Genomic DNA, 57,671 nt, shown 5'->3' on the forward strand with positions numbered 1-57,671 from the left:
CGGAACGCTTCTGGGTTCCGGCGATGTAAAAAGTGATAAATCGGAGCCGGTGAACATTGCCTTCAAAACCCCGGTTTCCGGTCCGCACAAGGTGTACTTCGTTTTTGTCAATCCGAATGCCGGCAGCAAACCGCTGTTCGCGTTGAGTGACATTCAGTTTAACGGAGAGACGATGTAAGTGTCTCAGGATTAAAAAAGGGTTGTATCGCGGAGTTGAGCGGAGTTAAAAGGAGTTCAGCGGAGTTTTTCTCTGCTTACCTCTGATTGACTCCGCTCAACTCCGCGATACAACCCTTTTTTTTTGCAAAAAATTTCCTAATAATTTGTTCGTACGAAATATTTCCTACCTTTGAATCATGAACGATTCAAAGAACAAAAACACCCCTTCCACCGAGCCGACGAAGGCCGAGTTGGAAATCCTTCAGGTGCTCTGGCGACACGGCCCTTCTACCGTCCGGTTTGTCAACGAAGAACTGAATCAACAGAAGCGGGAAGTGAATTATTCCTCGACGCTCAAGCTGATGCAGATCATGTTTGAAAAAGGGCTGGTTCGGCGCGACGAAAGCCAGATGAAACACAAATACGAATCGGCGGTCGAGGAAAGTGTGACGAAGAACCTCTTGCTCAACCGCTTTGTCGACACGCTCTACGAAGGCTCCGCCACCAATTTGATGCTTCAGTTGCTCGGCAACAAAAAAACGTCGAAAGAAGAAATCGAAGCCATCAAAGCATTGATCCGCAACCTGGAATCCGATCAATAACCCTTCATATTTCTCCCAACATGTCGACAACAGATTCTATTTTGAACGCATTCTGCTGGATGCTGATCCATTCGCTCTGGCAGGGAATTCTGGCCGCCGTCTTGGCCGGTGTGGTTATTTTTTCAACGCCCAAAGCGGGGGTGCGGTGGCGGTATGGCCTGCTGGTTTTGGTGGTTTCCCTGTTTCTGATGGCCTGCGGTTTTACCTTTTTCCGGCAACTGGCCCCCTCCGGTGTCAACTCTCCCGCCCTGTTGATTCCTTCAGGCAATGCAACCCTTCCCTCCTTCCAGCAAACCCTCATTCCGGCATCGGCGGGGCCGGAATCCACGTTTTGGCAGGCTACGGTCCAGTTTCTGAATACACATACCGATTGGATTATGTTGGCCTGGGCCTGCTGTTTTCTGTTCAAAGCGGCTCGCCTGTCGATCGGTTTACGGCATTTGCATCAGTTGCGCCACCGGAACACCCACCCGCCAACCGAGCGGTGGCAGTCGGAGTTGCGTCGCCTGTGCGGTTTGCTGGGTATTCCGAAAACCGTCCGGCTGCTCGAATCGGAACGCGTACAGGTTCCCGTCACCATTGGCTACCTCAAACCGCTGGTCTTGGTCCCGCTGGGTCTGCTGGCATCGCTTTCGCCGGATCAGGCCGAAACCGTGCTGCTCCACGAACTGGCACACATTCGGCGGAAAGATTACCTGGTGAACCTGTTGCAATGTGTGGTCGAAACCGTCTTTTTCTTCCATCCGGCCCTGCTCTGGATTTCGGCACTGATTCGGGAGGAGCGCGAAGCCTGCTGCGATGACCTGGTGATGACCACCGCCGGAAACCGAAAAAGCTACCTCGAAGTGCTGGTACTTTTCCAGGAAAGCCAGCTTGGCGTTCTTCCGCTGGCAATGGGCCTGGCCGACCGGCGGATGCCCCTCCTGAACCGGGTGAAACGGATGCTTTCCCAGGAAAACCAGCCTTTGACCAGCCTGGAAAAAGCCCTGCTGGTGCTGGCCCTGGTGGGCATAACGGCCTTCACGTTTTTACCCGAAGCCCCATCGGCTCCCCCAAAAACCAGAACCGGGTTTCAGCAAGTGGATCAAAAACCGGTTCCTGCCACACAGAAACCACAACCTGCCCAAACACCCGCAGCCAAGCCCAGGAAGAATGTGCCGAAAAAAACGGCTTCGTCTAAACCGAAACCCAGCCAACCGTTGGTGGTCGACACGATCCGGTTTGAGAAAAAGCCCTTCACCAGCATCCGGTTTGAGTCTACCAACCAGCAGAACAGCCCGGATGTGACCATTACGGCCATTGACGAAACCGGCAAAAAATACACCATCACAAAACGCAACGGACAGGTGAACGGTTTGGCCATCGACGACCAGCCCATTCCGGCCAACGAGCTTATCCGGTATACCGATCTTTTCCAACAGGTCGATCCCTTCTTCGGGGAGCAATTGGAACGAAAACAGAAACTTATCGCAGAGCGACTGGCCGAAAACCGGGAGGAGCACAGACGGAGTCAGGAAAAAATGAAGCGGGATATGGCGGCCAAACAGGAAACACTCCGAAAGGAAAGAGCGGAATTGTTCGACAGAAAACGGGAGCTTTACCCGCAGAAAGAAAAACTTCATTTGCGGGAAAAAGGCTCGCTTTTGCGGGACAAGGAGACGGCTTTTCAAATTTCTACGGTGAAAAAGAAGCTGGAATTCGATCACGCCCGGATTCAGCCGGATGTCGACCGAATCCACGGCATCATGGCCGATCTGGTTCAGGAAGGCATTGTTCAGGATCTGGATGACATCGACTGGTTTGGACTGAGCGAAACGGAGCTGATCGTTAATGGCCGAAAACTGTCGCCCGAACTGCACGAAAAACTGCGGAGCAAATACGGTATTCGACCGCAATACGGTTTGTATTACGGCCCCGTTCAAATGTCCGGCACCGGTTTTTTCCTGGATCGGAAAGAAACTTCCACCCCATCCAAAGAGTAAACCAACGATACCAAAAGAACCGGCCTTCTCCGGTATAGCCGTCGGATCGCTCATCCGGCGGCTTTTTGCTGCGATTCCCTGAACCCAGGTTGCTGAAGCTCATGACGGCCCCGAAGCAAATCGGCAATCATCCCACGCAGTACACCAAAAAGGGCCAGGCCAAACGTGAATTGGCTGACCTCAGCAACGAAGACCTGCGGGCGTTGGTCAGGCTGGAGAAGTAGAAAACCGGAAGATCTGAAAACAATTCGCCCCGCCTAGTTATAAATAACTAATGGTCACTCCCGTACCGAGTTGCCGCTAACTGATACTATTTTACCATTTCTGTCTGGCAACTGGCAAAACCCGGAAAATGATGACGCAATTTTTCAAATTACCTTTCTGGATTACTTCGGCTCTCCACAAAACAGCCTACCTAATCCGACCGAATTGTCGCTAAACGTATAAGTATTTTTACTTCAAGTGGTTGGCGGTTGGGCGATATTCCTCCCTGCTTGGTTTTCAATTTGTCATCGGGTCTTTCCCAAACTCCACGATAAGTTACGAAAAACGGGTTGCTGCCTACTTCCCGCCAATTATTTATCCAGATCAACCCGGTACCAATTTGAACTGGCTGGTTGCCGGATGTTCATCTATTTTTAGGGGATCACGCCATACCGTATTGACTGATGTTATGAAACCCGTTATTTTTTTTCTTCTTGCAGCGACTTCATATCTGTTTTGCGGCTGTGAGCCGGAAGACCATGCGCTGGTGGTCAGCACCTACAATGGTCACACGCTGCAATTAATCGACCACACCACCGTTCGGAGCATTGGCGAGCGAAACCACCAGGCGGTGTTGGTGTTTGACGGAAAAACCGTGTGTGACTACAATGCCGGGTTCCCGTTGTTGCCGGAGCAGTATCCAAACTGGGTCATTCGCAACTACGACCTGGATCTTTCCAGCCCCGATCAGACACCCTGGACCGTTTATATGTCGCCCAAAGCCTTCAGTCGGGCCGAATTCGACCAGTTTATTGCCTGTTTTGAAGCCAAATGGAACGACATCGATTCGACCCTGACGCATTTCAGCGCACCGACATCCGGCAAAACGGGTCGCATCGAACGGGTGGTTTACGGCGAAGCACCCAGGCCCCTGGTGTTCCGGCCCGCCCGCCTTCGCTACCAAACCGTGTATGGTCCCAATGCCGACCCCGAGGAAACTTTCATCATCCAGCCCGATGGCACCTGGTCCTTTCAGATCGCCGGCAATGGCGACGGGAGCCGTTTTGTAGCCAATGCCGCCAATGGCATGCTGATGGCGATCAACGGAGAATTGTGGCTCGAAAAACCATTCGTGATCGATCATCCCATGCTCAGCATTCGGCCCGACATGATCGACCTCTCCGACTCGGAATACTTCCGGTCATTTGCCGACTCAACCGGAAAACCGCTGCTGAGCATCATGAAATACCCTTTTACGGCGAATTAGCAGCCTGATCGGGCAACGGGTCTCTTTTGTTGAATATTACAGGTCACAGCGGGTTTCCGCGCTCTTTCCGCAGGGATTCCGCCACGGGGAGGTAGACGCTGAACGTGGCTCCCAAACCGGATTGGCTCGTGGCGGTGATGGCTCCACCGTGGTTGGACGCAACTTTCTCACAGATCGCTAAACCGATGCCGGTTCCGGCAAATTCGGCCTTGCCATGCAGCCGTTGAAATACCTGAAAGATGCGATCCACATACTTCTGGTCGAAGCCGATGCCGTTGTCTTTTACCTCGATGCAGTGGTAAGCTCCGGCAGCCCGGGCCGGTTTTACGGTTGTCGGCAACGCGATGCTGCTAACGATTTGGGCCGTAACCCGAATTTCGGGGGTCACCAGCATCCCATCGGCTCCCTTCCGGCGAAATTTGAGGGCATTGCTGAGGAGATTTTGAAAGAGCTGTTCGAGTTGCGACGAATCGCCCGGCACCGTCGGCAGCGGATCGACCGTCACCACGGCTTTCGATTCCTGAATCACAAGTTCCAGGTCATTCACAACGGTTTTGACCACAACCGCCAGGGAGACCGGCTCAACGGTATCCTGTTGCGTGGAAATGCGCGAAAACGTCAGCAGGTCTTTGATGAGGGCCGACATCCGGCCGGCCGCCAGTTGCATGCGCTCCAGGTAGTTGATGCCGTCGCCCAACTGAGAGAAATACTGATTTTTGAGCAGGTCACCAAATTGTTGCACCTTGCGCAGCGGTTCCTGCAAGTCGTGGCTGGCAATGTAGGCAAACTGCTCCAGGTTTTCATTGGAACGCATCAGGAGCTGGTTGGATTCGGAAAGTTCCTCATTGGTCGTTGCCAGTTCTTCGATGGTCGCGGCCAGTTCTTCATTGGTCGACGCCAGTTCTTCATTGGTTGCTTCCAGTTCTTCCGTTCGTTCCTGCACCTGGTGCTCCAGGGCAATCTGTACTTTCCGTTGTTCCGTTATATCCTGCGCCGTACCGACCAGCCGGAGCGGTTTTCCCTCTGCATCGATAAAGAGCCGGGCCTGGGCGTGAATGATCCGCACCTGCCCCGTCAGCCGGTTGATGATCGGATGTTCGTTGTCGTAAAAACCGGACGATCCGGGCTGGGTCACGGCCGCAATGGCATCGGCAACCGACTGCCGGTACTCATCCGGCAGCGGATTAAAAGCTTCATCCATGCTTTTGGTGTTTTCCGAAAAGCCCAGCCAGTGCATGAACCGGTCCGAATAGGTGAACAGGCCGGTTTCCACCTCCATGCTCCAGGTGCTGAGTTCGGCCAGTTCAACGGCATCCCGCAGCGCACTTTCGGCTTCTTCGATTTTTTGGCGGGCGCGCCGTTGCGCGGTAACGTCCAGCGCTACATTCAGAATGGCATACACCTGGCCCTGCTCGTTGGTCAGCGGCTGGTAGGTGAAGGTAAACCAGAAGCTCTGCAAACGGCCATCCACCACCAGATCGGCCTGCTGTTCAGCCGATTGGTAGGGCACGCCCGTCTTGAAGACTTCTTCCAGCAAGCCGATGAACGGCTGTCCTTCCAGTTCCGGCAATGCCTCCGCCAGTTCCATTCCAATCACGGCGGGGGTTTTTCCCCAGACGTGGATCATGGCGTCGTTGGCCATTTCGATGACAAAGTTCAGGCCCGCATACACCGCCATTGCCACCGGGGCCTCTGCAATTAGCGTTCGGAAACGGGCGTCACTTTCCCGCAGAGATTCTTCGGCCAGTTTCTGATCGTGCACGTCCACCACCGTTCCAATCATTCCCTCATACTGTCCGGCTGCATTAAACCGGGGGGTACCACTGTCGATGGCCCAGCGATAGTGGCCGGCTTTGCTGCGCAAGCGATACAGGGCGGTAAAAGGCACCTGCTTTTCGTTGGCTTCAATAAATTTCGTTCCGGCTTCTTGCTGGTCGTCGGGGTGCGTCATGTTGAGCCAGCCGAATCCTTCCGCGTCCTTGTCCGACTGACCGGTGTGGTCATACCACTGCTTGTTCAGGTAGGAACAATAGCCATCGGCTTCGGTGATCCAGAGGATGGCCGGCATGGTTTCGATAAGCTGGCGGAAATAACTCTCATTTTCTTCCCCTTTTTCTCGCCCGGCTACGGAAGCCGCTTTTTCAATGCAAACAACCAGTACCCCGCTGATTTGTCCGTTATCGTCATAGGCAGGACTGCAACTGAGTGTCCAGTAAATGGCATCCAGCCGGTTGTTTCGGAAAAGGGGGATGAGCAGGTTTTCGCTCCAGGTTGCTTCGCCCTTTGCCCGTACCTGGTCAATCAGGGGGCTGATGATGGGCCAACTCTCCGGCCACACGGTTTCGCCCTTCCGGCCCAGCGCACCGGGGTGCTTTCCTTCCGCTCCAAAGCTGGGGCGAAAGGCATCGTTGTAAAAAAAAAGGTGTTCGGCACCCCAGAATAGAAACATCGGGAACCGGGACGACAGAATCAGATTCAGGGTGGTTTTCAAACTGTGTGACCAGTGTTCAAGTGGCCCCAGGGAAGTTGCAGACCAGTCAAACGAACGAATGCGGTTCCCCATCTCACCCCCTCCAGCCGGGAAGTCCGGAGAAGACGCGGGTTTATTCATACCAGTAGAGTTCATAAAGCAAATAGGCAGCGCAAAGGCAAAGAAAAGAATATCGAATAAGTTAACAGAAAGTATTTTTAACAAATAAAAAGGGCAGATTCTGATTGTATGGCCCCTAATAAACGCATTTTTTCATCTATCCCTTTTCCCAAGCCTGTTTTTCAGGCAATTTTGCCTCGGCCGATCTGTGAAACGCTGGCCGGGCTTTCAAAAACCAATCGTTCAAAAATGGGTTATTGTGGTACCCACGCTCCCGTGGGTTTGTGTTTCGAAGCCTATGCTGTCTTCCCAAATTAGCCATCAAAACCAGGAAATCACGCCCGCGCTCGCTGAGTTCGGAGCCCGCAAAATCATTCCGGCGGTGATCAAAAAAAACGTTCTGGTGGCTTTGTCGTTTTATCCTGAACTAAAAAACACCGCCATCCGATTCGTCTTCAAACAACGCATCAGATCGTCGGTCATGCAGGCCCAGCCGGTTTTTCGCACCCTGCTACACCACCGGAAAAACCGCTCCTACCAGATCAACATCAGTGCGATGTTCAAACTGACGCATACCGCCATCCCGATTCACCAGATTCCCGATGCCATTCTGATTGGCTGGATCGGCCACGAACTCGGTCATATCATGGACTACGAAAACCGCAGCAACCTCGGTCTGGTGGGCTTTGGACTTTCGTACGTTCTTTCACCCGCGTACGTCAGAAAAGTGGAAAGGATTGCCGACGCCTATGCGGTCAGTCACGGACTCGGGCGGTATCTGATTGAAACCAAACAGTTTATCCTGAATCACGCGGAGTTGCCGCAGGCCTATAAAGACAAGATAGCCCGCTTGTACGTTTCGCCGGAAGAGATTGTCGACCAGGTGAAAAAACTGGAAGAGCAGAAGCTGGACGAGCAGAAAAAAGCCCTATGACAGATTCCTGATGTACTGTTCAAAGTCCAGAAAATCCTCTTCTTTCATCACCCGGGGAATTTTGGTTTGCCCCCCCAGTTTTTTGTAGTCCTCACTCCAGCGGTAGAATTGCTCGACCGGAATCACCTCCGCTTCCACCCCTTTCAGCGACTTGCTCCGGGCTACTTTGTAATTCTTGTTGGATTCACACAACTCCTGGTCCAGCGAAACCGCAAATGCCTGGTTGTCGACTGTCCGGTTGGAACCAACATACCATTTGTTGATGTATTCCCCGTCTTTCCGAACGGCTGCCACCACAAATTCCTTGATCTCCAGATCATACTGGCTCTGCAAATTCTGCATCGCCTGATTCATTTGAAAAACCGACAATTGCTCGCCCACCACGTTCAGGAAGTGCTTCGTCCGTCCGGTAATTTTGATTTCCGACCGTTGCTTGTCCGTAATCATCACCGTATCGCCAATCATGTAGCGCCAGGTTCCCGAAACCGTCGAAATCAGCAACACATAGTCAGTATTCTCCTGAGCCTGTTCCAGGGTCAAAACTTCAGCATCGGGTTTCACCCGGCCGTCTTCGTCCATATTTTCGTTCGAAAACGGCACGAACTCGAAGAAAATGCCATTGTCCAGAATCAGGGCCAGTGAGGTCGTATCCGGTCTTTTCTGGGTTGCCAGGTAGCCTTCCGAGGTGAGGTAGGTATCGATGTAGATCAACGGTTTGGCCAGCAGCTTTTCGAAGCTTTTTCGGTAGGGTTCAAAAGCCACCCCGCCCGTGGTGTAGACCTGCAGATTGGGCCAGATGTCGTGAATCGTGTTCAGGCGGTTGTGCGAAATGACTTCTTTCAGCATCATTTCGACCCAGGACGGAATACCGCTCAGGCTGCCAATATCCCAGGTGGGTGCTTCTTCGGCAATCCGGCGCACTTTTTCGTCCCAGTCGGTGATCGACGCAATTTCAGCACCCGGTTTATAAAACGCTTTGAACCAGCCTGGTATATTGGCAGCACTGATGCCGCTAATTTCCCCTTCCTGGTGGTCGTCCTTTTCGATCAGGCTGACACTGCTTCCCAGCATCATGATCTGTTTTTCGAAGAAATCGGCCGGCAGGTCGAAATTTTTCAGGCTCATCACCTGCTGCATACCCGATTTTCGGATGGCATCCAGCATGTCGTCCGTCACCGGAATGGATTTGCTGTTGCTGGTGGTGCCGCTGCTCAGGGCAAAATAGTGCTGACCACCCGGCCAGGTCACATTCTGATGCCCTTCCAGCAGATAATGCCACCAGTCGTCGTAGAGTTTATCATAGTCGTGGACGGGTACTTCCCGTTGGAACGCTCCGATGACATCGTCACTCTGGAGGATTTTGCTGAAGTTGTATTTTTTACCAAATGCGGTCAATCGGGCCTTTTCCAGCAGGTTTTGTAAAACCGTGAGCTGTGCCCTGGCCGGATCGGGTTCCGACGTGATAAAACCGTATACATCAATCGCTTTGCGGATGAATTCGCCAATTACTGCCATAAAGAGTATTTACCGGATAGGATTCCTACCCGGTAAAACCGCTTTGCCGTGACATTGTTTGCCAGGATGAGCTGCGGTTTAGTCCTGAAACTCAATTTCGCTCCAGCGTTCGGGCTGGTGCGTGTCATTGACACCGTGCGGGCTAAGTACCATGGCTTGCTGCCCCTGTGAACCCGAAAGCGGCACTTTCTGAAAGCGGCCGAGAAACATCCGCCAGCGGTCGCCGTTTTGGGGAGGCAGCGAACGACCGTTGGCCAGCCACGTCAGGCTCTGCCACGGAATGGCAATTTCCAGACTCCAGCCCCGGTCGATGTCCCGGTTATCGTTCAGGCTGCCATCAAGTCGGACGGCGGTTTGCAAACCGGGTAGATCGTAGTTGAGAAAAGCCCAGCGCAGCCCGCGCGGGTGGTTTCCGTACCAGAACGTGGCTTCGTCCCGGTCGAAGTTGCCGCCAAACGTCATGGCCTGCGGATGATGGACATCGAAAAGTGGCACGTCGAACCGTCCCCCTTTCGCGTAAGCATCGCGCCAGATAAAAAACACTTCATACACGGTGTTGCGGGCGTTCACCTCCAGTTCGTAGTAACAATCGCCCCCGTCGATGAGTACTTCCAGGTCGTTCTCCTGAAAAATAATCGAATCCCGTTCGGTCAGGTGGGCTTCCAGAAAGGGCTCTTCGGCCACGAAGGCGATGTAAAGAAAGTGGTCATTCCAGCACAGGGCAGTTCGCGTATCGTAGATCCCCGGCCCGGCGGTCGTCATGTCTACAAAGCGGGGACTCCAGGTGGCCGACTGCCAGGCGGGTTTGGTCAGATCACCGTCGATTTCCAGGGTTTCCGTAATTTTTCGGGCAGTATAGTCGGGCATAGGTGAGGGTTATTTTGGCAAATATACACGGGATTGCCCGCCCAGGTAGCGCTCCGGTTCTAAAAAGAACCATCAGTCTTCATACAGATGGTCGATGATTTTATCGGCAACATCCACACTGTCCATCTCACGGAGTTCGAACTGGGAAAAAAAGCCGATCACTTCGAGCCGGTGTTGCGCACAATACTGGTGCATCCGGCGCGCGACCTCCGAGTTTCCTTTGGCAAAAGTCAGATCGAAATGAATCGCCCGGGTGGTGGGTTTGCAAAACAATACGTATTCCGAATCGTCGGATTCGTCCAGGGGGTGCCCCCATTCATTCAGGGCCTTGTCAAAAGCCGTCCGCACCGTTTTGGCAATGGACTTGATGTCGGCGACGGTAAATTTCTCGGTCCTCATGCGCTTGTCTTTTTGCGAAAGTACGGCGGTAAACCGGATTACCGGCACAGACTCCGCAAATCACTTGCCTCAAGTCGCTGCGGGAGCCACAACTTTTGCCACATGATACGCCTGGGTATCAAAATCACTTCTAACCTGAAAGAGATCGATCCCCAGCGCGCCCGGGCCCACGTCAGGCGATTCGATTTTTAGGGGCTCACCGAATTGGGCAAGTACTTCAGCCGGAACATCGGAAAAGTCGTCTTCTTTATGGACTGGAAGAACCAGGTACCAGTTTTCGTGGATACTGGATTGGTAGATATGGGTGATCATCGCTCACATTGGTTTGAATACGGTTAAAACTCCGTTCAACCCGTTGTGTTCAAAAGACAACACCGTAGGGACGGGGGGCACCGAGCACGGGTTCCATACGCTGGCCGATTACCAAAATGAAAAACGACCACTCCAAAATGAAAAAGAAGATGAAAGGCAATTTCGACCTCCAATTTTTATTCAGCTTATTTTCAATCGGATAGAAAATAATCACCGTTGTGGCACACAATTGGATAGGATCATTTTCACCACCTCATTCTCCCCGCTGACCTGACAGACCAGGGGCCTTTCATGGAACACAAACAACAGTTGGATAAAGTAACGGCAGCCGGTTTACTGGTAGCCATGGGTATTATTTTCGGAGATATTGGCACGTCTCCCCTGTATGTGCTGTCGGCCATCATGGGTCCCACCCAGCCGATTCGGTCGGATGTGGTTCGGGGAGCCATCTCCTGCATTTTCTGGACCCTAACCCTGCAAACCACCGTCAAGTACGTCATCCTGATCCTGCGGGCCGACAACAAGGGCGAAGGCGGCATCTTTGCCCTCTACGCGCTGGTGCGCAGGCACGCCAAATGGCTCACCATTCCCGCCGTGATTGGCGGCAGCGCCCTGCTGGCGGATGGGATCATTACCCCGCCGGTTTCGGTTTCGTCCGCCATCGAAGGGTTGGAGTTGTTGTATCCAGACATTCCCACGGTTCCCATCGTCATTGGCATTCTGACGGTCCTGTTTCTGATTCAGGCCCTGGGGACGAGTGTCGTTGGCACCGCCTTCGGCCCCGTCATGCTGCTGTGGTTTATCATGCTGGGGACCCTGGGATTGATCCACATCGCGGATTCACCCGGCATTTTGAGTGCCGTCAATCCGTATTATGCCTGGTGGCTGCTGGCGGAATACCCGGGTGGTTTCTGGCTTTTAGGTTCGGTTTTCCTGTGCACAACCGGTGCGGAAGCGCTGTATTCCGATCTGGGCCACTGTGGAAGGGGCAACATCCGCATCAGCTGGATTTTTGTAAAGACCTGCCTGCTGTTAAATTACTTCGGACAGGGTGCCTGGCTGCTCTCGATGGAAGGCCAGGCCCTGGGGGATCATAAACCGTTCTATGCGCTCATGCCCGACTGGTTTCTCTTCGCCGGCATCGGCATTGCGACGGCTGCGACGGTTATTGCCAGCCAGGCCCTGATTACGGGCTCGTTCACCTTGATCAGTGAAGCGATCCGGTTGAACCTGTGGCCCAAAGTGATTCTGCGCTACCCATCCGTCAAAAAAGGGCAACTCTACGTACCCAGCATCAACCTCCTGCTGTGGCTCGGTTGCGTTGGGGTCGTACTCTACTTTCGGGAATCGGCCAACATGGAGGCTGCCTACGGATTGGCCATCACCCTGACGATGTTGATGACCACCATCCTGATGACGTATTATCTATACAGCCACCGGTATAAAGCCTGGGGGGTCGTGCTGTTTCTGGTCGTCTATGTCCTGCTGGAAGGCGCCTTTCTGGTCGCCAATCTCATCAAGTTTCCCCACGGTGGTTGGGTATCGCTCTTTATCGGTTCCGCCATTGCGGTGGTGATGTATACCTGGCTCCGGGCGTTTTACATCAAACTCCGGTTGACGGAATACGTCCGAATCGACCATTACCTGAAACCGCTCATCGAACTGAGCCGGGATATCAGCATTCCGAAATATGCCACCCACCTGGTGTTTATGAGCAATGCCGCCCGCCAGTCCGAAATAGAATCGAAGATCATTTATTCCATCTTTCAGAAGCGCCCCAAGCGGGCCGATATCTTCTGGTTTGTGCATGTGGATACGACGGATGATCCGTATACGATGGAGTACAAAGTCAACACGATTGCGACCGACGATGTGTATAAAATCACGTTCCGGCTGGGCTTTCGCGTCGAGCAGCGGATCAACCTGTTTTTCCGGAAGGTGATTGAAGATCTGGTCAAAAACAAGGAAGTGGACATCACCAGCCGCTACGAATCCCTCAGTCGTCAGCATGTGATCGGTGATTTTCGGTTTGTCGTGCTGGAGAAATTTCTCTCCTTCGAGAACGACCTCCCCTGGATGGAACGGCTGATCATGAACCTGTATTTTTTCATCAAACGATTCACGACCGCCGAAGACCGCTGGTTTGGCCTTGACAGCAGTTCGGTCAAAATCGAGAAAGTGCCGCTGGTGATTCGCCCCGTCGAAAACATCAAACTCAAACGAATCGAAGCCTGAGGAGACCATGCCTGTATGGCAGCTTTAAAGGGGATCTGGATAAACTCGATTGCGGAGGCATCCGGGTCTGGGACTGCAACAAACCCAACACACCCTTAACGGTCGAGTTCTACAGTCGAACACCAGACCCTGTCGCTGCCGCAACAACCAGCGGGATTGCTCATTCTGAAGGTCAGCAGTGAATCAAAAACAGTGACCCTGAAAGTAGTGAAACAGTGCAAAACCAGAAAGGCGCGGGTCAATGATCTGCGCCTTTCTGGCTTTCATACGGCAGATTGATGGCTACCGGTCCGGCAGGTGATGCGGTTATTTGCCGATGTAGGCGTTTTTTCGATAGAGTTAATTAGTATCGGTTTTTTATCAAGTGCACCTAGACGGCAAAAAATCAATTGGCTCATTCTGCGAGTGTATTCACTCATTCAGGCGTATAGGCATAATAATTGTTGCTTTTCTCTTCCGTGAACTTCCTACTCTTTTAACCTTCAGGATCTTATGAATCAGTTTACCATCATCAAAGTATTTAGTATTATTCTGGCGCTCGCAGTAGGTTCATGTTCTAAAACCGAAGACATCGTAACGCCCGATGTTATCCATTGGAATTACGAACACCCTGATTGGCAAACACAGGGGTTTTCGGAATGTGCAGGCCCGATTCAATCGCCGGTAGATATTCAAACGAATAGCACCATTAAAGTCGATCTACCCGATCTGGATTTTAACTACAGCGCTTTTCCAATCAAAATAATAGACAATGGTCATACGCTTCAAGTCAATAATAACGGTACCAATCGAGTTGTCTACAACAAGAGAACTTATGACTTTAAACAATTCCATTTTCATTACCACAGCGAACACTTGCTTGATGGAGTAGCCAGCGATATGGAACTCCACCTGGTGCATCAGGACCCAACCTCGGGGGCGCTACTGGTGGTTGGGTATTTTCTTAAAAAAGGCGTTGCTAATTCGCTCTTTGACTCCGTGTTGAGTAATTGGCCAAAACAAAAAGAAACGGAGGTAAGTACAACTACCTCCATTGACCTGAATAGCATTCTGCCTTCCGATAAACGCTACTACACGTACACGGGGTCGCTAACCACTCCGCCGTGTTCGCAAGGGGTAATGTTTTTTATAGTGAAAACACCGATTGAGGTTTCAAGTGCACAAATTGATCAGTTCAAAGCACATTATGATCATAATGCCCGGCCTGTCCAACCGCTGAATTCAAGGCTGTTATACGAAGATATTTTGTGAAAATGTGGATGGTTTACCTCTGGTTACCTGATGCCAGCCTGATTGTAGCGATAGATCCAGAATGAAGTTGCCCGCATACCGCCCCTTCCACGCAGTCGACAGATGCCAGAAATACCAAAGGTGGGCTACTTTAGCCGACGCTCATGGGTAGTTGTTTTTAGCCTTCATTACCTCTTCGGATTCAGCACCGTAGAATGCAGCAACGCTAATTTCCATTCCCCCTTTGTTTTCTCCAACACGGCACTTTCAAGCCACCTTACCTGCCGTTGTTTTCCATCTCTTACGATATCGGCTGTATTGCGATAGCTCACCCAGGCTACCGGCCCCTTAACTGTGACTTTGATAAAATCAATGGTATTTACCCGTTTCATGCCAGTGCCCAAATATGGTTTCAGGCGATTTTCTAATGTATCAATGGTCCACACTTGTCCGTCTTCCAGCAGAACGAAATCCGTTTGGCAATAACTTCTTAGTTTGGGCAAGTCGAGATCTGCAATTGCCTGAAAAGCATCGACCACTACTTTTTTCACTCTCTCTTCTTCCTTATTCGTTTGACCATGACCTGGCAAGGCTCCTATGGTCAAGAGCACAATAAGTAAAAGCCAAAGGCGGTTTACCTGTGAAACGCGTCGGTTGCGGTTATAGGACGGCATAGCCATCATTGTTTCATGGGTTAAAAGAAGAACGGATTGTCAATGGGGTTATTTAATAGCTGACGTTCATAGCAGAGCTGTTTAAACCAATGAAAAATCATCTATGGTTTTACATATAACTACCAGATTTTCAAAAAAAAAGTCCGCTACCCTTCACTCGTCCCTCCCCCTTCCGAATTAGCCTCCAGAACGGCCTGAATCACCGGCAGTTCGGATTCCAGTACCAACAGATACTGACTGATCAGCGGGGCAATTTCAGACAGGGCCTTATGGTCGGCAATCAGGGCTTCCGTAGCCGTGATGAGTCGGGCGGCTTCGTTCAGGCCAAAGGTCTGAATCACGGCTTTCTGGGTGTGAATCAGCCGTTTGATGGCGATGATATCACCTTCTTCCAGCGACTGTCGCAATTGTTGAATCTCGACCGGCGTCTGGTTCAGAAACAACGTCATCATTTCAACCGCAAAGTCCATGTCATGCCCAACGGCTTCCAGGAGCGGTTCCACCGAGAAACTGGGTTTCGGCGTCATATACACTTTTTGGGTTTGAACTTTAGCCGGTGCGATCGGCAGGTATTTACGCATAACTCGTTGTAACTCTTCAATTTGAAACGGTTTGGGTATAAAATCATTCATACCGGCCTGCAAACACTGTTCCCGCTCGTTGGCCAGCGCGTGGGCGGTCATGGCAATAATCGGCACCGGGCTTTTCAGCATCGTTCGGATCCGGGTGGTGGTGGTGTACCCGTCCATCACCGGCATCTGAATGTCCATTAATACCAGATCGACCTCCTCTTTTTCCAGAATAGAAAGAGCTTCCTGTCCATTCTCGGCTACCTGCGCCCGGTAGCCCAGCCGATTGAGCACCTGAAGGGCCAGTCGCTGGTTCATCACGTTGTCTTCCACCACCAGAATGGTCACCTCGCGTCCCCCCAGCCCGGACGTCTCCACAGTCAGATCGGCTTCATGCTCGGGTTGGGGGGGCGCTATTTTATACGGAATTTCCACCGTAAACGTGGAGCCCTCTCCCATTCTGCTTTCCACCTTGATCCAGCCGCCCTGCATCTCAGTCAGCGACTTGACAATGTTCAGCCCCAGCCCCGTTCCGCCGTAATACCGTGTCGTGAAATCACTGGCCTGCCGGAACCGCTCAAAGATATGCGGCAGAATGGCCGTTTCCATGCCAATTCCCGTATCCTCCACCGTGAACCGAATCCGAACGCTCTCCGGTGTTTCCTCTTTCTTTTCGATGCGTACGGAAACCCCGCCCTGACGGGTAAACTTGATGGCATTGCTGAGCAGATTCAGCAGGATTTGCGTAAGCCGGGTGGGATCGCCCAGAACGACCGCTGGCAAATCGGGATCGGCGGTGACCGTCAGCCGTAGATTTTTATCCGTTGCCGACGCATCGAGCATCGTCCGGATCGAATCTACCAGGGAACTGACGCTGAATGGAATGCTTTCCAGCGGCAACATCCCCGCTTCGATTTTGGAAATATCCAGAATATCATTGACGATTGTCAGCAGATTTTTGCCGGCTGTTCGAATGTAGTCCACAAACTCCTTCTGCTCCCGATTCAAAGCCGTCGATTCCAGCAGGTTGGAAAACCCCAGAATGGCATTGAGGGGCGTGCGGATTTCGTGGCTCATGTTGGCCAGAAACTGCTTTTCGGTATGCCGGGCGTCTTCGGCAACCTGCGTAGCCTGAGCCAGTTGCTGTTCGAGCTGTTTCCGTTGCGTAATGTCATAGTGAATGCCCATCGATCCGATAACAGTCCCGCGTTCGTCGATAATGGGTGCCCCACTGATGATGACCCAGATGCGTTCGCCGTCTTTCCGGATCAGTTGCATTTCGTACGAATTGGCACCGCCCTCCCCCCGAAATTTCTGTTGTTTCTCCAGAAAATCTGTGAATTCTTTCGGTACCAGCAATTCGTCGGCCCGCTGCCCAATCAGTTCTTCTTCCGTATAGCCCACCATCTGGCAAAACCGGTCGTAGGCCTGCCGAATGACCTGATTGGCATCGACTTCGAGTAAACCGAGTTCCATCCGGTTCATAATCCCCCGGTATTTCTCTTCACTCCGCCGAATCCGTTCATCATAGCGGTATTTTTCCGTTATGTCGGTAAATTGCCACAGGTGCCCCCGATACTGTTCCTCCTGAAAAATGGGGATATAACTCCAGTCCAGAACGCGCCCGTCCAGCAGGCTTACAGAGGCATTAACCACGGTATGCTGCCGACGGATAGCCTCTTCCATCTGTTGACGGAACAACTCCGGATTGGCAAACAGGGTGTCGTTCGGATGCGCCCACTGCTCAAACCCGGTCCCGATCAATTCGCCAACCGGCCTGGGAATCCCAAACAGATCACAGTATAACTGATTGACAACAATAACCGTACGGTTTTCATCTTCAACCAGCACCCCGGTTTGCAGGTTGGTAATGAGCGAAGTCAGCCGGGCCTGTGTAGTCCGGAATTCGTCTTCGTTGATAATTCGGTTGGTAATGTCACGGGCAACGGCCACCAGTTCAGGCAGGTCGTTTTCACCACCTACCACCCGCAACGTCTGACCAATCCAAACCGTGCGGCCGTCTTTGGCCAGCACCGGAAACTCCGTGTAGGAACTCCGCTGCTTGTCCAGTAACATCTTCTGGTAAAATTCCGCTACAGTCGTTCGCCAGGACGGCACCACCAGCGTCATGAAACTCAATCCAATAATTTCGTCTTTGGTATACCCCAGACTCTGTTCGACAACCGAATTGACAAACGTAAAATAGCCGTCGATCGACGTTTTGAAAATAATATCCGGCACCGACTCCACCACGTGGCGGTAGTGTCGTTCACTTTTTTTCAGTTCCTTGTAATGAAGAAGCTGCTCATTAGCCTGGGAAAGCTGATGTTTTTTTTCTTCGAGAATAGCCTCCGTCTGCCTGCGAGCCTCTTTTTCAAGAGCCAGTTGGCGTTCGAGGTGCTCTATTGGGGACATATACGGGTTGACAAAGATAAACGGACGGTACCTGTTTCTACGTTAAGAGCTTCCGGTAATTAAAGCTTTCTGTTGATGTGAATCAGGCTTCCACGCATCAATTAATCGACAACGAAACGAATCACCACGTCGGTTTCCCCCTGGAGTTAAGCACAACGTGTCTCTTGCATCGACTGATATACCACCAATTTGTTACCAAATAGGCGGTATTGTAAACTAAATGAAGCAACAATTATGCCGTGGACTGCCCCATAAAGGTAAGAATTCCGCCGGTCTTTTCAGATGATCCGTCTTCTGTCAGAAGGAATAAGCGAAAACCTTCCCGCCTAAACCAGCCAATTTATCAGACAATTTAAATGATAACAAAAACAGGAAACCCGGTTTTTGAAGCCGGGTTCCCTGTTCAGCAATTCAAATGCGAATCGATTAGTTCATGCTCACCAGACGCTGGGGTTCAACCACCGGTGTTTTGGTTTGCAGTTTTACGGTTTTGACCTCCGTGTTGGCACCGTCGGTAATTTCAACTTTGTAGACGCCGTCTTCCAGTTGATTCAGATCAAATCGGATGGTCGTAACCTCGTGGCCCTCGCCCAATCGTTTGGTAACCAGCGTCCGGCCTTCGCTGTTGATGAGCCGAATATGGATTTTACTGTCGGTTTCTTTCTGAACGTTCACACTCACCTTCATGCTGTTGATCAGCGGATAAACGGCCGACTGAAACGTGGATTTCGGCTTGGCCTTTTCGTGGTTGTCGGCAGCGAAAGTAGTTGAGACGGCAAAAGTCAAAGCCAATAAAGCGGAAGCGAATAGCGTTTTCATGAGATTTGTTGTTTAAGGATGTTCGTGTTTTGTGTTGTTTACTGCCTGGATCGGCCGTTTTGATGATTCAAAGGTAGTATCTTCATAAGGTACCTTGCTATACATAGTACTTTGGCGGCAAAATACCGGGTCGAATGGTCGATAGATCGGATGAGTTTCCGGAACGCTTTCGGCTCCGGCGTTTTTCAGGCTTTTTTGGGTGCCTTTTTCTGCTGACCGATGCCAAACTGATCGCCCGCGGCCACGGCTTTTCCGCCACTGAAATGGATTTCAACCATCTTTTCGCTCTGCACCCAGTTGTAATTCGAATCTTCCAGGCTGGTGACGATTTTACGTGTTTTCACATCGATGACATCACCGGTAGACGGATACGCATATTTTCCATCTACACTGAACGTAATCCAGCCCGGCATGTCGCGCACCAGAATCGAGGTTTTCTGAACCGGCGGCATCACGGTATTGTCAAAAACGTGCAGCCGGTTGTTGGCACCGTCGCACAGCCAGATTTCCTTTTCATCGGGCGTCATCCCAATCCCGTGGCTCGGACATCCGTGGCGTTTAACTTCGCCGATGTTGAAGCCTTCCACCACCACGCGGTGCAGAAATTTGCCGCTCACCAGGTCGCCCACCTCGAAGCCCAGCAACCCATTCACGTTTACGTATACCAGGGTCTGCGAACCGTTAATGGTAAAGGGGCGAATGTCGGCCCCAAACGGCCCGACTTTTTTGGTGACCGTGTGCGTTTTTGCGTCAGCCACGTTCAGCATCGTCGATTTCAGCCCGGCCAGGTACACAAAATTCCCATCCGGTCCATAAATGGTGTTGTGTGAGCCCGAATTGGTCACGATTTTGGTGATGACGTCACCGGTTTTGGCATCCACCACCGTCCAGAATTCCTTTTCCAGCGAAGGCATGTAAATCGTCTTTCCGTCCGGCGAAATCGAAATCCGGTCGACACCCCCTTCGTATTCTTTTTCCCACAACACTTTCTCGGTCGTCAGGTCGAGGCACTGCAACGCTTCCAGTGTACTGATGTACAGGCAATTGGTAGCCAGGCTAACATCCACGCCTTTCACATTCGACGGTTTTCCATTCTTCTGAAAGCCCTTCGTTGGGATAAATTTTACAAACCGGTGGTGGTTATCGATGTCGAAAACCTGAATACCGTGGCCGCCGTAGCCCAGGTAATTCCGCACACCCGGCGTTACGACGTAGAGATACCGCTGCACTTTCGGCGCGGGTTCCACCAGGGAATGGCTGATTTTTCCGGGGGACGTAAAAACCCAGGCCGTCGTGGACGTGAGAAACAGCCCGCCAATGAGAAAGCGTAAAATCATTCGTGTCGGTTTCATTTCAGGAGAATTTAGGATGCCATGATCAGCGAATGAAGAAAAAATCCTACCCAATCTACCCACCACAATGTGGGGGAAAGACCGAAACTCAAGCGGTTTTTAATCGCCCTGCGTGCTTTTTTGAACGAAGCCTAAAATATTTCCAACCATCTGACCACCTACGCAGTTAGATTGAAACGAATCAACCAACGCACATCATGACGACAAAGGAAAGCAAAACAGCACTGATTACGGGAGCCTCCAGCGGAATCGGCCAGGAACTGGCAAAACTGTTTGCAAAAGATGGTTACAACCTGATTCTTGTAGCCCGCAGCACCGACGTTCTGAACGAACTCGGCGGACGGTTTTGGGACGAATACGGGGTTGAAACGACGGTCATTACGAAAGATCTCTCGGAAGAAGATGCCGCTCAGGATGTCTATAACCAGGTCAAAGCGAAGAATCTATCGGTCGATGTCCTGGTCAACGACGCCGGTGTCGGCCTTTACGGGCTTTTTGCCACTGAAACCGACTGGGAACGGGAAAAATCGCTGATCCACCTGAACGTCCTGACCACCACGCAGATGACCAAGCTCTTCCTGAAAGAGATGGTGGAGCGGAACGAAGGAAAAATCCTGAATCTGGCGTCGCTGGTATCGATAACCCCCATGCCGCTGATGGCGGTTTATGCCGCCACAAAGGCGTATATCTATAATTTTACGCAGTCGCTGATCAACGAATTGAAGGACACCAACGTCAGTGTGACGGCTTTGCTTCCCAACGCCACCGATACCGACTTTTTCAATAAAGCCGGTGCCGCGAACACGAAAGCGACTGAGAATCTGGACAATCCGGCCACGGTTGCCAAAGACGCCTACCAGGCGCTGATGAAAGGGGCATCGAAAGTGGTGCCAGGCGGTTTGGTCAACAAAGCCTACGAAGTGGTGTCGTATGTGGCTCCGCAGGAAACCCTGGCGGGGATGATGCGGAAGACGATGCAGCCAAAAGCGGAACCCAAAACCAACGAAAAAGACAACAAAGCGGCTTTGACGTGGGGAATCGGTCTGGCGGCTGTGGTGCTGGCCGGAGCGGCCATTGCCCTTGTGTATGCCAATAGCAGTGAATATGATAAAGTTCGGTATCGCTACAAAGCGGGTAAAATCAAATCCGGTGCCGATGACGTGTATGACGATGTGAAAGACAGCCTGCTCAGCGGTCTGAACAGCATCAAAGACGCCGTCAGCACGGCCAAAGAAGTGGTTGCCAAAGCGAAAGAAACCTTCGCGGAAGCACTGGCGTAATTTAGCGATTCGAAACCCTGACAGGGCTTTCGACCACATTGGTGGTCCGACGCTGTCAGGGTTTCAAACTTCACAATTCACTCAAATACAGCACAATCCCCACTGAAACCCGAAAAGTGCTGACATCGGCTTTGTCAGTCGTCCGTTCGCCGTTCAGGTCGATGACCGATTTGCCACCTGCCTGAAAAGAACCGTTTAGGGTCAGGGCCACGGGCAATGACAGAAAGTAATTGATTCCCGCGCCGAAATGCGCCGCCCCTCCTTTGAACAGAATGTTGTCGTACGCATTGTTGTTGATCACCTGATCGACCTTTCCGGCCCGGTGAGCATACCCCAGCTCCGCAAAGGGGCGCAGGGCGTGGGTGGTGGCCGAAAAATTAAAGCGCACACCGCCCGTCAGGTTCGTAAATTGAAAAGACTCGGCGTCGATTTTTTTCAGGTTCATTTTCGTCCGGTCATACTGCGCAAATACTTCAAACCGCTGCGTCAGGCCAAACCCGACGCGACCGCCAAAACCGATGCCGTTGCCGGAATTTTCGTCCAGGAACTGAAAATAGTCCGACGACCAGCCAAGCATGTGGCCTTGTAAACTCAGGCTAAGCCCTTCGGTCGTCGATTTCTGACGAATGGTTTGCGAGAAAGCGGGGGCCGAACCGACTAAACCAGCCAGCAAAAACAACAAAAATATCGAGGGAAGTCGCATGGTTGAATGACGCGTTTAAGTACGAAAAATCGACTGATGGATACTGGATTAAAAGGTAAGAACCGTGTCGCCGGTGCGAACTTCGAAGGTTTGGCCGGCCGGAAAAACCACCGGTTTCCCTTTGACTTCTTCGCTGATGGTGGCCGACCGCAGCGCGAGCCGTTGGCCGTTGGCGGCTTCAACGGCATAGATCCGAAATTCGAGCAAGTCCTTTTTTCGGAATAAATCGTTGCCCGCCTGCCTGATCCGGGTCACTTCCCCAAAGGCCGTCGCACCCGCCTGAATCACCACTTCGCCCTCACTCATCACCACGTCAATGACCCGGAACCGAACCGTCTCACCTTCCTGAGCGCGGGACGACGACAGATCGTTGCTCAACGCCAGCTTCACCGGCAAACGCCTGACGGCAACCGACTTGCGAGTCACCGGACGTTTCACGGGTTCCGGTACCGGCTCCGTGGTCGTCGGCGCAACGGGTTCTTCCTGGGGCGGGGTCACCGGTTTTTCCTCACCAGCCCTGGGCGACCCGGTTTTGGGTTTGATTGCACCCGGTTTTTTCGGCAGGCTCGTTTTGGGTTTGTCTTCAACCGGATCGGGCGTTGGTTCAGGAACCGTAACCCGGTTTTCGCGGGGTTCAGCATACACCAGCGTTGGCGTGGTTCCTGGCGCAACAGCGGGCTTAATCTGTACCGACGGCTTCCTGCCGCTATCACCGATTTTTGTCGTGGATTTGGGCTGCGGGTTGCGGTCCAGGAGCAGCATCCCCAGAAACAGCACCGCGACCAGCGTGAGGGTTCCTGCCAGCAGGAATTCCCAGTTCGTGCGAAACCAGTCCGGCGCATGCTGGGTTAGAAACCAGCCTGAAAAGTAGGATTCTGATTTTTTTGCTCCCGCCAGCTTTCGATTGGGCTGCATATCCACCACATCCGTGACCGGCAGCGGAGGCACGATTTGGGCGGGGTCCAGAACCGGGGCCGAGGCATAAAAAGGTTGCAGGGCTTTTTGAAAGGCTTTGGCGTCGGCAAACCGTTTGGCCGGATTTTTATCCAGTGCTTTTTGCACCACTGCTTCCAGTTCTTTCGGGATCTGTCCATCCAGTTTTCGCAGTGGAATCGGTTTTTCGCGTACAATGGCCTGCATGAGTTCGTAATCCGTCCGGCTGGCAAAAGGCAGTTTCCCCGACAGCAGTTCGTACAGCAAAACGCCCATGGCATACAGATCCGAAGCGGGCGAAGGCTCCTGTCCTTCAATGAGTTCCGGAGCCATGTATTCAAGTGTTCCCACAATGCGGTTGGCCTGCGTCAGTCGCTGCTCCCCGCTCACGCGGGCAATGCCAAAATCCATCAGTTTGATGGTTCCTTCCGGCGTCAGCATCAGGTTGGCCGGTTTGATGTCCCGGTGCAGAACCCCCTTCCGGTGCGCGTGCGCCATGCCTTCGAGCCCCTGTCTGACCACCTCCGCAGCCAGGGCAGGTGAAAAAGCCCCGGCTTTCCGAATCAACGTTTCCAGACTATCGCCTTCGACGTATTCCATTGCCATGAAATAGTCGGCGTTATCCTGCAAAAAATTGTAGACAACCGCAATGTTGGGATGGTTCAGCCGGGCCAGGATCAGGGCTTCGTTCCGAAACCGCTCCATGAAAGACGTCTGGGAAACGAGGTGCGGGTGGAGCATTTTCACCGCAACCAGTCGTTGCAGCAGCGTGTCGGTTGCCTGATAAACCGTTCCCATACCGCCTTCGCCCAGGAGCGATTCAATGCGATAGTGCTGGATGAGACGGCCTTTTAGGGTGGGTTTCTGGTTATTCATGGGGCCGTTCGCTGTCACGCGTAAAGGGTACATCAATTTCGCGGGTTTCGCGCGGGGCAGGTAGCGTTCCGGTGACGGTTCGCTCGGCCAGCACCACGGTGATGTTGTCGTGACCACCCCGGTTTTTGGCCAGTTGAACGAGTTCGGAAGCGACCTGGGGCAAGGTGTCCTGTGCCAGCAGCCGCAGCAAATCCTCCTCCCGGCAGTATTCGTACAAACCGTCGGAACACAGCAGCAGCCGGTCACCGGTATCGAACGGCAGCACGCAACGGCCCAGGTCCACCCGAATGTCGGCTTTCGTACCCATTGCCTGCGTCAGGACGTTGCGTTCGGGATGGCGGGCGGCTTTTTCCTCCGTGATTTCCCCCATTTTTAGCAATTGCTGGACATACGTATGGTCTTCCGTCAACTGGACGAGTTGACCGTTTTTGTACAGATACGCCCGGCTGTCGCCCACATGCGCGAAATACAGTTGCTCGTTCTGAACCACCACGGCGGTGCAGGTTGTCCCCATACCCCGGAAAGTTTCGTGCTGAAGCGACTCGTCAAAAATTTGCCGGTTGGCAATCTGAAAAGCGCGCATCAGGCTATTTTCAGTGGTATCGCGGAATTGAAAATATTCCCGGCTGACCGTCTCGGCGGCCATCTGACTGGCGATTTCCCCCGCCAGATGCCCACCCATGCCATCCGCCACCAGCAACAGATAGCCTTTTACCCGGCGGATGCCTTCATCGGCCAGCCGGACGAACAAGCCGGTGTCTTCGTTGTTTTTCCGGACATTCCCGATGTCCGAAACGACGATGGCATTGAGGTCGCCGGAAACGACGGGCGGTGTGGCCGGGTCTTCCCCCCCGCGTTCCGCCGACACGCGTTCTTCAACGGTTTCCGGCAAGGCGGGCGACGATTTTTTCCCGAAAAGATACTGGACTATATTTTTCATGAACGCACTCTTTATCAGTTCGTTAAAGCATCTTTTCAGGCCTTGAATCAGTCGACCACCTGCCGACGGCCCATCAGTTCAAGGCCGTAGGAGATGGGCACGGCAAAGGTGATGCGCGTGGCATCCTGCGTGGTGTTACTGGCGGTAAAGATGCCGATGACATTGCCCTCCCGGTCGAAAACCGGCCCTCCGCTGTTGCCCGCGCCGGTGGCGTTGACCGTGAGCTGGTAATAATCCCCAAACTCGCTGTAATAGCTGGACGACTTGCCGCTGCTCTGGCCTTTGATGATCTTGCCGACGTTGCCGGGGGTGACGGTCACGTCCGGCACCTTGACAAACTGCGGGTTGCGGTTGGCAAAATCCGACGAATTTTCGCCCACAAAGACATCCGGCGAAATACCGGGATAGCCCATCACCGTGACCAACTGACCCGAGGCAATGTCTTTTTCCGCATTCCGCATCTGAACGGGAGACAGGGTTTCGGCCAGGTCGATTTTGATCATGGCCACATCGTGTTTGGGCGAGATGATGGGTTTGCCGCTGGCCGGAAAACGCTGCTCGTTTTTGTTAAAAGTGACGTCGAGGTACGTATTGACCCCTTCGATGACTTTCCCCGACATCGGTTTTTTGCCGAAAAACCGTGTTTCTCCCGGCACCCAGCGGAACGGTTGCACCCGCTCCGGGCTGATTTCCCAACCCTTGGCACCCTGCACCAGCAGCAGGCCGGGAAACGCATCGGGCGGAAAATTGTAGTAGGAATTCCAGGCAGCAGCCACATGGCGGTTGGTCAGAATGTGGCCCTGGGGCGAAACCACGAAACCCGAACCACTGGCCCCGTGCATGGCAATGGGTTCGCCCACGGCCACGTCTTTTTTCAGCCCCAGCAGTGGTTCAATCTGACCGGGTTCGACTTCAATGTACATCGGGATATTTTTCGTTGTGCCGTCCCATTGTTTAACCGGCATATACTGTTGGTAAATATCGTCACCGGTCGGGGTGTAGATCAGTTTGTAACCAAATTCGATGAAAACCACTTTGCTGGTGTTGGCAGAGGCAATTTGCTCGGTCGTCAGGGAATGATCCGGTTTCGAAGCCGGTAACACAACCGGGCGGTTGACAACCACCGTGGTATTGGTCCGGAACTGGTCTTTAAACGCGAAGGCGATGCCGGATAAAATGGCCAGCACCAGGGCGGCTCCTACCAGCACCGAGCGCGTTGTTTTTTTGCGTTCGGTCACCATCATCCGTTCAACGGTTTGCTTGCCCAGGCCCGCTTTGGCCGGCACACCGGAAAAGTCTAATGCATCGGAAACCGGCACCGGCATTTTGAATTCACTGGTTGGGTTGTCGGGCGCAGGCATCTCGACCAGCCGCGTGCTCTGCATCCACTCGGCGGGGCGGGGATTGAGGTCGAACTGGAAAACCGGGCCGCCCTGGCCAAGCTGCACTTCGTCGCCCGGTTGCAGAACCGCCGAGCCGACAATGCGGGTTTTGTTGACGAAAATACCGTTCCGGGAGTTGTTGTCGACCACCTTGAAAACCGGCTGCGGTCCTTCTTCTTTCACGAGTTTGCCGTGTTCGCGGGAAACCGTCGAGTCCAGTTCGGGATCGAACCGCAGGTCGTTGGCGATGCCCCGCCCGAACGTCAGTTCGGTGTATTTCTTGTAGTCGAATTCTTCGACCTGGTTGGCTTTGGTGCCGGTAAGATGACGGATGACAAACCGTTCTATTCGAGTGGCCATGAGTGACAGGAGTTAATACGTTGTAGGGTTGGATTTTTTTTGCCGTTTGGACACTACAAAGGTGGGGAACCGGCCCGCGGGAGGAAATCGGGAAAAGCCCTGATTTTCGACTCCGGGAAACCTGTATTTTGCGTCTATAGGAAAACCTATATTTTGCGGTAGTCCGTTGTACTTGAAGGTTTTATATCCGTACTTTCGGCATCCTCTTTCACTTTCAGGCCATGCGTAACCTCCTGCTCCTGCTTCTATCCAGTACGGTCGCCCTTGCCCAGAATCCGGTGATCGATTCGCTGCAAAACCGGCTGAAACAGCCTCAGGCGGATAGCTTTCGTGTCCTGACTCTACACGAACTGGCGACCAATTACTGGTGGAATGGCTATGATTCACTCGCCATCCAGACGCTTCGTGCAGGTATGCGGGTGGCCCGGAAAGCGAACTACCCCACGGGCGAAATCCGCGCCCGGCTGGCCCTGGCCCGCATCGAAGCCGATTACCTGTCTGACACAAAAACCGCTCACGCTCAACTGGATACCGCCCAAAACCGGGCAATTGCCATCCATGATCTGTCGTTGCAGGGACAGGTTTTTCTCCGGCGGGCGCAGTTGTATTCAAACATCATGGCGAAACTCCCGGAAGCCCGAACCCTGTTGCAGCAGGCCCTGGCGAAGTTTCGGGAAGGCAACGACCGGCGTTGGGAAGCACAGGCGTACAACGAACTGGCGATCATGCAAATGGGGGAAGGACAGTACGTCGAAGCAATCAATCTGTGGCTCAAGGCCCGGCGGATTCAGGAAAGCATGAACGACTGGAAAAGCCTGCGGTCTACCCTGCCGAATCTGGGTGCGGCTTACGTGAAACTCAACCGGTATGACGATGCTCTGGCCTGTTTTGCCGAGGGTGAAAAAATTGCCAACCGGCTGAACGATCGTCTGGTTAAAACCTTTCTGGTCGGCAAAAAAGCGGAAATCTTCGAGCGAAAAGGTCAATACACACCGGCGCTTGCTCTCTACCTCGAGCAGGTAAAAGCGTATGAAAATCCTTACCTGCCCAGTAATCTGGCGCGGGCCTACGGTGCGGTGGGTCGGATGTACATTGCTCTCCACCAGTATGACAAAGCCCTTGCCTACTCCCAACGCTCGCAGGACACGTACCGAAAAACCGTTGAGAAGACCGAGGAGGCTCTGGAGCATAACGCCCAGCATAATTTCGGGGAAATTCACATCGGACTGAAGCAGTATGAACGGGCGATTCCGTATGCCAAAACCGGGCTGGCGTGGACGAAAGACATCCGCGAAATGCGACCCGAACGCACCAAATACCTGCAGCAACTGGCCGTTGCCTACGAACACCTGAACCAGCCCGCCCAGGCACTGTATTATTTCAAATGGTATAAAGCGGAAGCCGATACGATGCTGAATGAAGAAGCCATTCAGAAAGCGACGGCGGCCAGCATGACCTACGATTTTGAGAAAAAACAGCAGGTGACCCGGCTCCGGCAGGCGCAGCAACAAAACCGCATCACCTCGCTGGAAAAAGACCAACTGGCCCAGTCCCGCAACTTCCTGATTGCGATGCTGTTGCTCAGTGCCGGAACGCTCGGCTACGTGATCTGGAGCAACCGGCGGTTGCGAATCAAAAACGAGGAGCTTTCCCGGAAAAATGCCGAGATTGAAGCCGCGCTCTACCGCGGTCAGACGATGGAACGGAAGCGGGTGGCCAGTGAACTGCACGACAGCGTGGCGGCCAAGGTATCGGCCCTGAAGTGGCGGTTCGAAGCCATGGACACCTCGCAGTTTGACGATGGCCAGCAGCGGGAACACACGCGCCTGCTGGATCACATGGGTGAAGTGTATGACGACATCCGGGCGATTTCGCACAACCTGATGCCCGAAATCCTCGAAAAACAGGGCTTGCAGGCGGCTTTGATCAAACTGACGGATACCTTAAACGTGCAGAACCGCACCCGGTTTATGCTGGAAGTGGACGACTCGGGCGCGGACGTGCGGGGAAAAACCGCCTATGAACTCTACGCCATTTCGCTCGAACTGGTCAATAACATTCTCAAACACGCCAACGCCCGCAGTGCGGGGATTGCCCTGCACCGCCAGAACGGTTTTCTGAAACTGACCATTCAGGACGACGGCGCAGGCATTGATGAGAACAGGATTTCGGACGGAGTTGGCATGCGGAATATGCAGTCGCGGCTGGAACGGCTGGGCGGCAGTTTCTACATTTCAAGTCCCGAGCCGGGTGGCACCTGTGTGAATGTGCAGATTCCGATGGCCAGTTAAAACCGCCCTGACGCTACAGCAAACCGTGCCGGACGGCGTATTTGATGATGCCAATTGAATTTTTGACGGCCAGTTTCCGCAGTATATTGTGGCGGTGCGTCTCAACCGTTCCGGGACTGATGAACAGTTTTTCGGCGATGGCGTTGGTGGAAAGTTCCTGCGCCACGAGCCGGATGATCTCGAGTTCGCGGTCGGTCAGGGGCGACAGGGGTGCGGGGGCTTCGTCCAACGCCCGAACCGGGCTTACCGGCAGCGCCACCAACTGGGTCATGACCGATTCCGAGAAATACTTCTCCCCACGGGCCACGGTTTTCACGGCTTTCTCCAGTTCGGCTTTCCCGGCTTTTTTCATCACGTAGCCCGATATACCGGCCCGGAACGCTTCCCGAATGCTGTCGGCATCTTCCGAAACCGTCAGCATCAGCACTTTGATGTGGGGAAACTGCTGGCGGATTTTCAGCGTCAGATTAATTCCGTCGAGGTGCGGCATGTTCATGTCCGACAGCACAATATCGACCTCCTGATTCCCCAAAAAACCCATTACATCCCGGCTGTCGTTCAGCGTACCCATGATTTCGACCCCGTCGATGCGGCTCAGCAGCAGAGACAAACTGTCCAGAATAATTTCGTGATCATCCGTTAAGAGTAGACGTATGGGGGGCATAGGCAACAGAGTCAGGGTGAATCTCGCGGGTCTTTCAAAGATAAAGAGGATTTAGAAAATAGCAAGGTATCGTGCTGATGTAAAACCACTTAGCTAGGTTGGTTTTTACTGTAAAGAATGTAAAATGTTAAATGATGAATGGTAAATGTAAAAGTGCGGGTTTGGAGACTCCTTTTACATTTACCATTCATCATTTAACATTTTACATTCCCTTTCCCCTACAACGTCAGCCGCTGCTTGTCCTTCAGCAGCACCGCTTTCAGTTTCGCATACGGCACTTTTTGAACGGAGGTTTTTCCATCAATGGCCAGCACGGCGGCTGTGGCGGCCGATTGCCCCAGAATCATGAACACCGGTTCCATCCGGATGGAACCGTAGGCAATGTGCGAACTCGATACACAAACCGGCACCAGCAGGTTTGTACACTCGTTTTCTTTGGGTACAATCGAACCGTAGGCAATCGAATACGGCTTGTCGGGATGAACACCAATGTCGCCTTCGTTCTGGACAAAACCGTCTTTTTTGACAAACCGCTGCGAATTGTGGGCATCCAGCGCGTAGGACCCCATGCCCACCGGATTCGGCACGTCGGTTTTGCCCAGCGCGTCGGCTTCCTTCATGACAAATTCGCCCAGCATCCGACGGGCTTCCCGGATATACAACTGGTGCGGCCAGTTTCCGTTGTCCTTGAATTCATCTTTGGGTAACCCCCACTGCTGCATGGCCTCGTGGACATCCGCCGGAATTTTCGGATCGTTCTGCATGTAATACAACAACCCCTTCTGGTACAGTTCGTGGTCGCGTATGATCTGTTTGCGACGTTCGTAGGTCGCTTCGGGGTAATCGTAATTCTTCCCGATGTAGTCGGTGCTGAACGGACCGTGGTTGTTGGTATCGGTTTTGCGGTTCGGAATGGGGTCGTATTTATCAAACGTTTCACGCCAGCCCGTGGCAAAAACGCGGGCCAGGAGTTCGTAGCGACTCGGATCGTAGCCAGCAGGCTTCGGGAACGGAATGCGGTTTTCGGGGTGATTGCTCAGGCACATCCGGAAACAATACGCCTGAATTTTGTGGTCACCGGTGCCGTTTGCGCCCGGTTCTTCCGCCGATATTTCGGGCAATAAACCGCTTTTAGGATCGCCTTCCACTTTGTAGGGACTCACATTTTTCTTGAAATAGTGGCCGTGCTGAAAAACGCCGACCTGCATACCGTTGTGCGTTTCGTTGTAGACACTGTTCGCTTCCCGGCCAACGTGGTATTTCACGCCCGCTGCCGCCATCAGATCCCCTTCGTAGGTAGCATCGATGAACACTTTCCCCTGATAAACCGTACCGCCCAGCGTTTTGAACGACGTAATAGCCCCCGCCTGTTTCTGAACCCCTTTCGCCGACCGGTCCAGCCATTCGTTGCGGTATACCGTCAGTTTATTTTCCCTCACAAAATCCTCAAAAACCTGCTCGGCCGCGTGTGGTTCAAAGATCCACATGGTGCGGTTGGTGCCGTCGAGCGCGGGCGTCCCCTGGCCTTTATTGCCGTATTCCGAGCGTTTCTGCCAGGTCCACGAAGCGTCTTTCTGGTAATGCTGATAAAGCCGCTGGTAAAACTCGCGGGAGAGTCCGCCAATGACCTCCTTGTTGCCCGTGTCGGTGAAGCCCAGCCCCCCCGACGACAAACCGCCCAGGTGCTTATCCGGCGACACGATAATGACCGATTTGCCCATCTTTTTAACCTGCACGGCAGCCGTCACGGCCGCCGATGTGCCACCATAAATGATCACATCGGCCTGCCGCACCACCGCTTTTCGGGTTGCGGTCGGTTCGACGATGGATGTTCGATAACCGGGCAGCATCAGGAGCAGGCCCAACAGGAGGCCGGTGACGGACCCTTTTTTAAAAAATTCAGAAGCGAACGGGTTGTACAAAGTCATAGTGATTCAGGAAAGACAGCACTCAGGCTGCCACTAGTTTTTGAAGATAAGCCGGGTAGTTTTTACCGTCGCCATCACCGTGGGTAATGCTGTCACCGAAACAGACGATGCGGTTTTTCACCAATTGACGCTGCACCAGAAACGTGTAAAGGGCCACGGCCATCGTCCGGTAGCCTTCCGCAGTGGGATGAATACCATCGGTTTTGTTGCTGTTGGCTTCGTTTTTTAACAAGCTGTTCGCTTCCAGACCAATGTTCCCTACGGTTTCGAAAATATGGTGCATATCCAGCAAAGACGAATTGGTATCCGAAGCTACTTTCCGAATGACGTCATTCATCGCCTTTTTTCGGGCGGTATGTCCCTCAGGCTGGTAAAAAGCCGGGTCGTGTCGGGTCATCAGGTAGGGTTCATAAACCGGCAGAATCGTCATTAGCACAAGTTGGCTCCGGATTGCGATCAGTCGGGAACAGATCGTCCGCATGTTTTGCTCATAGACGGGCAATGGAACGTACTTTTTGCTGTTCACGTCGTTGGTTCCGGCCATCAGAATGGTCAGTTCGGGCCGCTGCGCCAGGCAATCCTTCTCGATCCGGGCCAGCAAATCGACGGTATTGTTGCCGCCAACCCCCGCATTGATGACCACCGGACCAGGTTCTGCGGTTTTTGGCTCACTGTTGTCAGACAATGACTTGCCAAGAAAAGGGGCTACTGCCAGGGTACTTTGCAAAAACGTTCGACGCTGCATGTTATAACGGTTTACGGTTTTCAGTTTACGGTTTTACGGTTGCTGACGCGTTGTTTTTCATTCCCCATCCATTGTTAACTATTGATTTTCAACTGTAAATCGAAAAACCGTATACCGAAAATCGTACGACAAAAATTCAATACCCCGGATTTTGCTCCAGTTTGGGGTTCACATCGCGTTCCGTTTGGGGAATGGGGAACAGATAATGGTGCTCGGCCACGTTAATCACCGGATTTTGGGCTTTCATGGCACTAATCAGGCGTTTCGTCCGGGCCAGATCATACCAGCGATGGCCTTCGAAAGCCAGTTCCAGCCGTCGCTCCAGCAACACACTGTCCCGAAACTGGGCCTGCGTCAGATTCGGGGTCAGATTGGGCAAGCCCGCCCGGTTGCGAATGCGGTTGATGGTGGCATAAGCCTCGGCGTTGTTGGCTCCCAGCTCGTTCAGGGCTTCGGCATACATCAGCAACACGTCCGGGTAGCGAATGATCGGATAATTATTCCCACCATCCGCGTTGCCGGTGGCGGCCGGGTCCAGGTATTTGTAGACATAACACGGAAACAACACACTGGCCGGAGCCGCCGGGGTGCTGGTGGCCGAATAGAGTCTCAGGGTAACATTCCGGCGTTTGTCGTCATCGCGGTAGGCTCTGTACAGATTTTCGGTGGCGGGGTCATCGCCAAAACCGGCAACGCCGTTGACGCGGTCGAAATTGGGACGCATGTAGCCCTGCATCCAACTGCCTTCTCCAAAACCACCACTCAGGGCCTGCATTTCGAAGACGGCTTCTTTGCCGTTTTTGTTGGCGATCAGAAAGGCATCTGCGAAGTTGGCCCACAAATCGTATTGTCCCGAGTTGATCACCTCTTTCGCCTTGGCTGCTGCCTTCGCCCAGTCCTGACGGGTCAGATACACCTTTGCCAGAAAGGCGGTTGCCGCTCCTTTCGTCGCCCGGCCCCGATCTGCGCCGGTGTAGCTCGCGGGCAGCACGGTTTCGGCTTCCGTGAAATCCTGCACGATCAGCGTATAGACCTCATCCACCGACGCCCGCGCCACGCTCAGGTCATTCAGCGAGGTGGTTTCGGTCGTCATGATGGGTACGCCCCCGAACAGCCGAACCAGCGTGAAGTAATAAAAACCGCGCATAAACTTCGCTTCGGCCATGTAGCGTGCTTTCAGAGCCTCATCCATCGGAATGGCCGGTAGGCGGGTAATCACCGCATTGGCCCGGTTGATAGCGGAATAGACCGTCGACCAGATGGCCTGAAACGTATTGGTGGCCGGGGTAAACGTGTATTTGTCGAGGTCGTTTTTCGGCTGGTTCGCGGTCGAGCGACCATTGCCCCACTCGGCATCGTCGGTGGCCTGATCCTGCAAAATCCACATCACCTGACTATACAGGTTTGCGTTGTTCAGCGGGTCATAGACCGCACTGACAGCCGCTTTGGCATCGTCGGCGTTTTTATAAAAATTCGCGGGCGTAAAATTCGATTCGGGCTTCTGGTCCAGCACTTCACAGGACGTCATCAGGCCGATCAGGCAGAGAAGGATTAGGTGTTTTTTCATGACTGGAAAATCAAATGATGGATGATGAACGATGAACGATGGATAGCTGATGCAAGAATTCATCGCTCATCATTCATCATTCTATTTAAAATCCTACGTTAAGTCCGAACAGAAGGGTTTTGGCCGCCGGGTAGCTGGCGTAGTCGAATCCCTGGCTCCGGCTGTCCTGCCCAAACCGGTTTACTTCCGGATCATACCCCGAATAGTTGGTCCAGGTCAGGTAGTTCTGCGCCGTTGCATATACCCGTACCGACTGAATTTTCAGTCCTTTCAGCACTGATGCCGGTAGATTGTACGCCAGTTGGATGTTTTTCAGCCGCAGGTACGACCCATCTTCGATCTGCCGGGTCGATACGCGGTTGGCGGGCCGGGTCGTCGAAGCCCGTGGGATGTCGGTATTGGTGTTGGTGGGCGTCCAGCGGTTCAGCATATCCCGGCTCTGGTTGGTAGTCGCATTCAGGTATTCGAGTTCGTAGCGGTTGGCATTCAGGATGCTGTTTCCGTAAACCCCCTGAAAGAAAGCCGTCAGTTCCAGCCCTTTATACGAGAAAGTGTTGCTAATCCCGCCGATGAACTTGGGTTGCGCCCGGCCAATGATCTTCCGGTCGTTGTCGTCGATTTTTTTGTCGCCGTTCAGATCCAGGTATTTGCGGTCGCCCGGTTTTCGGGCCTGCGGATCGGCCAATGCCGTCAGTTCATCCGTGGTCTGGTACAGGCCGTTGGTCACGTAGCCAAAGAACGATCCCAGGGGTTCGCCCACCCGAATGATCCCGGAATTCAGACCCTGGCCGATGTTGGCGACACTCCCGGCAAAAATCTGGGGTGCCCCGCCAATGTCGAGCACTTTGTTGCGGTTGAGGGCAAAGTTAAAATCGGTATTCCACTTGAAGGCCCCCACCAGATTGCGCGACGAGATGCTGAGTTCGATGCCTTTGTTCTCTACTTTGCCAAGGTTTTTAATGGCACTCGAAAAACCCGACGTACTCGGAACCGTCACATTCAGCAGCAGGTCTTTCGTCCGTTTCAGGTAGGCATCGGCGGTCAGGGTAATCCGGTCGTTCAGAAAACCGACGTCCACGCCCACGTCGGCCTGCGACGTGGTTTCCCACGACAGATCCGGGTTGGCAATCTGGTTTGGCCCCAGGCCCGTCGAAACCGTGTTTCCGAACACGTAGTTCTGGGTTCCCAGCAACGAATACGCCGGGTAGTTGCCAATTCCGTCCTGGTTGCCGGTCGTTCCGTAGGTCATTCGCAGTTTCAGATCGCTGACCACCACATTGTTCTTCAAAAAGGCTTCTTCCGAAACCCGCCAGGCCAGGGCCGCCGAAGGGAAATACCCGAATCGGTTGTTCGCACCAAACCGGGAAGAACCGTCGGTTCGGAACGAAGCCGTCAGCAGGTATTTGTCTTTGTAGCCATAATTCAACCGGGCCAGGTAGGATTGCAGCCCCCAGGTGCCGATGCTCGATTCGGGCGTCAACGGCACGGAACCGGAGGCCAGGTTACTCGAACCCAGGTTGTCATTCACAAAATTACGCGCCTGCGCCCGGTTGGCTTCCGTCCGGCTGGCCTGCTGCGTATACCCGATCAACGCCGTTACGTTGTGGTCGTTATTAAAGGTGCGGGTGTAGGTCAGCAGATTTTCGTTGAGCCAGGTAATGGCCTGTGAATTAAAGATCGCAGCCGATCCGCCCTGAGCCAGACCACTCGAAACCGAGCGGGGCAAGTACGAATCCTGTTTCTGCAAAATCCCGTCGATCCCCAGCGACACGCGCAGGCTCAGGCCCTCAATGATCTGGTAATCCCCAAAAATACTCCCAAAAACGCGGTAGGCCGTATTGCGGTTTTTGTTGTCGCGGGCCAGCGCCACCGGATTGTCGGCGGTGAAAGCCAGTGCCGGGTTGGTCAGCAGATAGGAACCGTCGGCGTTCCGAACCGGTAGAATGGGCGGAAACTGGAGGGCGGCCATCGTTACCAGACCAGCACTGCCCAAATCGCCATCCGAGCGGGCCTGGTTGGTAACGGTGCGGTTGACGGTCAGGCTGTTGCCAATTTTGATTTTATTGGTCAGCTTGCGGTCCAGATTGACCCGGAACGAGTACCGGTCAAAATCGGAGTTGACAATCACGCCGTTTTGTTTGAAATAACCACCCGCAATGGCATATTGCGTTTTTTCATCCCCTCCGCTGATCGAAAGCTGGTAGTTAGAGATGGGCGCCTGCCGGAAAATTTCATCCTGCCAGTCGGTGCCTTCGCCAAACGCATCGACCTGCGCGGGCGTATACACCGCCGGACGGCCTTCGTTCGTGTTGGCGTCGTTGACAAACTGGGCGTATTCCCGTCCGTTCAAAACCGGGTATTTCCGGCGCACATTCTGAATTCCGTAATAGGTATCGAAGGTGATGGTCGATTTGCCGGCTTTTCCCCGCTTCGTCGTGATGATCACCACGCCGTTTGCGCCCCGCGACCCGTAAATGGCCGTGGAAGACGCATCTTTCAGCACCGAAATCGACTCGATGTCGCTGGGATTGAGCGTACTCAACACGTTAAAACTTGAACCAGAGTTGGCCCCATCGTTTTTGAAGGGAATACCGTCGATGACATACAGCGGCTCGTTGTCGCCCTGAATCGAGTTGCCCCCCCGGATGCGGATGCTGGTTGAGCCGCCCGGCGCGCCCGAGTTCTGGGTAATCTGGACGCCAGCCGCACGGCCCTGCAACGCCTGATCGAGCGACGTGACGGCCACTTTGCGAATTTCTTCGACCGGAACCGTGGCCACGGCCCCCGTCAGATCGCTCTTTTTCACCTGACCGTAGCCCACTACCACCACCTCGTTCAGCGATTTGGTATCCGGCACCAGTTGAATATCGATCACGGAGCGGTTTTGCACCAACTGCTCCTGACTCACGTAGCCAACAAAGCTGTAAACCAAGGCAGTAGCCTCATCGGGAATGCTCAGTTGATAACGCCCCTGCACATCGGTCGTCGTTCCGCGTGAAGTTCCTTTCACGACCACACTGACGCCGGGCAGCCCCTCGCCGGTTTCGCTCGTGACCCGTCCGGTTATCCGGACATCGGCCCGGGTCGTTTCAATGGGCTGAATGGTCGACAGATTCATCAGGCCATCCAGCGAAACGGGGCCGGTTCCGGCGGTTGCGGATGTGGCGGCAACGGGTACACTGATCGTTGTCCGCTCGTTTTTGGGTGGCATAATCAGATACGCCCCGGACCGCAGTTTTTTAAACCGCATCCCGTACTTCTTCAGCAACAGGTTGAGATTGGTTTCCAGCCGGGCGTTGAGGTTGAGTGGTTCGGCCGGGCTCAGGTGACGTGCCACGACCGATTCTTCGAATAAAATATCGACGCCGTAATAGTCCTTCAATTGCAGCAAGGTGTTTTTCAGCGGCTGGCTCACCCCAAGGGTGGGCGTAGTTTTCCCGGCCTGTGGGTAGTTGGTCTGCTGTGTTCGGACAAAAGCCAGCGTCTGGGCTACGGCGTGGCCATAACCGACACTGAGCAACCAGCCAGTGGCCAGCGCAAGCGGTATTGATTTTCTCATTGGGTAATTGGGATTTCGGTAGGGGTTGAAAAAATGAGATTCTGGTCGCGGTGGCTGAGTTTCAGATCCAGCAGTTCGGCAAGGGCCTCGGCCAGTTCGTCGGAAGAACCGGCGCGGATCGTACCCGTCAGCGTTCTGCGGGCGAGCGCCGGATCGGCGAGCTGGGCATTGACGCCAAAAACCGCCCGGATCTGGCGCACCACCTCGCGCAGGGAGGTATTGTTGAAACTAAAAAGCCGGTAGCGCCAATGGGCAAAACGGGTCGTGTCGGCCTGCTGCTGCAAGCGTAAGGCCCCTTTTTCGTCGAGCCGCGCCCAGTCGCCGGGTTTCATCAGCAGGTTTTGCGCCGGTTGATTGGCGGTTTTGTAATGGAGGTTCACTTTCCCCCGCTTCAGCACCACTTCGGCGTGGGCGGCCCGGCTGCGGACCGAAAACTCCGTTCCCAACACCTCCACTTCCAGGCCATCCGTTGCCTGAACGACAAAGGGTTGGTGCGTGGAAAGATGCTTCACGTCAAAAACCGCATCGCCTTTCAGGGCCACCCGACGGGAAAACCAGCCGTAGCCCATCCGGGGCAGTTGCAGGGACGAGTTGCTGTTGAGGGCAACTGTGGAACCATCGGGCAGGTTCAGCGAACGGAGTTGGTACGCGTTGGTTGTTATCGTCTGGTAGAAAAGCGGTTTCCGAAAAAACCAGCCGCCAGCCAGCAACACGAACGTGAGCGAAGCCGCGATCAGCCAACGGCCCGGATGCCAGAACGGACGGGGTTCCTCCGGCAGTGGTCGGATCAACCGGGCCGGTGCTTCGTCCGGATTGTCAAGCCGTTGCCGGAACTGGTCGAGGTGATGGGCAAAATCGGGGGCATACTGCGGAAAGCTTCGCTCCCATTCGTCCAGCCACTGAAAATACGTTTCCCGGCTGGCCGGGCGCGTCAGCCATTCGCCGATCACTTTCTGCTGGACCGACGTGGCCTGACCGGCAAAGTACGTAAACAACAATTCTTTGGTAGGTTCCATGATGAGGTTGTAGATCGGTGAGGCTACGCGAAAACCGTCAGCAGAAGCAGCCCATAACTAATCAGTTTCTGGTTTCGGAGGAATTGCCGAACCGTTGAAATGGCCTGTAGCAAGTGGTTTTCGACCGTTTTGGGGGAAAGCGTCAGCTCGATGGCAATCTCCTTGTAGGATTTTCCTTCAAACCGGCTCAACAAAAACACGCGTTGCCGCTGGGGCGATAATTGCTGAACGGCCTGTTCGAGGGCGCGGTACAGTTCGTCCTGCTGCAAAAGCCGGTCGGGCTGCATGGCATCCTGATCAGCCTGGTCGAGGTCGTCAGGCAGCGGTTCCTGGCGGCTCAGTTCCCACCGCAGGCTATTGTAGGCCCGGTTGCGAACCGCCTGGTAGAGATACGCCCGGTACGATCCCTTGATCTGTTTGTAAAGTTCTTTCTGGTAAAAGGTATAGAACAGATCCGCGACCACATCTTCGGCCACCTGGCGGTCGTAGACAAACCGAATGGCGTGGCTGCACAAGGGCGCGAAATACTGCCGGAAGAGCAGTTCACAGCCGAGTTTCGGGTCGGCAGCAAAAGCATTGCGGATGAACAACTCGCTGTCGGCACTCACCGGAACCGGGGTCGCGGCATCGCTCCTGAGCAGTGGCGGTGGGCCGCCGGGATTGGGGTCGGGAGAGGGCCGGAATGGAAACGCGTTGGCTGGCATCGGTCAAAGGGTCTGGTACGATGAAGACAAGTTAGTACCAAAAATCCCCCAATCGATTTTTATTTTTTATGTTTAAAATGCAAAAAATGGCTACAAAGATAAAATTGCTACGGAGATTATCGCCCGGGATTTGTAAATATATACATCCCGTCCGCGGTATAAATTATTCATCTTCCATCAATTGTAGGAGATTGTCTAATTCGTCGTCTGAGACCGTACTTCGCTCTGACTTGTCGTAGATAAACGATAAAGTGATGGTTTCAGCAACAATTTTAACATATGTAATTACTCTGGCACCACCCGACTTACCGGTCCGCTTCGATGCAATTTTCAGCCTTACTTTGTATAAATTACCACCTAAGGATTCGCCAAGTGTAGGATTTGCGAGTAACTCAGCTCCTAACTGAGCCAAATCCTTTGGGAGAGAAGGGTACTTTTTAATCAAGCGTTTCAACTGCCGGTCGAACACGCTCAACGTCAAAATTTTAAAGCTCATTTAGCAAATCGGCTAAAGGACGAGCCTGTTTTTCGCCCCGCTCAACTGCTTTCAGCTCCTGAATAGCCTCTTTCAGTTCTGCAATCAGTTGTTCTTTCGTGGATTCTTCAACTTCATATTCCGCTAGCTCAGTGTAGCGTTTTTTCAGCCGTTTCCAGTCCTGCATCGGGATAAAAACGCCTGTTGGATTGCCTTTACTATCATGGATGACTTGGAGATTCATAATAACTCGTAGTTTTTCAAATATCGTCAGAAATAGGAAGGGATGCAAACTTGCCACTTGACGCCGTTAGAACATATACGACTTTTCAGTATAAATCTTTCTTCATATCTGAAGTTCGTTTTACAAATTACAAAAAAACGCCCGACTTCATCAGCCGGGCGTCTCCAATACAGTACCAGCGCGTTAATCCAACGTTGGAATCACTTTATCGAGGTTGTAAAACAGAATATCCTCCTTGCCATTTTCGCCTTCGTTCATCATCATGCCGACCACGGCGTTCTTCTGAATTCGACCCGCCAGAATCTCTTTCGACAGGGCGTTCAGGATGCGCCGTTGCATCACGCGTTTCAGCGGACGGGCACCAAACTGCGGGTCGAAGCCTTCTTCGGCGAGCTTGTCGAGCACTTCCTGATCGGCTTCGATCGTAATGCCCTGCTCGGCCAGCCGGTCCTGAATGTGCTTGAACTGCAGCCCCACGATCTTGCGGATTTCGCGTTTGGTCAACGGCTGGAACATCACCAGTTCGTCGATCCGGTTCAGAAATTCGGGACGCAGCGTTTGCTTCAGCAATTCAAAGACTTCGTCTTTCGTATCCTCAATGATCTGCTCCCGGTTCCAGTCTTCCATCTGCGCAAACCGCTCGCGGATGATGTGGCTGCCGATGTTCGAGGTCATGATGACGATCGTGTTCTTGAAACTGGCCACCCGGCCTTTGCTGTCGGTCAACCGGCCGTCGTCCAGCACCTGCAACAGGATGTTGAACACATCGGGATGGGCTTTTTCGATCTCATCCAGCAGAATAACGCTGTACGGTTTCCGGCGAACGGCTTCGGTCAACTGACCGCCTTCATCGTAGCCGATGTAGCCCGGAGGAGCGCCAATCAGGCGGCTGACGGCGTGGCGTTCCTGAAACTCCGACATATCGATCCGCACCAGCGAGTTCTCGTCGTTGAACAGATAATCGGCCAGGGCCTTCGCCAGCTCGGTTTTACCAACGCCGGTCGTTCCCAGAAAAATGAACGAACCCAGCGGACGTTTCGGGTCCTGCATCCCGGCGCGGCTCCGGCGAACCGCATCGGCCACCGCCTGAATGGCTTCTTCCTGCCCCGCCACGCGTTTCGCCAGCTCGTCTTCCAGGTGCAGCAGTTTCTCCCGTTCCGACTCCATCATCCGGCTCACCGGAATGCCCGTCCATTTAGCCACTACCTCCGCAATATCGTCGGCGGTTACTTCTTCCTGCAACAGGTTCTGGCCGTCGCCTTCTGTTTTAACCAGCTCATCCAGCCGGTTTTGCATTTCGGGCAGACGACCGTAGCGAATCTCGGCCACCTTGCCGTAATCGCCCGACCGTTCGGCCTGCTCGGCTTCCGATTTCAGTTGATCGAGTTGTTCTTTCAATGTCCGGACTTCGTTCACCGACTGTTTTTCTACCTCCCAGCGGGCTTTCATGCTGTTTCGCAGTTCATTGAGGTCTTCAATTTGCCGGTTCAGAACGCTTTCCTTGTCGCGGTCGGACTCCCGGCGAATTGCTTCCCGTTCAATTTCCAACTGCATGATTCGGCGGTTCAGTTCGTCCAGTTCTTCGGGCACCGAGTCGATTTCCAGCCGCATTTTGGCAGCCGCTTCGTCCATCAGGTCGATGGCTTTGTCGGGCAAAAACCGGTCGGAAATGTAGCGGTTCGAGAGTTCGACGGCGGCAATGACCGCGTCGTCCTTGATCCGAACGCCGTGGTGCAATTCGTATTTTTCCTTGATCCCCCGCAGAATCGAAATCGCATCTTTCACATCCGGTTCGTCTACCAGAACCGTCTGGAACCGGCGCTCAAGGGCTTTATCTTTCTCGATGTATTTCTGGTATTCTTTCAGCGTGGTGGCACCGATGGCGTGCAATTCGCCCCGCGCCAGGGCCGGTTTCAACAGGTTGGCCGCATCCATCGCGCCATCTCCTCCCCCGGCACCCGCACCGATCAAGGTGTGAATCTCGTCAATAAACAGCACGATTTCACCCTCGGAATCAGTCACTTCCTTGATAACCGCCTTGAGTCGTTCCTCAAATTCACCCTTGTATTTCGCACCCGCCACGAGCAAACCCATGTCGAGCGATACGATGATTTTTGATTTCAGGTTTTCGGGAACGTCACCCTGCACAATCCGCTGGGCCAGCCCTTCGACAATGGCGGTTTTCCCGACGCCCGGTTCACCGATCAGCATCGGGTTGTTTTTTGTCCGACGGCTCAGGATTTGCAGCACCCGACGAATCTCTTCGTCGCGGCCAATCACGGGATCAATTTTCCCTTTTTCGGCCAGTTCATTCAAATTTTTGCTGTACCGTTCCAGGGAGCGGTATTTCGCTTCGGCATTGGGATCTTTCACAGGATTATTTTTTCCGCGTAATTCTTTAATGGCTTCTTTCAGTACTTTTTCAGTGAACCCGACGTCTTTCAACAGCGTCGCCACGGCGTCTTTGCCCCCCGAAAGTCCCAACAGAATCAGCTCGATGCTAACGTACTCATCGCCAAACTCTTTCAATAACTTGGTCGCTCGTTGCAAAGCCGAATTCAGGTCGTTTCCGAGGTAAATATTGGGGGTTCCCTGCGCGCCGACCGACACCTTGGGATACCCGTTCACAATGGCGTCCAGAGCCAGCGTCAGTTGGCTGGAATTAACGCCGGTTTTTTTAGACAGAAACCCCATCGTGTTGGGATCTTCGTCGATAATCGCTTTCAGCACGTGGCCGGTTTCCACCGACTGCTGCTGATTTCCCTGCGCAATCTGGGCCGCCTGCTGGATGACCTCCTGCGCTTTGATGGTGTAGTTTGTTAAGTTCATGGTTGTGGGTTAAACACTTTACCGGCGTAACAACTACTGCCCGGTTTGCGTTTTCGTTGCTGTTATCTATTTATCAAAGAGCAGGCCAGCCGGGTTTTTCGGCCAATTTGGCGGAGATTCGGGTAAAAAAAGGGGCTATTTTGCCATTCTGACACTTTTCAACCAAATGGTGTCGAAAAGAAGCCGAATTGTCCGTAACTCGCTATCTTACCAACGCCCATTTTTCGTTATGAATTAACCCGTACAATTCCCATTTTTACAAAACCGAATCCACTCATTCAACGTATGAAGGCCAAAACTACTTTGCTCGTTTGTGTCGCGGTAACCTTCCTGCTCGGGTGTGGTGGTGACAAAAAAGATCCGCCGGATCCCCAGAATCAGACCTGCCGGGTCAATGAGGTTCCCGACTTCTATTTTGACTCCGGCCCGGTGTCCATTACCTACGACGCCAACAAACGGGTGGCTGCCATCCAGCAGTCGTCGTTCAACGTGTTTTCGTTCACCTATAACGCCACGGGCCGCGTGACCCGGTTTCTGGCCGGCATCTCCCAATTCGAGAACCTCGGGGCGGAAGAGCATACGGTGACCTATGACGCCAGCGGCCGCATTGCGACCATCAACGCCATCGACAATGCCCGGACGGTGACGGCAACACCGACCTACGACGCGCAAAACCGCATTACCAAAATTTCGGTCGTGGACCCCAGCGGGCAGCGGACCTACTTCAAACGCATGGAATACGATGCCGCCGGGAATGTGACCAAGGTGTTTTACGCGAAAAACCAGGAGGCCGAAAGACTCTATGCGGAATACCGATACGACGACAAAAAATCGCCCTTTCTCAACCAACCCGCTTTTCAGCTCATTCCGCTGGTGTCTTCGCTGGTCGACAAAAGCCACTACCTCAGTGTGAACAATCCGGTTCAGTACAAGGATTTTGGCTACGGCTACACCGCTACTTACCAGTACAGCAATGATTTGCCCACCGAAACCTCACTCCTGTTGCAGCAAACCGGCAATCCATCGATTGTCAACAAACAAAAAGCGTATAAATACGACTGTCAGTAGAAAAACCGACAAATTTTAGCCGTTTTTCAACCAAAGCAGTTAGTAAAAGGAATAATCCCTTAACTGACTGACTCCATGAAAATTACCGGTTTCTTCCTGACGCTGCTGTTGCTGGCAGGCTGCAAAAACGAAAATTCTCCCAAATTACTGAAGGAAGTAGAAGTCCGGAAAGACGGGGCCAATGGCCTGATCGTCTCTGTTGCGCTGGTGGACGAAGCGGGCAAACCAACCACTGCCGAGGGCTTGTTACTGGTTGAAATTCAGGGTATCTCCGCCAGGGATTCCGTTTTTACCGTGACCGAAGTAGATACGGCCTTGACCGAAGCCAGTTTCCGAACGCTTTCGTTTGGAGAAGGATCGCTGAAAAAAAAGATGCTGGGTTTTGAAACGAACCCGATTCCGTATAAAACCTCGGATCAGGAAGCTTCCTATCAAAAATCCAACAAAAAAGGATTGATGCAGGTGTCGTTCAAACCGGTGGGCGGCACGGTGCTTCATCAAACCGTTACGTATGAACTTTAAGGGCTTCTAAGGAAATTCTAAGGAGATATTCAGTTGAGTTTAAGATTCGGCGGGCAGTTTTGAATCGTGAAACAACCCCTACGTCATGATGTCTCAACTGTTTTTTCAACGCCCTCTTCAAACCCGCTCCACCCGCTTTGCCAATTATTACAACCAATATGGCAAACCCGCCCGGAAAAAGCCCCGGCCCGAACGACCCGACTGGCTGGTGGTGCTGACGTTCGTCGCCATTGCGCTGACAATTCTGTTTAGCTGAGGATGCGGGATTGTGCCGCCGGGTTCATTCCCCGGATATCGGGCTTATGGAACCCGCTTTCCTTTTACGGCGGCCTGTTCCAATATTTCCCGCCCAAAACCGGAGTTCTGCCAGGTGGGCGACAGCGTCCGGTACATCTCCAGGTAATCGGCTTTGGTTAAGTAATTCCCTAAGGTACAAAGTGTTGGCAGTGCCGCTCCTACGGCGGTGCTATGGTAGCGTTTGACATACGACTTCAACAGCTCGATTCGGCTGGCGGTCATTTCGTCCATGATTTTTTTCAATATCCCCGCACGGGCCGTATCCTTTTGCGCAACCAGTGCTTCCTGAACCTGTTTGATCCGGAAACGCTGGTAGCCGATTTGTTGGTCTTCCCGCCACCATTCTTTCCAAAGCCGGTCGATGTCTGAACCGTTGACCGTCACGCTGTCATAGAGCGGTTTCGGCCCTTCCACCTCAACGGTTCGGTTGTCGAGCAGAATGTCCGCTAGCTTCAAACTTACACTCCCTTTCCCCGCATACAGATAGATATGGGCGGCCTCTGCCATGCTTCCATCGAACACAAACCGTTCCTGCCGAACCACCGTCGAATCGATCACCTGCCGCTTGCCGCCGTCGATCAGGTACATTTTTGTCTGGTCGGGCAACCCCCGAATGTGGCCGACGACGCGGTAGCCGGGGCGTTGCTGGGCGGAACAGAGTGTGCCTAAAAAGAGCAGGAAGAGGGCGAAAAAATGTTGGGCGGTTTGCATGAGGTCGAAAGCTAGCGTTGGTACCGGCAGAGACGAATCCAGACGGTTTTCATTACAGCGAATCCGGTTTTTACGGTTGCTAAAAAATCGTTTACTTGGTGCTGGCTTCCTCGCAACGCGCAATGAGCAGCCCAAATTGACCCGTCGAACCCGTTCAATATGACTTATACCTTTCGAAACGACCAACCTGAGATCTTTTTAAGTATTGTCCGCGAGGTAGGTCAGTGGCTCGTGGAAACCGGCCAGACGCTGTGGGAAATCGATACGCTCACGGCTGACAATCTGTTCGACGACTACACCCGGGACCACAGTTATGTCATGTCGGTCGACGCTGGCGACGGGCTGGTAGTTCCGGCGGCTACCTTCACCTTGCAGTGGAAAGATCCCCTCTATTTCGGTGAGGTGCCCGACCATACGGCTGGTTTTATTCATAAACTCGCCATCCGAAGGCAATTTGCAGGTCAGAACCTCTTCGCCCCGATCCTGGATTTCTGCCGGGCAGAATGCCGTCGGCGCGGCATCCACGAGATTCGACTGGAGACTGACGCCACCCGACCACCGCTCATGCGGTTTTATGAACGCCACGGTTTTCAGCCGACCTATCAGAGAGCCATTGAAGAATTTGGGCAGACCTTTTTGTGTCAGTATTACGTCCTGCGGTTGTAGGATGACAACGCTGGCACTGCGTTTTTTTACTCACGAAGGCTGCGGATTCGCTGGAACGGGAATCGTGTGCCGCCTTAGAATCCGCTCGATTTCTGCCTGACCGGTTTTAGTTTCACGCGGCTTATACAGCAGCAACCGCGCCCGGCGGCCCGTCTCTTCGGTATCGATAATCGGAGCCGGGTAATCGATGCCAACCTGAAAATGGCACATGATCTGTTCCAGGGGCGGCATCTGCCACGGTTCATGAAGGTAGGCCAGCGGACAATTGACCAGTTCCGGCACCCATTGACGGATAAAGACACCTTCCGGATCGTGCTCCTGCGACTGCTTGACGGGATTGTAGATCCGGACGGTATTCGTCCCGGTCATGCCCGTTTGCATCTGCACCTGCGCGTAGTGAATGCCCGGTTCAAAATCGGTGAAGAGCCGGGCCAGGTGCCAGGCTCCCTCCTGCCAGTGCTGGAACAGATGATGACTCAGAAACGACATCAACATGGCCCGCATCCGGAAATTGACATAGCCCGTCGCTTTCAGGCAACGCATGCAGGCATCCACCAGCGGATAGCCCGTTTGGCCGTCGCGCCAGGCCCGGTACTGCGCCAGATTTTCATTTTTTTGCAACCCGTCGAAAGCCCGGTTGATGTTTTGAAACTCCATCCGGTCTTCGGATTCAAATTTTTGAATAAAATGGCAGTGCCAGCGCAGCCGCGAAGCAAAAGCATCGAATTGTCGGCGAAACGACACGCCATCGATGCTCTTTTTGGCCGTTAACTGCGCCTGAAAAACCTGCCGGATGCTCAGACAACCCCAGGCCAGGTAGGGCGACAGTCGGCTGCATCCCCGACGGCTGGCCAGCGGTTTGGAGATCGACCGGGCATAAAGCGAGATTCGCTTTGCCAGAAAACTGTTCAGATACCGGTACGCGTTCCGTTCCCCACCCGGCTGAAACAGCGGGTTGGGTTCCTGCCACGCCGGGGGAAGGTCGGGACCGCGCTGGGCTCGATACCATTCGTCGGGCAAATCGGCCGGTTTCCAGCGGCTGAGGTCGGGATGTTGCTGGGGCGACCGCATGGTTTGCTGCCAGTCGTCCGCCCAGGTTTCCCGGTTTTTGAGCCCCCGAATCACGCCATTGGACGGAAATTCCCGCCAGACAATACCGGCCTGACGGCAGAATTGGGCCACGGCTTTATCGCGGTCATACGTCACTTTCAGCCCCGTTTCTTCGTAGGAGAAGATAGTGTCGATCGTAAAAATCTGGTGAAGGGCATCGAATACATCAGGCACACTGCGGTGAAAAATCCAGATGTGGGGTGGGCCTTCCGGTTCCAGTGACTCAACCGATTCGGACTCATCGTCGAACACAAAGGGAAGCCACTCGTGATTGAATTCAGAAACCGTCGGCCCGGTTTTTTCCAACTCCGAAAGCCGCTGGTTCAGATCGGCCAGTGACTCGCTGACAAACCGCCAGTGGCGCGGATCATAATTCGGATCGGCGATAACTTCGGGTTCGAAAACGTATACCAGCAGCAGCGGCCGGTTGCTCACGTTGAGGGCAGCCTGCAAAGGCGCGTGATCACGCAGGCGCAAATCACGCTTGAACCAGAGGATGTTGACAGCTGGGCGATCGGTCATGAGCCAATGTCGGGCTAAAAAGCCTGAAAAACAGTGGACAATACAAGATCGTGTTGACCCCAAATGTTTGCGTACCGGAGAAATTTTTAAGGATAGGCAACTTGAACTCTAAAAACCGCCTGGCGATCAGGCATTTGGAAGACCTGCTTTATAACAATTAGTTTCCTTTAAAGATGTTTGGAACTGCAAAGAATACAAAAGTCTAAATGATGAATGCCAAATGTAAAAGTGCTGGATTGAGAGCTACTTCTACTTTTGGCATTCATCATTTAGACTTTTGTATTCCCTTCCATTTTGTCCTATTTTGAAGGAAAATAAAATCCAGAACAAGCACTTATAAAAGTTGTCAGGCCGCTTCGGCCAGTTCCTGCCGACCCTGTCGTTTCAGAATCCGGTAGTGGGAATGCAGCGCGGAGAAAAACGTGGGATTTTCCAGGTACGGCAATTCAAATTCTTCGGCGGTTTTTTTCACGATTTCCGTGATGGCCGGGTAATGAATGTGGCAGACTTTGGGAAACAGATGGTGTTCGATCTGGCGGTTTAAGCCACCGCAGAAGAAAGCGGCCGTCTTGCTGCGGGGCGCAAAATTAGCGGTCGTACGCAATTGATGAACCGCCCAGGCTTCCTGAATGCTCATGCCGTTGACCGGAACCGGAAATGACGTTCCCTCGACCAGGTGCGCCATCTGAAAAACAATGGCGATCAAGGCTCCCTCCACCAGATGCATGACAACAAAACCCAGCGCAACCTGCCACCAGGCCAGATCCAGAACCAGGTAAGGAAGCACCAGAAAGCAGAAATAGTAGGCCGCTTTGGTAGCAAACAAAGTGATATATTCATGCCGTGGATGGCGCGGATTGGCGTGCTGACCAATTTTTTTCTGGAAAAACTTCACAAAATCTTTCCGAAAAACCCAGGAAAGCGACGTCAGCGAATACAGCGGCAGGGCATACAGATGCTGGTAGCGTTGCCACGGCCGGTAGCGTTCGCCGTCTTCCAGCCGAATCAGACCCGGTGCCACGTCGATATCTTCGTCATGTCCGAAAATATTGGTGTAGGTATGATGAACGATATTGTGGGAAATCTTCCAGACGTACGGATTGGCACCAATGAAGTAAAAACTACTGCTTAGTATTTTATTGAGCCAGTTTCGGGACGAAAACGCTCCGTGCATCGCGTCGTGCGATACATTGAAGCCAATAAAAGCGGCAAAAATGCCCAACAAAACGGCCAGCCCCAGCATGGTCCAGGCGCTGAACAGGTTGGAAATGATCAGGCCATACAGGAGTCCATAACCGCCTAAGAAAAAGATGGTTTTAAACCACATGGCAAAGTTGGCATTGGGCGAAATACCGTTTTCCTTAAAATAGGCATCAACTCGGCGACGAGCGGTGGCAAAGAACTGCGACCGACCGGTATTGGTAAATTTTACGGGTGTTTGCATCAATTCAAATCAGTTGACAAGCCGACCGGGTTCCTTAAATTTTCTGTGAGCCAGACAAAGGCCGGTTCTTGGAAGAACGACCGCGCCGACTTGCCTGGTCTTACACAGGCAGGATGGATCGGGAGTAACCAGGGGCTTCTATACTAACAAACAAATTGGATTAATGATTGAAGATTTATTGAAGGGCGTAATCCCTGACCTGTTAAATTGTAAATTTTACGACGTGGAAAATTACTACCCAAATTTCTATTTTCCACTACGATCCGAATTTATTTACACAAACGGCTCGCGCATCGGGTCACAAGCATCACTAAGACAACAACTTGTTGCCCAAAACAAAAACCACCAACAGAAGGCTGGCGTTGAAGTTTATGGGTTCAAAAAATCCCGAAACCAGTTTCCTGATTGTTTCACAATTCGCTGCTGGGTGGAATAATCGACGTAGACCAGTCCGAAGCGGGGGCGGTAGCCTTCGGCCCATTCAAAATTGTCCATCAGCGACCACGCAAAATAACCGCCGACCTTGAAGCCCTCCTGTTTGGCGCGCAACACCTCCCGCAGATAGGCCTGGTAAAAAGCCACCCGCTGCGGATCGTTGACCACGCCGTTTTCCAACCGATCTGGAAAAGCCGACCCGTTCTCGGTGATGATAACTTCTTTAACTTTTTCGTAGGCCGAAAACTGCCGGATTACCTGATAAATTCCTGCCGGATACACCTCCCACGCCATGTCGGTCGTCTCGGTCACCTGCCGCCGGTGGGGTTTCACTTCCCGCGCCCAGAAATACGGCGTCAACCAGTCGTGGCGCACCACCAGCCGGAAGTAGTTTTGCAGGCCGATAAAATCGAAATCGAAGGCCGCCCGTTGCAGGTCGCCGAGGTTGGCATATTTGGTCATAATCTGTTTTAGCAAGGGCGCTTCCCGCACCGGATAGCCCAGCCCCAGGCTGGGTTCGATGAACAGCCGGTTGCCCAGCGCGTCGATCCGGGCGGCTGCCCGAACATCCCTCACCTGCTGCGTATGGGGCTCAACCGGGGCGCAGAAAAGCGTGGTGCCAATCCGGGCGTTGGGCACGTTCCGGCGGATGATTCGCCCGCCCTCGCCCTGACAGATCACGGCGTGATGAACCGCCGGCAGAAAATTCCACAGCCCCCGCCGACCCGGCGCGTGAATACCGGCAAAATAACCGCCCGCCGTAAACACCAGCGGCTCGTTCAGCACCATCCAGTTTTTGACCTTGTGGCCGAAGGCTTTGGTACAGCAATCAACAAATTCAGAAAACCAGCGGATGACCGCGCGGTTGGTCCAGCCGCCTTTGGCTTCGAGCGCGTGGGGCAAATCCCAGTGGTAGAGCGTGACCCAGGGTTCGATGCCCATCGCCAGACAGGTATCGATCAAACGGTTGTAAAAATCCAACCCCCGTTCGTTGACGCGGCCGGTTCCGTCGGGCATGATCCGCGACCACGACAGTGAAAACCGGAAAGCCTTGAAACCCAGACTTTTTAACAAAGCCAGATCGGTTTCGTAGCGGTGGTAGAACTCGCAGGCTACGTCGCCGTGATCCCGCAACCGCCCCCAGCGTTTATCGTGCGTGAAGGTGTCCCAGATGGAAGGCCCGCGTCCGTCGGTCTGGTGGGCGCCTTCGATCTGATAGGCGGCTGTGGCCGCTCCCCAGACAAAGTCGGCCCCGAAATCCTGACGGGAAAAGGATGGTGATGAAGGATGCAAACGCTATACAAAGAATAAGTTGAACGCGGAAAGGTAAGGGGTTTCGGGCGGCATCGACCCGTGCGATCTGTTAAGAAAGTGTTAAGAAAACCGTAAAAAACCACCGGATGCGCACGCATTGATAACCGGACCGTAAAATTCATGTAACCCTGCCAATGTAGCTTCGCTTCCGAAAACCGTAAAGTTACGTTCATGCGCTTATTGTTTCTGGTACAAGGCGAAGGTCGCGGCCACCTGACGCAGGCTCTTTCGTTTGCTCAGTTGGTCGAAACCGCTGGTCATGAGGTAGTTGGTGCACTGGTGGGTGTTACCCAAAACCGCCCGACACCCGCTTTTTTCAGCGAGCAGTTCCCGGCTCCGATCACTCCCCTACCCAGTCCCGGACTGGTCTACCACACCCGGACCAATGCGCTGCAACCATCCAGAACGGCGCTGAAGGCGGTTTTAAACGCCCGAACCTACCGGCGCAGCATACGTCAGATTCGGGATGCGATCGAAACCCTGAAACCCGATCTGGTCATTAATTTTTATGAATTGCTGGGCGGACTGACCTACAGTTTTTACCGCCCGACGGTGCCAATGCTCTGCGTGGCCCACCAATATCTGGCATTTCACCCCCATTTCCCATTTCCGAAAGGTCAGCTTCTGGACCGGCTGCTGTTCAAACTCACCTCCCGGCTGACGGCCTGGGGTGCCCGGGAACTGCTGGCCTTGTCTTTTGATCAGCAGCCCGACGTGCCCGGCAGCCGGGTGCGCGTGGTTCCTCCCCTGCTGCGTCGGGAGGCCACCGAACGCAGCCCGACCCAGGGCGATTTTCTGCTGGCTTATACCACACAGCCGGGGCTGGTTTCCCAATTGATGAAAGCCCATCAGCAACACCGGGATCTGCCCATGCGTTGTTTTCATGCGGGAACCCAGGCGGCAGAAGAGCGGATCGACGCGACGCTCACCTACCACGCCATTCACAGCCAACGGTTTCTGGAAGCCATGCAGGATTGCCGGGCGGTGGTGACTACGGCTGGTTTTGAAGCCGTTTGCGAAGCTTTTTACCTGGGAAAACCCGTCCTGATGATTCCCCAACCCAACCATTTCGAGCAGGCCTGCAACGCGCTGGATGGTCAGCGGGCCGGGGTTGGCGTTGCTTCCAACACCTTCGACTTGAGCCGTTTGCTTGATTTTATGCCCCACTACGATGCCGACGCCAGCCAACAGTTCCGGGCCTGGCACGGGCGGGGCTATTTCCTATTTCTGGCAGCCTTAAACCGGGCGGTCAACCCGGAAAGCTCCAACCGAAAGCCCAGACAGCGGTCGAAGACCCTGTCTGCGGCTGGGAATGGCAGCATTTTTACCACAAAATGATTACATTGAATCACTAAATCGGTATACTATTTTCATTTTCAAACATGCTTCCCTCCTCTCCATTACGCGGGTTGCTGTCCGGCACCTTGCTCACGCTTTCGGTGCTGGCTCACGCCCAACATACCGCCCAGGGTTTTGTTTTTGAAGACCGCAACCAGAACGGCAAAAAAGACCGCAACGAAGTGGGGCTGGCGCAGGTGCCGGTTTCCAACGGCCGCGAAGTGGTGCTGACGGATGCCAACGGCCGGTATCAACTGCCGGTCGGGCTGGATCATATTCTTTTTGTGGTCAAGCCGACAGGTTACAAACTGCCCGTCAACGCGCAGAATTTGCCCCAGTTCTTTTACCGGCACAAACCCAACGGCTCTCCCCAACTGAAATTTCCGGGCGTTGCCCCCACGGGTCCCTTGCCCAAATCGGTCGATTTTGCGCTCACCAAACAGGACGAACCGGATCAATACCAGATTCTGGTTTTCGGCGATCCACAGGCTTACACCACGGAGCAGATTGCGTATTTCGACCGGGGAGTGGTTTCTGAACTTCAGGGCAAAACCGGCAATTTCCGGTTCGGAATCAGCCTGGGCGACCTGGTGGGCGACAATCCGGCCTTGTTCGGTGCCTACAATAATGTCATTCGCAAACTCGATCTGCCCTGGTTTCAGGTAATGGGGAATCATGATATGAACTACGATGTGAAAGCGGATAGTTTGTCGGACGAAAGTTTCGAAGCCATGTACGGCCCCAACACCTACGCATTCACGCAGGGAAAAGTCCATTTCATTGTTCTGGATGACATTCTCTACCCCGATCCACGCGATCAGAATGGCTATCAGGGTGGTTTGCGCCCCGACCAACTGTCGTTCGTCGAAAACGACCTGAAACACGTACCGAAGGATCATCTGGTGGTTTTGTGCCATCACATCCCGCTGTTCAGCGAAGGCGCGGGGGAATCGTTTCGGATAGCCGACCGCCAGCGGTTGTTCAATACACTCAAAGACTTTCCGCACACGCTGTCGCTCTCGGCCCACACACACATTCAGCAGCACTTTTTTTACGGCAAAGAAGCCGGGTTGGACCGGGCCAATCCACACCACGAATACAATGTCGGCACGACGTCGGGCGACTGGTATTCCGGCGAAAACAACGCGCTGGGCGTACCGGTTTCAACCATGCGCGACGGAACCCCCAAAGGTTATCTATTCCTGACCTTCAACGGCAATCAGTATTCGTTCGACTACCGGATTGCCAACCAGCCCGAAACCTACAAGATTGGTTTGTATGCACCGAAAGCGATTGCCAAGGGTCAGGTGGGCCGTAACGACCTGTATGCCAACTTCTTCCAGGGCAGCAAGCGCGATTCGCTGGAATACCGCATCGGACAGGGAGCCTGGAAACCGATGACCCGGGTTGAGGAAGCTGACCCCGGATTGCTCGGCGTTCGGTATCGGTATGATTCTGCCGAACAGCCATTGGGCGGAACAAAACCTTCTGCCCCCATTCTGTCGACGCATTTGTGGAAGGCCAGACTGGGCGGTGACCTGCCCGCTGGCGATCACACGGTTGAAGTTCGTGCCAAAGATGCGTATGGTCGAACCTTTACCGGCAATACGGTTTTCAAGGTGGTTGCAGCCCCGGTGGTTTCCGAAAAATAGCGCTAAAACCGCCGGGTTTTCAAACAAAAACCGCCCGAAACCTTAACACAAACTTAACATTGGGCTTTTGTTTCCGGCTATTTTTTTGTATTTGTTTGTAGATTTTTTTATTCCCAGGAATACCATCAAACCAACACACTGTATGAAGGCCCAAAAGAAGGCACTGGCTACCGATATTTCAACTTCTGTCGAATCAAAACTGGCCGAAATTGGTGAACAATCGAAGAAGGTCAAAAAGATGATTCAGCAATCGGCGAAGAAGCTGGCCGCCAAACTGATCAAAGTGACGAAAAAAGAAGAAAAGAAGAAGCTCAAGGCCCAGAAAACGAAAAAAGCAAAAACCGCTGCCGCCATTCAATAACTAAAAACAGTCCGGAAGCACCCTCTTCCGGACTGTTTTTTTGGTTAAAAACTTCGCACACCGTTCACATTTCCTTTACGCTGGGGTCATTTTCGGGTTGCATCTTTACACAACCATTCCGAACCCCATTGCGTGACTCAATCCCTGCGTGAACTGCTGCTCCGACGACTCAACCAGGCATTTTGGCTGATCCTGCTCATGAGTCTGGCCGGATGGGGAGCCTGGCGTTTCTCCCGATTGGCCACTCCGGCGAATGAACCCATGCAAACCAACCGAATCGACCGGGAGTTCAAACAACTTCACCTGCAAGCTATTACCTCGCTCGACTCTTCGGTAAACGGGCTCAGGCTGGCGGTAATGAGCGGGGAATCGGAACCCGTGCTGCTGGCGCTGACCGAACAACTCCGGCAACAGGCCCAGGAAGTTGCCCTCCTGTCGTCGTCCCGTGAAACCGCATTAGTCCCCCCTTCGTCGGTTATCCAGCCTCTGCTGCTGGATCAGTGTCAGAAATTCCGTCAGCTACTGCACCGAAAAGCACCGGTTCGTTTGCTTTCTCAACACCTCGCCGAATTTCAGTCGCAAGTCCGGCATCTTCAATACCGGGTTGCGGGAGATTATCACCCCTAGAAGCGGTTGCCTTTGTGTTAATTCGACAGATCTTCATTTCTTCCAGTCATCATCTTTCCTTAAAACTGGGGTAAAATGCGATTGGCTTCTTTGCAGGATCAATTTTACGTCACAATAGCTTCTTATCCATGAGAATTTCTCCCCTTCTGTTCGCAACTGGTTTGGTTGTAACAAGCTGTACCCTGCAAGACCATCAAACCCCCGACACGTCGGCGGTTCAACTGAAAAGCCGGTCCGTTAACCCTTCGCTTGTCAAAACACTTCCCGGTTTTGAAAGCCTGTCGGTGTTCCCGCTCATCAGCAGCGATGACAAACTGGACGAATCGCCCGATTTTGTTTTCGGTGCCCAGCCCGACGGAGCCGGTTTGTTGAAAAACCCCAATGGCGAAGGTTTCATCCTGATCAACAATCACGAAATCCACCAGTCGGTTTCGCGGGTGTATCTCGACAAAACCTTCAAACCCGTCAAAGGCGAATACATCGTCGATTATGAAGGAGGCCAGTGGCGCTTGTGTTCGGCCACGTTGACCACGCCGGAAGAACACGGTTTTGGCCCGGTATTTCTGACCGCCGGGGAGAGCGGGGCCGAGTCGATGGTCCACGCCATTGACCCGCTGGGCTCGCCCGACAAAAAGAATAAAAACCGGGTGTTGCCCGCGTTGGGAAAAGCCAGTATGGAAAATGCCGTACCGCTGCCCAAGGATGCCTTTCCGGGAAAAACCGTTATCATCATTGGCGAAGACGATTCAAATGGCCAGGTGCTGGCCTATGTTTCCAATTCCGTGGGCGATTTGCAAAACGGCAAGCTCTATTTTCTGCGTCGGTTAGATCAGAATCCGGTTGAAACGGACATGGTGCCGGGTACCGTTTATGACATTGAATTTGTGGAAGTTGATAACGTGGCGGCCTCGACTGGGGCGCAGATCGCGGCCCAGTCGGTGGAGAAAAAAGCCGTTCAATTTGCCCGGGTTGAAGACGTCGACTACCGCAAAGGGGGCGGTGGCGAGCGGGGTCGCGAGTTTTATTTCACGGCAACGGGGGTCAGCCAGGCCGATAAGAAAACGCCGGTAACGGGCAAAACCATGTGGGGTCGGGTCTACAAAGTAAACCTGAACGAAAATGATCCGCTGAAAGGCACCCTTCATGTCATTGCCGACGGCAGCGTCGATCCGGGCAACAACATCGTGAACCCGGATAACCTGTGCGTTACAGAAAACTACGTGTACATTCAGGAAGATGGTGATTCGTATTACGCCGACAACAAGCACGATGGGCGGGTGTGGCAATACTCGATGGCCACGAAGGAACTGAAAGCCGTTCTGGAAATGAATCACCGCCGGTCGGACCCGACGTTCAACAGCAAATACAACTCCGCGAACAACCAGCAGCTTAGCTCCTGGGAATACGGCGCGATGTATGACGTTTCGAAGTTAACCGGCGTTCCCAACACCTTCCTGCTCAACCTGCATCCGCACACCTGGCAAAGCAACAGCTACGCCAATCCGGACGGTAGCGGTCTGAGTACCAACAAAGAAGGCGGTCAGGTCGTGATTCTGCAAGGTTTACAGAAATAAGGATTCATTCATCAGCAACCCGCCTGCCATCCGACAGGCGGGTTGCTGTTTTTTCAATTTCTCCTTTTCCGGGTATGAAAAAAACAGTCGGTTTATTTGCCGGAGCGGTCGTGGTCAGTCTTCTTCTATTCGGCTGGATTGAAAAATCGTCACGGCCCGTCCGGTTGCCTACAGACCAGGTTCGTCAGCACTTTACCCAGGATCTGGATACCCTGGAACGGCTTATCGCAGGTCGGCTCCTGCCGCTGGCGGAAGCGTCGGCTCCGGTCGATAGCCTCCGGCTGGCCTTCATCAATTGCCGTCAGCGGTTTAAAAAGCTGGAGCATTTTACGGAATATTACCTGCCCGGAACCAGCCGGTTGATCAACGGAACACCCCTGGATGAAGTGGAGGTGGAAGAAACCAAAGCCTTCGAACCGGCCGGTTTTCAGGTGATTGAAGAATTACTGTTTGCGGAAGATACCATCGCCGAAAAGCCGGAGCTGGTTCGGCAAATTCGGAATCTGCGGAATCAGCTGGCCCGCATCCGAACGGTCTGGACCGCCACCGAACTTACCGACGCCCACGTTTTCGATGCGCTTCGGTTACAAATTTTTCGGATCATGACGCTGGGCATTGCCGGTTTCGACACGCCCCTCTGCCGAACCGCCATGCCCGAAGCGGCCGCTTCGCTGACCAGTTTGCGGTCGTATCTGGCGTTTTATCCCGCTACCGACTCCTCCGATGTACTGAAAAACCGCCTTCTGGCAGCAGCCACTTACCTGGTCACGCATCCTGATTTTGATGCCTTCGATCGGGCGCATTTCATCCTGACGTTTGCCAATCCGATTTCCCGGGAGCTGCTCGCTTATCAGAAAAAGATTGGTGTTCAACCGTTTACGGAAGTTCGGGCCTTACGGGCCAATGCCGCCACTTTATTTGAACCGGGAGCGTTCAACGCCGATTTCTGGGCACCTCATGCCGACATGCGCACCAACCAAGCCAAGGTGCTGCTGGGCGAAAAACTGTTTTCTGACCCGATTTTGTCGGCTACCCACACCCGCTCCTGCGCCAGTTGTCACCAGCCCGACAAGGCTTTTACCGACGGTTTACCAAAAAACACCACGCTGGCCGGTTCGGGGCTGGTGCTGCGGAATACGCCGACGATTATCAATGCGGCTTTGCAAAACAGCCAGTTTTATGACATGCGTTCCCAAACCCTTGAAAACCAGTCGCTCGACGTGGTTCACAATGTAAACGAAATGCACGGTTCGCTCGATTCTGCCGCCCGGAAATTGCAGGTCAGTTCCGATTACGTGAAGCGGTTTCGGCAGGCTTTTCCCCAATCCGATGGGCGAATCAGCCCGGTGCAGATCCAGAACGCCCTGTCGGCGTATGAACGCTCGCTGGTACGGCTGAATGCCCGCTTT

Annotated in this window: 47 protein-coding genes (2 of these 47 running past the window's edge); 20 read left to right on the top strand and 27 right to left on the bottom strand. The window is 53.3% G+C overall.

Annotated elements, in window-relative coordinates:
• From FH871_RS07530 to FH871_RS07545, 5 genes are all read left to right on the top strand, one after another.
• Window positions 1-178: the 3' portion of a ThuA domain-containing protein gene (locus FH871_RS07530; RefSeq protein ID WP_229317130.1), read on the top strand. It extends 3,179 nt beyond the left edge of the window; only the last 178 of its 3,357 coding nucleotides appear in the window; its start codon lies beyond the left edge, outside the window; its stop codon occupies window positions 176-178.
• 178 nt (window positions 179-356) lie between these two features.
• Window positions 357-761, top strand: coding sequence for a BlaI/MecI/CopY family transcriptional regulator (locus FH871_RS07535; protein WP_138990814.1), 405 nt, complete (start codon window positions 357-359; stop codon window positions 759-761).
• 20 nt (window positions 762-781) lie between these two features.
• Window positions 782-2,743, top strand: coding sequence for a M56 family metallopeptidase (locus FH871_RS07540; protein ID WP_138990815.1), 1,962 nt, complete (start codon window positions 782-784; stop codon window positions 2,741-2,743).
• A gap of 101 nt (window positions 2,744-2,844) precedes the next feature.
• On the top strand, window positions 2,845-2,967 hold the full coding sequence (locus FH871_RS33970; RefSeq protein WP_255516897.1) for a hypothetical protein: 123 nt from the start codon (window positions 2,845-2,847) through the stop codon (window positions 2,965-2,967).
• Window positions 2,968-3,416: 449 nt separating this feature from the next.
• Window positions 3,417-4,214 (top strand): hypothetical protein, encoded by a 798-nt coding sequence (locus tag FH871_RS07545; RefSeq protein ID WP_138990816.1) that lies wholly within the window; start codon window positions 3,417-3,419, stop codon window positions 4,212-4,214.
• A 43-nt stretch (window positions 4,215-4,257) separates the two neighbouring features.
• Here the strand turns inward: FH871_RS07545 and FH871_RS07550 are convergent, their stop codons facing one another.
• Window positions 4,258-6,825, bottom strand: a complete 2,568-nt coding sequence (locus FH871_RS07550) for a PAS domain S-box protein (RefSeq protein WP_171062791.1) — start codon at window positions 6,823-6,825, stop codon at window positions 4,258-4,260.
• A 277-nt stretch (window positions 6,826-7,102) separates the two neighbouring features.
• Here FH871_RS07550 and FH871_RS07555 point away from each other — a divergent pair, with 277 nt between their 5' ends.
• On the top strand, window positions 7,103-7,738 hold the full coding sequence (locus FH871_RS07555; protein WP_138990818.1) for a hypothetical protein: 636 nt from the start codon (window positions 7,103-7,105) through the stop codon (window positions 7,736-7,738).
• Here FH871_RS07555 and FH871_RS07560 read toward each other — a convergent pair.
• From FH871_RS07560 to FH871_RS07575, 4 genes are all read right to left on the bottom strand, one after another.
• A complete protein-coding gene (locus FH871_RS07560; RefSeq protein ID WP_138990819.1) occupies window positions 7,733-9,253 on the bottom strand; it encodes a GH3 auxin-responsive promoter family protein in 1,521 nt (506 codons plus the stop codon). The genes FH871_RS07555 and FH871_RS07560 overlap by 6 nt on opposite strands.
• 78 nt (window positions 9,254-9,331) lie before the next feature.
• A complete protein-coding gene (locus FH871_RS07565) occupies window positions 9,332-10,120 on the bottom strand; it encodes a carbohydrate-binding family 9-like protein (protein ID WP_138990820.1) in 789 nt (262 codons plus the stop codon).
• A gap of 72 nt (window positions 10,121-10,192) precedes the next feature.
• Window positions 10,193-10,519: a hypothetical protein gene (locus FH871_RS07570; protein ID WP_138990821.1), complete on the bottom strand. Its 327-nt coding sequence runs from the start codon at window positions 10,517-10,519 to the stop codon at window positions 10,193-10,195.
• A gap of 69 nt (window positions 10,520-10,588) precedes the next feature.
• Window positions 10,589-10,831, bottom strand: a complete 243-nt coding sequence (locus FH871_RS07575; protein WP_138990822.1) for a YcgL domain-containing protein — start codon at window positions 10,829-10,831, stop codon at window positions 10,589-10,591.
• Between the two features lie 291 nt (window positions 10,832-11,122).
• Between FH871_RS07575 and FH871_RS07580 the strand changes: the two genes are divergently transcribed.
• The gene (locus FH871_RS07580; RefSeq protein WP_138990823.1) at window positions 11,123-13,066 is read left to right on the top strand and encodes a KUP/HAK/KT family potassium transporter; all 1,944 of its coding nucleotides are present in this window, start codon (window positions 11,123-11,125) and stop codon (window positions 13,064-13,066) included.
• A gap of 492 nt (window positions 13,067-13,558) precedes the next feature.
• Entirely contained in the window at window positions 13,559-14,317 is a 759-nt protein-coding gene (locus FH871_RS07585) for a carbonic anhydrase (protein ID WP_138990824.1), read from the top strand.
• 167 nt (window positions 14,318-14,484) lie between these two features.
• Here the strand turns inward: FH871_RS07585 and FH871_RS07590 are convergent, their stop codons facing one another.
• From FH871_RS07590 to FH871_RS07605, 4 genes are all read right to left on the bottom strand, one after another.
• Window positions 14,485-14,979, bottom strand: a complete 495-nt coding sequence (locus FH871_RS07590) for a nuclear transport factor 2 family protein (protein WP_138990825.1) — start codon at window positions 14,977-14,979, stop codon at window positions 14,485-14,487.
• 137 nt (window positions 14,980-15,116) lie between these two features.
• Window positions 15,117-17,954, bottom strand: coding sequence for a PAS domain S-box protein (locus FH871_RS07595; protein ID WP_138990826.1), 2,838 nt, complete (start codon window positions 17,952-17,954; stop codon window positions 15,117-15,119).
• Window positions 17,955-18,380: 426 nt separating this feature from the next.
• Window positions 18,381-18,773, bottom strand: a complete 393-nt coding sequence (locus tag FH871_RS07600; RefSeq protein WP_138990827.1) for a T9SS type A sorting domain-containing protein — start codon at window positions 18,771-18,773, stop codon at window positions 18,381-18,383.
• A gap of 185 nt (window positions 18,774-18,958) precedes the next feature.
• Window positions 18,959-20,125 carry a hypothetical protein gene (locus tag FH871_RS07605; RefSeq protein ID WP_138990828.1) on the bottom strand — a complete coding sequence of 389 codons (1,167 nt, stop codon included), beginning with the start codon at window positions 20,123-20,125 and terminating at the stop codon, window positions 18,959-18,961.
• A gap of 197 nt (window positions 20,126-20,322) precedes the next feature.
• On the opposite strand from FH871_RS07605, the gene FH871_RS07610 reads away from it, so the two are divergent.
• Entirely contained in the window at window positions 20,323-21,405 is a 1,083-nt protein-coding gene (locus FH871_RS07610) for an SDR family oxidoreductase (RefSeq protein ID WP_138990829.1), read from the top strand.
• A 70-nt stretch (window positions 21,406-21,475) separates the two neighbouring features.
• On the opposite strand, the gene FH871_RS07615 is transcribed toward FH871_RS07610, so the two are convergent.
• Genes FH871_RS07615 through FH871_RS07630 form a run of 4 tightly spaced genes read right to left on the bottom strand, consistent with a single transcriptional unit; the run spans window position 21,476 to window position 26,599 of the window.
• Window positions 21,476-22,108 carry an outer membrane beta-barrel protein gene (locus tag FH871_RS07615; protein ID WP_138990830.1) on the bottom strand — a complete coding sequence of 211 codons (633 nt, stop codon included), beginning with the start codon at window positions 22,106-22,108 and terminating at the stop codon, window positions 21,476-21,478.
• A 48-nt stretch (window positions 22,109-22,156) separates the two neighbouring features.
• Window positions 22,157-23,950: a serine/threonine-protein kinase gene (locus tag FH871_RS07620; RefSeq protein ID WP_138990831.1), complete on the bottom strand. Its 1,794-nt coding sequence runs from the start codon at window positions 23,948-23,950 to the stop codon at window positions 22,157-22,159.
• On the bottom strand, window positions 23,910-24,857 hold the full coding sequence (locus FH871_RS07625) for a Stp1/IreP family PP2C-type Ser/Thr phosphatase (protein ID WP_138990832.1): 948 nt from the start codon (window positions 24,855-24,857) through the stop codon (window positions 23,910-23,912). Before FH871_RS07625 ends, FH871_RS07620 begins: the two co-directional genes overlap by 41 nt.
• A gap of 47 nt (window positions 24,858-24,904) precedes the next feature.
• Window positions 24,905-26,599: a trypsin-like peptidase domain-containing protein gene (locus FH871_RS07630; protein ID WP_138990833.1), complete on the bottom strand. Its 1,695-nt coding sequence runs from the start codon at window positions 26,597-26,599 to the stop codon at window positions 24,905-24,907.
• A gap of 221 nt (window positions 26,600-26,820) precedes the next feature.
• On the opposite strand from FH871_RS07630, the gene FH871_RS07635 reads away from it, so the two are divergent.
• Window positions 26,821-28,890 carry a tetratricopeptide repeat protein gene (locus FH871_RS07635; RefSeq protein ID WP_138990834.1) on the top strand — a complete coding sequence of 690 codons (2,070 nt, stop codon included), beginning with the start codon at window positions 26,821-26,823 and terminating at the stop codon, window positions 28,888-28,890.
• A 13-nt stretch (window positions 28,891-28,903) separates the two neighbouring features.
• On the opposite strand, the gene FH871_RS07640 is transcribed toward FH871_RS07635, so the two are convergent.
• The 10 genes from FH871_RS07640 to clpB all read right to left on the bottom strand — a co-directional run bounded on the left by FH871_RS07640 (window position 28,904) and on the right by clpB (window position 42,621).
• Entirely contained in the window at window positions 28,904-29,554 is a 651-nt protein-coding gene (locus FH871_RS07640; protein ID WP_138990835.1) for a response regulator transcription factor, read from the bottom strand.
• Between the two features lie 218 nt (window positions 29,555-29,772).
• Window positions 29,773-31,404, bottom strand: a complete 1,632-nt coding sequence (locus FH871_RS07645) for an FAD-dependent oxidoreductase (protein WP_138990991.1) — start codon at window positions 31,402-31,404, stop codon at window positions 29,773-29,775.
• A 100-nt stretch (window positions 31,405-31,504) separates the two neighbouring features.
• Window positions 31,505-32,227 carry a GDSL-type esterase/lipase family protein gene (locus FH871_RS07650; protein ID WP_138990836.1) on the bottom strand — a complete coding sequence of 241 codons (723 nt, stop codon included), beginning with the start codon at window positions 32,225-32,227 and terminating at the stop codon, window positions 31,505-31,507.
• 136 nt (window positions 32,228-32,363) lie between these two features.
• On the bottom strand, window positions 32,364-33,794 hold the full coding sequence (locus tag FH871_RS07655) for a RagB/SusD family nutrient uptake outer membrane protein (protein ID WP_138990837.1): 1,431 nt from the start codon (window positions 33,792-33,794) through the stop codon (window positions 32,364-32,366).
• A gap of 85 nt (window positions 33,795-33,879) precedes the next feature.
• A complete protein-coding gene (locus FH871_RS07660) occupies window positions 33,880-37,353 on the bottom strand; it encodes a TonB-dependent receptor (RefSeq protein ID WP_138990838.1) in 3,474 nt (1,157 codons plus the stop codon).
• Complete coding sequence (locus FH871_RS07665; protein ID WP_138990839.1) at window positions 37,350-38,369, bottom strand: FecR family protein; 1,020 nt, start codon at window positions 38,367-38,369, stop codon at window positions 37,350-37,352. The genes FH871_RS07660 and FH871_RS07665 overlap by 4 nt, the downstream gene beginning before the upstream one ends.
• Window positions 38,370-38,392: 23 nt before the next feature.
• Complete coding sequence (locus FH871_RS07670) at window positions 38,393-39,073, bottom strand: RNA polymerase sigma-70 factor (RefSeq protein ID WP_138990840.1); 681 nt, start codon at window positions 39,071-39,073, stop codon at window positions 38,393-38,395.
• Between the two features lie 163 nt (window positions 39,074-39,236).
• A complete protein-coding gene (locus FH871_RS07675; protein ID WP_138990841.1) occupies window positions 39,237-39,569 on the bottom strand; it encodes a type II toxin-antitoxin system RelE/ParE family toxin in 333 nt (110 codons plus the stop codon).
• On the bottom strand, window positions 39,559-39,792 hold the full coding sequence (locus FH871_RS07680; RefSeq protein WP_138990842.1) for a hypothetical protein: 234 nt from the start codon (window positions 39,790-39,792) through the stop codon (window positions 39,559-39,561). Before FH871_RS07680 ends, FH871_RS07675 begins: the two co-directional genes overlap by 11 nt.
• 183 nt (window positions 39,793-39,975) lie before the next feature.
• Window positions 39,976-42,621, bottom strand: a complete 2,646-nt coding sequence (gene clpB / locus FH871_RS07685; RefSeq protein ID WP_138990843.1) for an ATP-dependent chaperone ClpB — start codon at window positions 42,619-42,621, stop codon at window positions 39,976-39,978.
• A 285-nt stretch (window positions 42,622-42,906) separates the two neighbouring features.
• Between clpB and FH871_RS07690 the strand changes: the two genes are divergently transcribed.
• From FH871_RS07690 to FH871_RS33075, 3 genes are all read left to right on the top strand, one after another.
• Window positions 42,907-43,689, top strand: coding sequence for an RHS repeat domain-containing protein (locus FH871_RS07690; protein WP_138990844.1), 783 nt, complete (start codon window positions 42,907-42,909; stop codon window positions 43,687-43,689).
• Between the two features lie 75 nt (window positions 43,690-43,764).
• Complete coding sequence (locus FH871_RS07695) at window positions 43,765-44,211, top strand: hypothetical protein (RefSeq protein WP_138990845.1); 447 nt, start codon at window positions 43,765-43,767, stop codon at window positions 44,209-44,211.
• Between the two features lie 85 nt (window positions 44,212-44,296).
• Window positions 44,297-44,467 (top strand): hypothetical protein, encoded by a 171-nt coding sequence (locus FH871_RS33075; protein WP_171062792.1) that lies wholly within the window; start codon window positions 44,297-44,299, stop codon window positions 44,465-44,467.
• Window positions 44,468-44,511: 44 nt separating this feature from the next.
• Here the strand turns inward: FH871_RS33075 and FH871_RS07700 are convergent, their stop codons facing one another.
• Window positions 44,512-45,219, bottom strand: a complete 708-nt coding sequence (locus FH871_RS07700; protein ID WP_138990846.1) for a DUF4369 domain-containing protein — start codon at window positions 45,217-45,219, stop codon at window positions 44,512-44,514.
• A 159-nt stretch (window positions 45,220-45,378) separates the two neighbouring features.
• Between FH871_RS07700 and FH871_RS07705 the strand changes: the two genes are divergently transcribed.
• Complete coding sequence (locus FH871_RS07705) at window positions 45,379-45,885, top strand: GNAT family N-acetyltransferase (protein WP_138990847.1); 507 nt, start codon at window positions 45,379-45,381, stop codon at window positions 45,883-45,885.
• Between the two features lie 30 nt (window positions 45,886-45,915).
• On the opposite strand, the gene FH871_RS07710 is transcribed toward FH871_RS07705, so the two are convergent.
• The 3 genes from FH871_RS07710 to FH871_RS07720 form a co-directional block, all read right to left on the bottom strand.
• Window positions 45,916-47,517 carry a cryptochrome/deoxyribodipyrimidine photo-lyase family protein gene (locus FH871_RS07710; RefSeq protein WP_138990848.1) on the bottom strand — a complete coding sequence of 534 codons (1,602 nt, stop codon included), beginning with the start codon at window positions 47,515-47,517 and terminating at the stop codon, window positions 45,916-45,918.
• 346 nt (window positions 47,518-47,863) lie between these two features.
• Window positions 47,864-48,961: an acyl-CoA desaturase gene (locus FH871_RS07715; protein WP_138990849.1), complete on the bottom strand. Its 1,098-nt coding sequence runs from the start codon at window positions 48,959-48,961 to the stop codon at window positions 47,864-47,866.
• A gap of 369 nt (window positions 48,962-49,330) precedes the next feature.
• A complete protein-coding gene (locus FH871_RS07720; protein WP_138990850.1) occupies window positions 49,331-50,689 on the bottom strand; it encodes a GH1 family beta-glucosidase in 1,359 nt (452 codons plus the stop codon).
• Between the two features lie 192 nt (window positions 50,690-50,881).
• Between FH871_RS07720 and FH871_RS07725 the strand changes: the two genes are divergently transcribed.
• The 6 genes from FH871_RS07725 to FH871_RS07750 form a co-directional block, all read left to right on the top strand.
• Window positions 50,882-52,048: a glycosyltransferase family protein gene (locus tag FH871_RS07725; RefSeq protein ID WP_138990851.1), complete on the top strand. Its 1,167-nt coding sequence runs from the start codon at window positions 50,882-50,884 to the stop codon at window positions 52,046-52,048.
• 44 nt (window positions 52,049-52,092) lie between these two features.
• Complete coding sequence (locus FH871_RS07730) at window positions 52,093-53,700, top strand: calcineurin-like phosphoesterase family protein (RefSeq protein ID WP_138990852.1); 1,608 nt, start codon at window positions 52,093-52,095, stop codon at window positions 53,698-53,700.
• Window positions 53,701-53,842: 142 nt separating this feature from the next.
• Window positions 53,843-54,061 (top strand): hypothetical protein, encoded by a 219-nt coding sequence (locus tag FH871_RS07735; RefSeq protein WP_138990853.1) that lies wholly within the window; start codon window positions 53,843-53,845, stop codon window positions 54,059-54,061.
• Window positions 54,062-54,193: 132 nt separating this feature from the next.
• Window positions 54,194-54,688 carry a hypothetical protein gene (locus FH871_RS07740; protein ID WP_138990854.1) on the top strand — a complete coding sequence of 165 codons (495 nt, stop codon included), beginning with the start codon at window positions 54,194-54,196 and terminating at the stop codon, window positions 54,686-54,688.
• Window positions 54,689-54,816: 128 nt separating this feature from the next.
• Window positions 54,817-56,262 carry a hypothetical protein gene (locus FH871_RS07745; protein WP_212768203.1) on the top strand — a complete coding sequence of 482 codons (1,446 nt, stop codon included), beginning with the start codon at window positions 54,817-54,819 and terminating at the stop codon, window positions 56,260-56,262.
• A 74-nt stretch (window positions 56,263-56,336) separates the two neighbouring features.
• Window positions 56,337-57,671, top strand: the 5' portion of a protein-coding gene (locus tag FH871_RS07750) for a cytochrome-c peroxidase (RefSeq protein WP_138990856.1). It continues 495 nt past the right edge of the window; 1,335 of the gene's 1,830 nt are visible here — the first part of the coding sequence; the start codon lies at window positions 56,337-56,339; the stop codon falls past the right edge of the window.

Source organism: Larkinella sp. C7 (genome assembly GCF_006149005.1).
In the GTDB taxonomy this organism is placed as follows: domain Bacteria; phylum Bacteroidota; class Bacteroidia; order Cytophagales; family Spirosomataceae; genus Larkinella.

What these genes read in the sequence shown, in the direction of transcription:
- FH871_RS07670 (WP_138990840.1), bottom strand. Translation starts at nt 39,073, where the DNA reads ATGCCAGCCAACGCGTTTCCATTCCGGCCCTCTCCCGACCCCAATCCC.
- FH871_RS07615 (WP_138990830.1), bottom strand. Translation starts at nt 22,108, where the DNA reads ATGCGACTTCCCTCGATATTTTTGTTGTTTTTGCTGGCTGGTTTAGTC.
- FH871_RS07585 (WP_138990824.1), top strand. Translation starts at nt 13,559, where the DNA reads ATGAATCAGTTTACCATCATCAAAGTATTTAGTATTATTCTGGCGCTC.
- FH871_RS07580 (WP_138990823.1), top strand. Translation starts at nt 11,123, where the DNA reads ATGGAACACAAACAACAGTTGGATAAAGTAACGGCAGCCGGTTTACTG.
- FH871_RS07710 (WP_138990848.1), bottom strand. Translation starts at nt 47,517, where the DNA reads ATGACCGATCGCCCAGCTGTCAACATCCTCTGGTTCAAGCGTGATTTG.
- FH871_RS07620 (WP_138990831.1), bottom strand. Translation starts at nt 23,950, where the DNA reads ATGTACCCTTTACGCGTGACAGCGAACGGCCCCATGAATAACCAGAAA.
- FH871_RS33970 (WP_255516897.1), top strand. Translation starts at nt 2,845, where the DNA reads ATGACGGCCCCGAAGCAAATCGGCAATCATCCCACGCAGTACACCAAA.
- FH871_RS07715 (WP_138990849.1), bottom strand. Translation starts at nt 48,961, where the DNA reads ATGCAAACACCCGTAAAATTTACCAATACCGGTCGGTCGCAGTTCTTT.
- FH871_RS07595 (WP_138990826.1), bottom strand. Translation starts at nt 17,954, where the DNA reads ATGTCCCCAATAGAGCACCTCGAACGCCAACTGGCTCTTGAAAAAGAG.
- FH871_RS07730 (WP_138990852.1), top strand. Translation starts at nt 52,093, where the DNA reads ATGCTTCCCTCCTCTCCATTACGCGGGTTGCTGTCCGGCACCTTGCTC.
- FH871_RS07540 (WP_138990815.1), top strand. Translation starts at nt 782, where the DNA reads ATGTCGACAACAGATTCTATTTTGAACGCATTCTGCTGGATGCTGATC.
- FH871_RS07555 (WP_138990818.1), top strand. Translation starts at nt 7,103, where the DNA reads ATGCTGTCTTCCCAAATTAGCCATCAAAACCAGGAAATCACGCCCGCG.
- FH871_RS07745 (WP_212768203.1), top strand. Translation starts at nt 54,817, where the DNA reads ATGAGAATTTCTCCCCTTCTGTTCGCAACTGGTTTGGTTGTAACAAGC.
- FH871_RS07700 (WP_138990846.1), bottom strand. Translation starts at nt 45,219, where the DNA reads ATGCAAACCGCCCAACATTTTTTCGCCCTCTTCCTGCTCTTTTTAGGC.
- FH871_RS07605 (WP_138990828.1), bottom strand. Translation starts at nt 20,125, where the DNA reads ATGAAACCGACACGAATGATTTTACGCTTTCTCATTGGCGGGCTGTTT.
- FH871_RS33075 (WP_171062792.1), top strand. Translation starts at nt 44,297, where the DNA reads ATGATGTCTCAACTGTTTTTTCAACGCCCTCTTCAAACCCGCTCCACC.
- FH871_RS07675 (WP_138990841.1), bottom strand. Translation starts at nt 39,569, where the DNA reads ATGAGCTTTAAAATTTTGACGTTGAGCGTGTTCGACCGGCAGTTGAAA.
- FH871_RS07725 (WP_138990851.1), top strand. Translation starts at nt 50,882, where the DNA reads ATGCGCTTATTGTTTCTGGTACAAGGCGAAGGTCGCGGCCACCTGACG.
- FH871_RS07645 (WP_138990991.1), bottom strand. Translation starts at nt 31,404, where the DNA reads ATGCTGCCCGGTTATCGAACATCCATCGTCGAACCGACCGCAACCCGA.
- FH871_RS07665 (WP_138990839.1), bottom strand. Translation starts at nt 38,369, where the DNA reads ATGGAACCTACCAAAGAATTGTTGTTTACGTACTTTGCCGGTCAGGCC.
- FH871_RS07655 (WP_138990837.1), bottom strand. Translation starts at nt 33,794, where the DNA reads ATGAAAAAACACCTAATCCTTCTCTGCCTGATCGGCCTGATGACGTCC.
- FH871_RS07705 (WP_138990847.1), top strand. Translation starts at nt 45,379, where the DNA reads ATGACTTATACCTTTCGAAACGACCAACCTGAGATCTTTTTAAGTATT.
- FH871_RS07695 (WP_138990845.1), top strand. Translation starts at nt 43,765, where the DNA reads ATGAAAATTACCGGTTTCTTCCTGACGCTGCTGTTGCTGGCAGGCTGC.
- FH871_RS07610 (WP_138990829.1), top strand. Translation starts at nt 20,323, where the DNA reads ATGACGACAAAGGAAAGCAAAACAGCACTGATTACGGGAGCCTCCAGC.
- FH871_RS07680 (WP_138990842.1), bottom strand. Translation starts at nt 39,792, where the DNA reads ATGAATCTCCAAGTCATCCATGATAGTAAAGGCAATCCAACAGGCGTT.
- FH871_RS07635 (WP_138990834.1), top strand. Translation starts at nt 26,821, where the DNA reads ATGCGTAACCTCCTGCTCCTGCTTCTATCCAGTACGGTCGCCCTTGCC.
- FH871_RS07600 (WP_138990827.1), bottom strand. Translation starts at nt 18,773, where the DNA reads ATGAAAACGCTATTCGCTTCCGCTTTATTGGCTTTGACTTTTGCCGTC.
- FH871_RS07535 (WP_138990814.1), top strand. Translation starts at nt 357, where the DNA reads ATGAACGATTCAAAGAACAAAAACACCCCTTCCACCGAGCCGACGAAG.
- FH871_RS07575 (WP_138990822.1), bottom strand. Translation starts at nt 10,831, where the DNA reads ATGATCACCCATATCTACCAATCCAGTATCCACGAAAACTGGTACCTG.
- FH871_RS07550 (WP_171062791.1), bottom strand. Translation starts at nt 6,825, where the DNA reads ATGAATAAACCCGCGTCTTCTCCGGACTTCCCGGCTGGAGGGGGTGAG.
- FH871_RS07650 (WP_138990836.1), bottom strand. Translation starts at nt 32,227, where the DNA reads ATGCAGCGTCGAACGTTTTTGCAAAGTACCCTGGCAGTAGCCCCTTTT.
- FH871_RS07545 (WP_138990816.1), top strand. Translation starts at nt 3,417, where the DNA reads ATGAAACCCGTTATTTTTTTTCTTCTTGCAGCGACTTCATATCTGTTT.
- FH871_RS07560 (WP_138990819.1), bottom strand. Translation starts at nt 9,253, where the DNA reads ATGGCAGTAATTGGCGAATTCATCCGCAAAGCGATTGATGTATACGGT.
- FH871_RS07590 (WP_138990825.1), bottom strand. Translation starts at nt 14,979, where the DNA reads ATGATGGCTATGCCGTCCTATAACCGCAACCGACGCGTTTCACAGGTA.
- FH871_RS07690 (WP_138990844.1), top strand. Translation starts at nt 42,907, where the DNA reads ATGAAGGCCAAAACTACTTTGCTCGTTTGTGTCGCGGTAACCTTCCTG.
- FH871_RS07735 (WP_138990853.1), top strand. Translation starts at nt 53,843, where the DNA reads ATGAAGGCCCAAAAGAAGGCACTGGCTACCGATATTTCAACTTCTGTC.
- FH871_RS07570 (WP_138990821.1), bottom strand. Translation starts at nt 10,519, where the DNA reads ATGAGGACCGAGAAATTTACCGTCGCCGACATCAAGTCCATTGCCAAA.
- FH871_RS07630 (WP_138990833.1), bottom strand. Translation starts at nt 26,599, where the DNA reads ATGGCCACTCGAATAGAACGGTTTGTCATCCGTCATCTTACCGGCACC.
- FH871_RS07640 (WP_138990835.1), bottom strand. Translation starts at nt 29,554, where the DNA reads ATGCCCCCCATACGTCTACTCTTAACGGATGATCACGAAATTATTCTG.
- FH871_RS07565 (WP_138990820.1), bottom strand. Translation starts at nt 10,120, where the DNA reads ATGCCCGACTATACTGCCCGAAAAATTACGGAAACCCTGGAAATCGAC.
- FH871_RS07625 (WP_138990832.1), bottom strand. Translation starts at nt 24,857, where the DNA reads ATGAAAAATATAGTCCAGTATCTTTTCGGGAAAAAATCGTCGCCCGCC.
- FH871_RS07660 (WP_138990838.1), bottom strand. Translation starts at nt 37,353, where the DNA reads ATGAGAAAATCAATACCGCTTGCGCTGGCCACTGGCTGGTTGCTCAGT.
- clpB (WP_138990843.1), bottom strand. Translation starts at nt 42,621, where the DNA reads ATGAACTTAACAAACTACACCATCAAAGCGCAGGAGGTCATCCAGCAG.